The organism is Acinetobacter sp. 1424608 (assembly GCF_000588255.1).
Taxonomy (GTDB): Bacteria; Pseudomonadota; Gammaproteobacteria; order Pseudomonadales; family Moraxellaceae; genus Acinetobacter; species Acinetobacter nosocomialis.
This window is the reverse complement of sequence record NZ_JFXL01000015.1, coordinates 1-57,671: the sequence shown is the minus strand read 5'-3', so window position 1 is coordinate 57,671 and position 57,671 is coordinate 1. Positions and strand designations below refer to the sequence as shown.

49 protein-coding genes, 6 tRNA genes and 3 rRNA genes (1 of these 58 running past the window's edge) are annotated in these 57,671 nt (G+C 40.1%); 13 read left to right on the top strand and 45 right to left on the bottom strand.

The features are described from left to right. Together J678_RS17805 and J678_RS17800 are read right to left on the bottom strand one after the other, a co-directional pair. Positions 1–21, bottom strand: partial view of a DUF1852 domain-containing protein gene (locus J678_RS17805; protein WP_017393231.1) — the 5' end (the start) only. It extends 966 nt beyond the left edge of the window; the window shows 21 of its 987 coding nt (coding positions 1–21); its start codon is at positions 19–21; the stop codon falls past the left edge of the window. 367 nt (positions 22–388) lie between these two features. Next, positions 389–1,261, bottom strand: coding sequence for a LysR family transcriptional regulator (locus J678_RS17800; RefSeq protein WP_017393230.1), 873 nt, complete (start codon positions 1,259–1,261; stop codon positions 389–391). Between the two features lie 255 nt (positions 1,262–1,516). On the opposite strand from J678_RS17800, the gene J678_RS17795 reads away from it, so the two are divergent. The 7 genes from J678_RS17795 to tcuB all read left to right on the top strand — a co-directional run bounded on the left by J678_RS17795 (position 1,517) and on the right by tcuB (position 9,339). Further along, positions 1,517–2,125 (top strand): LysE family translocator, encoded by a 609-nt coding sequence (locus J678_RS17795; RefSeq protein WP_017393229.1) that lies wholly within the window; start codon positions 1,517–1,519, stop codon positions 2,123–2,125. Between the two features lie 117 nt (positions 2,126–2,242). Then, positions 2,243–3,172 (top strand): LysR family transcriptional regulator, encoded by a 930-nt coding sequence (locus J678_RS17790; protein ID WP_017393228.1) that lies wholly within the window; start codon positions 2,243–2,245, stop codon positions 3,170–3,172. 278 nt (positions 3,173–3,450) lie between these two features. After that, entirely contained in the window at positions 3,451–4,761 is a 1,311-nt protein-coding gene (locus tag J678_RS17785) for an MFS transporter (RefSeq protein ID WP_017393227.1), read from the top strand. A gap of 93 nt (positions 4,762–4,854) precedes the next feature. Further along, positions 4,855–5,649, top strand: a complete 795-nt coding sequence (locus tag J678_RS17780) for a substrate-binding domain-containing protein (RefSeq protein ID WP_017393226.1) — start codon at positions 4,855–4,857, stop codon at positions 5,647–5,649. Positions 5,650–5,776: 127 nt separating this feature from the next. After that, positions 5,777–6,706 carry a LysR family transcriptional regulator gene (locus J678_RS17775; RefSeq protein ID WP_017393225.1) on the top strand — a complete coding sequence of 310 codons (930 nt, stop codon included), beginning with the start codon at positions 5,777–5,779 and terminating at the stop codon, positions 6,704–6,706. 103 nt (positions 6,707–6,809) lie between these two features. Further along, the gene (gene tcuA, locus J678_RS17770) at positions 6,810–8,216 is read left to right on the top strand and encodes an FAD-dependent tricarballylate dehydrogenase TcuA (protein WP_017393224.1); all 1,407 of its coding nucleotides are present in this window, start codon (positions 6,810–6,812) and stop codon (positions 8,214–8,216) included. After that, complete coding sequence (gene tcuB / locus J678_RS17765) at positions 8,206–9,339, top strand: tricarballylate utilization 4Fe-4S protein TcuB (protein WP_017393223.1); 1,134 nt, start codon at positions 8,206–8,208, stop codon at positions 9,337–9,339. The genes tcuA and tcuB overlap by 11 nt, the downstream gene beginning before the upstream one ends. Positions 9,340–9,416: 77 nt before the next feature. Here the strand turns inward: tcuB and J678_RS17760 are convergent, their stop codons facing one another. Further along, positions 9,417–9,950, bottom strand: a complete 534-nt coding sequence (locus tag J678_RS17760) for an HPP family protein (RefSeq protein WP_017393222.1) — start codon at positions 9,948–9,950, stop codon at positions 9,417–9,419. A gap of 98 nt (positions 9,951–10,048) precedes the next feature. On the opposite strand from J678_RS17760, the gene J678_RS17755 reads away from it, so the two are divergent. Next, the gene (locus J678_RS17755; protein ID WP_002061576.1) at positions 10,049–10,600 is read left to right on the top strand and encodes a TetR/AcrR family transcriptional regulator; all 552 of its coding nucleotides are present in this window, start codon (positions 10,049–10,051) and stop codon (positions 10,598–10,600) included. Positions 10,601–10,640: 40 nt separating this feature from the next. Here the strand turns inward: J678_RS17755 and J678_RS17750 are convergent, their stop codons facing one another. The 3 genes from J678_RS17750 to J678_RS17740 all read right to left on the bottom strand — a co-directional run bounded on the left by J678_RS17750 (position 10,641) and on the right by J678_RS17740 (position 14,690). Further along, on the bottom strand, positions 10,641–11,870 hold the full coding sequence (locus J678_RS17750; RefSeq protein WP_017393221.1) for a CaiB/BaiF CoA transferase family protein: 1,230 nt from the start codon (positions 11,868–11,870) through the stop codon (positions 10,641–10,643). 51 nt (positions 11,871–11,921) lie between these two features. Then, entirely contained in the window at positions 11,922–13,244 is a 1,323-nt protein-coding gene (locus J678_RS17745) for an MFS transporter (protein ID WP_017393220.1), read from the bottom strand. Between the two features lie 225 nt (positions 13,245–13,469). Further along, positions 13,470–14,690: an acyl-CoA dehydrogenase gene (locus tag J678_RS17740; protein WP_017393219.1), complete on the bottom strand. Its 1,221-nt coding sequence runs from the start codon at positions 14,688–14,690 to the stop codon at positions 13,470–13,472. Between the two features lie 239 nt (positions 14,691–14,929). Between J678_RS17740 and J678_RS17735 the strand changes: the two genes are divergently transcribed. Further along, complete coding sequence (locus tag J678_RS17735) at positions 14,930–15,877, top strand: LysR substrate-binding domain-containing protein (RefSeq protein ID WP_001254611.1); 948 nt, start codon at positions 14,930–14,932, stop codon at positions 15,875–15,877. Between the two features lie 104 nt (positions 15,878–15,981). Here the strand turns inward: J678_RS17735 and J678_RS17730 are convergent, their stop codons facing one another. Further along, complete coding sequence (locus J678_RS17730; protein ID WP_017393218.1) at positions 15,982–17,157, bottom strand: zinc-binding dehydrogenase; 1,176 nt, start codon at positions 17,155–17,157, stop codon at positions 15,982–15,984. Positions 17,158–17,560: 403 nt separating this feature from the next. Here J678_RS17730 and add point away from each other — a divergent pair, with 403 nt between their 5' ends. Beyond that, the gene (gene add / locus J678_RS17725) at positions 17,561–18,556 is read left to right on the top strand and encodes an adenosine deaminase (protein ID WP_017393217.1); all 996 of its coding nucleotides are present in this window, start codon (positions 17,561–17,563) and stop codon (positions 18,554–18,556) included. A gap of 157 nt (positions 18,557–18,713) precedes the next feature. Here add and J678_RS17720 read toward each other — a convergent pair. The 14 genes from J678_RS17720 to rpe all read right to left on the bottom strand — a co-directional run bounded on the left by J678_RS17720 (position 18,714) and on the right by rpe (position 28,885). Further along, positions 18,714–18,790 (bottom strand) — tRNA-Pro (locus J678_RS17720). Positions 18,791–18,794: 4 nt separating this feature from the next. Next, positions 18,795–18,870 (bottom strand) — tRNA-His (locus J678_RS17715). 33 nt (positions 18,871–18,903) lie between these two features. Continuing rightward, a tRNA-Arg gene (locus J678_RS17710) sits at positions 18,904–18,980 on the bottom strand. Between the two features lie 56 nt (positions 18,981–19,036). Continuing rightward, a tRNA-Pro gene (locus J678_RS17705) sits at positions 19,037–19,113 on the bottom strand. A 142-nt stretch (positions 19,114–19,255) separates the two neighbouring features. Further along, complete coding sequence (gene nadA, locus J678_RS17700) at positions 19,256–20,320, bottom strand: quinolinate synthase NadA (protein ID WP_017393216.1); 1,065 nt, start codon at positions 20,318–20,320, stop codon at positions 19,256–19,258. 146 nt (positions 20,321–20,466) lie between these two features. Then, complete coding sequence (gene argJ, locus J678_RS17695; RefSeq protein WP_017393215.1) at positions 20,467–21,687, bottom strand: bifunctional glutamate N-acetyltransferase/amino-acid acetyltransferase ArgJ; 1,221 nt, start codon at positions 21,685–21,687, stop codon at positions 20,467–20,469. Between the two features lie 136 nt (positions 21,688–21,823). Continuing rightward, positions 21,824–22,303: a methylated-DNA--[protein]-cysteine S-methyltransferase gene (locus J678_RS17690; protein WP_017393214.1), complete on the bottom strand. Its 480-nt coding sequence runs from the start codon at positions 22,301–22,303 to the stop codon at positions 21,824–21,826. Positions 22,304–22,314: 11 nt separating this feature from the next. Next, the gene (locus J678_RS17685; RefSeq protein WP_002115842.1) at positions 22,315–22,635 is read right to left on the bottom strand and encodes a DMT family transporter; all 321 of its coding nucleotides are present in this window, start codon (positions 22,633–22,635) and stop codon (positions 22,315–22,317) included. 148 nt (positions 22,636–22,783) lie between these two features. Then, positions 22,784–23,779: a cation transporter gene (locus J678_RS17680; protein WP_017393213.1), complete on the bottom strand. Its 996-nt coding sequence runs from the start codon at positions 23,777–23,779 to the stop codon at positions 22,784–22,786. Between the two features lie 28 nt (positions 23,780–23,807). After that, entirely contained in the window at positions 23,808–24,563 is a 756-nt protein-coding gene (locus J678_RS17675) for a copper resistance protein B (RefSeq protein ID WP_017393212.1), read from the bottom strand. Continuing rightward, complete coding sequence (locus J678_RS17670; protein WP_017393211.1) at positions 24,550–26,484, bottom strand: copper resistance system multicopper oxidase; 1,935 nt, start codon at positions 26,482–26,484, stop codon at positions 24,550–24,552. Before J678_RS17670 ends, J678_RS17675 begins: the two co-directional genes overlap by 14 nt. A 40-nt stretch (positions 26,485–26,524) precedes the next feature. Further along, on the bottom strand, positions 26,525–26,920 hold the full coding sequence (locus J678_RS17665) for a hypothetical protein (protein WP_017393210.1): 396 nt from the start codon (positions 26,918–26,920) through the stop codon (positions 26,525–26,527). A 101-nt stretch (positions 26,921–27,021) separates the two neighbouring features. Then, complete coding sequence (locus J678_RS17660; RefSeq protein ID WP_017393209.1) at positions 27,022–27,843, bottom strand: Cof-type HAD-IIB family hydrolase; 822 nt, start codon at positions 27,841–27,843, stop codon at positions 27,022–27,024. Positions 27,844–28,198: 355 nt separating this feature from the next. Beyond that, positions 28,199–28,885, bottom strand: a complete 687-nt coding sequence (gene rpe / locus J678_RS17655) for a ribulose-phosphate 3-epimerase (RefSeq protein ID WP_004710471.1) — start codon at positions 28,883–28,885, stop codon at positions 28,199–28,201. Positions 28,886–29,069: 184 nt separating this feature from the next. Between rpe and J678_RS17650 the strand changes: the two genes are divergently transcribed. After that, positions 29,070–29,342 carry a DUF2218 domain-containing protein gene (locus tag J678_RS17650; protein ID WP_000843452.1) on the top strand — a complete coding sequence of 91 codons (273 nt, stop codon included), beginning with the start codon at positions 29,070–29,072 and terminating at the stop codon, positions 29,340–29,342. A gap of 3 nt (positions 29,343–29,345) precedes the next feature. On the opposite strand, the gene fghA is transcribed toward J678_RS17650, so the two are convergent. From fghA to J678_RS17620, 6 genes are all read right to left on the bottom strand, one after another. Further along, on the bottom strand, positions 29,346–30,191 hold the full coding sequence (fghA, locus tag J678_RS17645; RefSeq protein ID WP_017393208.1) for an S-formylglutathione hydrolase: 846 nt from the start codon (positions 30,189–30,191) through the stop codon (positions 29,346–29,348). After that, positions 30,160–31,611, bottom strand: a complete 1,452-nt coding sequence (locus J678_RS17640; RefSeq protein WP_017393207.1) for a C13 family peptidase — start codon at positions 31,609–31,611, stop codon at positions 30,160–30,162. Before J678_RS17640 ends, fghA begins: the two co-directional genes overlap by 32 nt. 136 nt (positions 31,612–31,747) lie before the next feature. Beyond that, entirely contained in the window at positions 31,748–32,539 is a 792-nt protein-coding gene (locus J678_RS17635) for a class I SAM-dependent methyltransferase (RefSeq protein ID WP_031955840.1), read from the bottom strand. Between the two features lie 11 nt (positions 32,540–32,550). Further along, a complete protein-coding gene (gene tsaB / locus J678_RS17630; RefSeq protein WP_017393205.1) occupies positions 32,551–33,216 on the bottom strand; it encodes a tRNA (adenosine(37)-N6)-threonylcarbamoyltransferase complex dimerization subunit type 1 TsaB in 666 nt (221 codons plus the stop codon). A gap of 132 nt (positions 33,217–33,348) precedes the next feature. After that, on the bottom strand, positions 33,349–33,876 hold the full coding sequence (locus J678_RS17625; RefSeq protein ID WP_079377068.1) for a gamma carbonic anhydrase family protein: 528 nt from the start codon (positions 33,874–33,876) through the stop codon (positions 33,349–33,351). Between the two features lie 22 nt (positions 33,877–33,898). Next, positions 33,899–34,525, bottom strand: a complete 627-nt coding sequence (locus J678_RS17620; RefSeq protein ID WP_006581515.1) for a CoA pyrophosphatase — start codon at positions 34,523–34,525, stop codon at positions 33,899–33,901. A gap of 114 nt (positions 34,526–34,639) precedes the next feature. Between J678_RS17620 and J678_RS17615 the strand changes: the two genes are divergently transcribed. Beyond that, positions 34,640–35,188 (top strand): NUDIX hydrolase, encoded by a 549-nt coding sequence (locus J678_RS17615; RefSeq protein WP_017393204.1) that lies wholly within the window; start codon positions 34,640–34,642, stop codon positions 35,186–35,188. A 49-nt stretch (positions 35,189–35,237) separates the two neighbouring features. Here the strand turns inward: J678_RS17615 and J678_RS17610 are convergent, their stop codons facing one another. The 6 genes from J678_RS17610 to J678_RS17585 form a co-directional block, all read right to left on the bottom strand. Beyond that, entirely contained in the window at positions 35,238–37,196 is a 1,959-nt protein-coding gene (locus J678_RS17610; RefSeq protein ID WP_004710488.1) for a hypothetical protein, read from the bottom strand. An 18-nt stretch (positions 37,197–37,214) separates the two neighbouring features. Continuing rightward, complete coding sequence (gene filE, locus J678_RS17605) at positions 37,215–38,462, bottom strand: putative pilus assembly protein FilE (protein ID WP_032027414.1); 1,248 nt, start codon at positions 38,460–38,462, stop codon at positions 37,215–37,217. Continuing rightward, a complete protein-coding gene (locus J678_RS17600) occupies positions 38,456–40,120 on the bottom strand; it encodes an OmpP1/FadL family transporter (RefSeq protein ID WP_079378172.1) in 1,665 nt (554 codons plus the stop codon). The genes filE and J678_RS17600 overlap by 7 nt, the downstream gene beginning before the upstream one ends. A 12-nt stretch (positions 40,121–40,132) precedes the next feature. Then, the gene (locus J678_RS17595) at positions 40,133–41,317 is read right to left on the bottom strand and encodes a transporter (RefSeq protein ID WP_004710498.1); all 1,185 of its coding nucleotides are present in this window, start codon (positions 41,315–41,317) and stop codon (positions 40,133–40,135) included. Between the two features lie 44 nt (positions 41,318–41,361). Continuing rightward, positions 41,362–42,195 (bottom strand): C39 family peptidase, encoded by an 834-nt coding sequence (locus tag J678_RS17590; RefSeq protein ID WP_017393200.1) that lies wholly within the window; start codon positions 42,193–42,195, stop codon positions 41,362–41,364. Positions 42,196–42,494: 299 nt separating this feature from the next. After that, positions 42,495–43,343: a DUF6160 family protein gene (locus J678_RS17585; RefSeq protein ID WP_017393199.1), complete on the bottom strand. Its 849-nt coding sequence runs from the start codon at positions 43,341–43,343 to the stop codon at positions 42,495–42,497. 351 nt (positions 43,344–43,694) lie between these two features. Between J678_RS17585 and J678_RS17580 the strand changes: the two genes are divergently transcribed. Continuing rightward, positions 43,695–45,050: an anthranilate synthase component I family protein gene (locus J678_RS17580; protein ID WP_031944633.1), complete on the top strand. Its 1,356-nt coding sequence runs from the start codon at positions 43,695–43,697 to the stop codon at positions 45,048–45,050. A gap of 3 nt (positions 45,051–45,053) precedes the next feature. On the opposite strand, the gene hisC is transcribed toward J678_RS17580, so the two are convergent. The 12 genes from hisC to J678_RS17520 form a co-directional block, all read right to left on the bottom strand. After that, entirely contained in the window at positions 45,054–46,139 is a 1,086-nt protein-coding gene (gene hisC / locus J678_RS17575) for a histidinol-phosphate transaminase (protein ID WP_017393197.1), read from the bottom strand. Positions 46,140–46,208: 69 nt separating this feature from the next. After that, positions 46,209–47,498: a histidinol dehydrogenase gene (gene hisD, locus J678_RS17570; protein ID WP_017393196.1), complete on the bottom strand. Its 1,290-nt coding sequence runs from the start codon at positions 47,496–47,498 to the stop codon at positions 46,209–46,211. Between the two features lie 105 nt (positions 47,499–47,603). Beyond that, on the bottom strand, positions 47,604–48,287 hold the full coding sequence (gene hisG, locus J678_RS17565) for an ATP phosphoribosyltransferase (protein WP_017393195.1): 684 nt from the start codon (positions 48,285–48,287) through the stop codon (positions 47,604–47,606). Then, positions 48,287–49,543, bottom strand: a complete 1,257-nt coding sequence (gene murA, locus J678_RS17560) for a UDP-N-acetylglucosamine 1-carboxyvinyltransferase (RefSeq protein ID WP_004710509.1) — start codon at positions 49,541–49,543, stop codon at positions 48,287–48,289. The genes hisG and murA overlap by 1 nt, the downstream gene beginning before the upstream one ends. 6 nt (positions 49,544–49,549) lie before the next feature. Then, on the bottom strand, positions 49,550–49,801 hold the full coding sequence (gene ibaG / locus J678_RS17555) for a BolA family iron metabolism protein IbaG (protein WP_002050455.1): 252 nt from the start codon (positions 49,799–49,801) through the stop codon (positions 49,550–49,552). 138 nt (positions 49,802–49,939) lie between these two features. Then, positions 49,940–50,278: a ribosome hibernation-promoting factor, HPF/YfiA family gene (hpf, locus tag J678_RS17550; protein WP_001167461.1), complete on the bottom strand. Its 339-nt coding sequence runs from the start codon at positions 50,276–50,278 to the stop codon at positions 49,940–49,942. A gap of 169 nt (positions 50,279–50,447) precedes the next feature. Continuing rightward, the gene (locus tag J678_RS17545; RefSeq protein ID WP_017393194.1) at positions 50,448–51,896 is read right to left on the bottom strand and encodes an RNA polymerase factor sigma-54; all 1,449 of its coding nucleotides are present in this window, start codon (positions 51,894–51,896) and stop codon (positions 50,448–50,450) included. Positions 51,897–52,167: 271 nt separating this feature from the next. Next, positions 52,168–52,282: ribosomal RNA gene (gene rrf / locus J678_RS17540) — 5S ribosomal RNA — on the bottom strand. A gap of 179 nt (positions 52,283–52,461) precedes the next feature. Continuing rightward, positions 52,462–55,352 (bottom strand): 23S ribosomal RNA (locus J678_RS17535). A gap of 340 nt (positions 55,353–55,692) precedes the next feature. After that, positions 55,693–55,768, bottom strand: a tRNA-Ala gene (locus J678_RS17530). 55 nt (positions 55,769–55,823) lie between these two features. Continuing rightward, positions 55,824–55,900, bottom strand: a tRNA-Ile gene (locus J678_RS17525). A 59-nt stretch (positions 55,901–55,959) separates the two neighbouring features. Then, positions 55,960–57,497, bottom strand: a 16S ribosomal RNA gene (locus J678_RS17520). The 16S, 23S and 5S rRNA genes sit together here with 2 tRNA genes alongside, the layout of an rRNA operon. Between the last annotated feature and the right edge of the window lie 174 nt (positions 57,498–57,671).

The following is a 57,671-nucleotide window of genomic DNA, read 5'->3' as shown; positions in this document are numbered from 1 at the left end:
AAATGTAAATTCTTTACTCATTGTGATCAGTACCCTAATTTCTGAGATAAACCTAAAAAATCTTTTTGCTCTTTTTGAACTTTCCAGCCTTGTCAGTTTTGTGCCTGTTGGTCTTATCAAAAGTGAATAACTGGAGCGCTTCAGAGCATGGATAGATTTATACCGCAATCACAACATGAATAAAAATGATTTAGTCTCATTCAAAACTGAGTGGAATTCATGTTTAGGGTTTTATAAATAAGTATGAAGTTAAATATTTTTCATCTTAGGGAATTTTAGACGGCACAAACGAGACATACGGTACTCTCGTTTTAATGTCTGTAATTTTTATAATTTATGATTATTTTCAATTAATTAAATCATTTTTCTTTGAATAAAACAGATAAGCCTAAAGCAATTTATGTTGACTCTCATTCATCTCTGCTTTTAGCCATTCTAAAAATAGGGTTTTGCGTGGATCTTCCTCAAAAGCACGATGAGAAAGTAGAAAATAGGCTGAACCATCTTGAACGACTGGTGAATTTTTTTGCAGTAAGTTCCATTCAAGCTCTTTTTCAATCATATAAATTGAGATGACTGTCGCGCCAAGTCCCGCCAAACAACCTTCTAAACATAAATAAAAATGTTCGAGTTCGACTTTGGTGTAGCCTTTTAAACTTTGCTTTAACTCAACAATGCGACTCATGTTTTTGAAAAAATTTGGTCTAGAAGTCGAGATCAGTACGTCGTTGGTTTCCGATGGCTTGGTTGGTTGAACTAGAGCGATATATTCATCGGCAATTTTTTCACTATAAATATGCTCTCCCCAATCAAAGTCATTTCGGCGAATTGCGATATCAATATTATCTTTTTCAAAGTCGACCACGCCGCCTGCTGTAAGTAGCACAACCTCAAAATCATGAGCAAGCTTTTTAAATTTTGATAACCGTGGTATGAGCCATTTCATGGAAAGCGTCGGTTCACACGACAAGACCAGTTGTTTGTTTTCGGCTTTAGGCTGGCTGAGTTCTATTAAACATTCATCGAGTTGACCAAAAACTTGATGGCAACAACCCAATAAAATTTCGCCCTGCTCAGTCATCACAAGTGTTTTATTTTTTCGGTCAAACAAAACCGTATTTAAGGCTTCTTCTAAGTTATAAATCTGTTTACTAACCGCACTTTGCGTCACAAATAATTTCTTTGCAGCTAAAGTCACGCTGCCATACTTCGCCACAAAATAGAAAAATTTTAATGAATTCAGCGATATTCTTTCGATCATTCCAAAAACTCATAAATATGTAGTCGTTTTTATCGATTTTTATTTTTAGGTTTCTGTTCAAAATAAAAATCATCTTTATTAAACCCTATTTTAGATGATGAAAAATATTTTAAATATCTATATCTATCTTCATAAATGTAAAACCGCAGTCTTTCTCACCAAAAGAATAGCAGCTTTCAGTAAAACAGTTCTCCTCTCGAATACATTCCAAAAAGTACAGATCAATCCCTTCATTTTCAGTGAAGGGGTAAAATAATGGCAGAGTTTATTGCAGTTATTCTCATTACGATTTTGGCAGTAGTAAGCCCCGGCGCTGACTTCGCGATTGTGACCAAAAATAGTTACTTGTACGGCAGAAAAATAGGTGTGTTCACTTCACTTGGAATATCGCTTGGTGTGTTGGTGCATGTAACCTATACATTAGTCGCCGTTGCGTTTGTGATGACTTATACACCGCAAATCTTGAATATTGTTAAATATATTGGCGCGCTTTATCTGATCTATATTGGCTATAAAACTTTTACGCAAAAACCAGTTTTAGACACTGCTGCTTTAAGCGCTATAGACACTTTTCAAGCGATAAAATACGGCTTTTTTACCAATGCCCTAAACCCTAAAACCACGCTATTTGTGATTAGTACCTATACGCAAATTGTGAGTTTAACTACGCCTAAAACTATTCTTTTGGCTTATGGTTTTTTTATGTCTTTTGCGCATTTTGTATGGTTTTCACTGGTGGCTGTACTGTTTTCATCCATGCTGCTGAGACAAAAAATGTTAGCCAAACAAGTACGGATTAATAAGGTGATTGGCTCTATTTTATGTGTATTAGGTGTGATTCTGCTTTTTACCAAGTTTCAGTAGAGCTCGTTAATTTTTAAGAAACTTTTTTATATATTGCTGTTAATATTAAAACGCATGATAGATTTCCCAATCCTTCATATCTCTATAAATCAAGGATGATGAGCGAATACATTTATTATGGAAATCAAGCAAATAAGGTATTTTTTGACGGTCGTTGAATCAGGCAGTATTGGAAAAGCTGCCCAAAAACTCGATGTCGGTGCTTCGGCGATTAGTCAGCAAATTAGTAAGCTCGAGCAAGAGTTAAGCATTCGCTTATTACAGCGTAATGCTTTTGGTGTGACCCCAACGCCTGCTGGCCTTGCCTTTTTAAAACACTCGCAACTGATTTTGCGTCAAGTGAACTTTGCCATAGACGCTGCCCATTCAGCACGGCTATCTGGTCATGTCAGCCTTGGTTTTCCACCGACCATTACTGCTTTAATTGGCATCCCTTTAATGAAACTAATGTCTGAACGTTATCCAGATATTCGTTTAGAGATTGTGGAAACCCTGTCGGGAAATCTGATTCAGTCGGTTAATTCACGTCAGCTTGATATCGCCATTATTTTTACCAATGAAATTGATAAACAGTGGTCAATTCAGCCTTTGGTACGCGAACAAATGTACTTGATGGCACGCAAAGAAGTGCTCGACAAATACGGTCTTAGCGAATGTATTAAAAGTGGAATTATTCAGTCGCAGCAAATTGGTGATATTCCTTTAGTGTTGCCACGTCAGCGTCATAGCTTAAGAAAACTGCTTGAGCACAAGATTGGGCAGCTCAATGTCGTATATGAAATTGATGGCTTGCATTTGCTTATGGACAGCCTGATTCACCTTGACCTTGCCAGTGTTCGCCCCGGAAGTGCCTGCCTGCAAGAGTATAAACACAAGCTGCAATTGCTTAAGGTCGTCGACCCAGAAGTTGAACGAATTAACTATTTGGTGAGCCTTGCCGAAGAAGAATTATCACCTGCTGCACTTGCTGCCAAGTCAGCCATTAAGGCATGTGTGAAAGAGTTAATTCAAAACCAAATTTGGCCATGTTCTGAAATTATTGTTTAAAGGGTCATTAATTTTTCTAAATACCTAATTAATTTTCGCCTCTCACTCCTCCCTGCTTTTTAAGATTACATTTTTATACGAATGATAAGTGGTTTTCTGTTTATCGAAATATAGATGTGTAGTTTTAACTGGAAACAAGGCATCACATTTTCTACCAAGGACACCTTTAAATCTCATCTCTAACCCATTTCCTATTTAGGTTTATTGATTGAATCAATTTACGTCCAAACTTTGAAGATCGTGAATGTTTCCATTTTGTCAGGCCAAGGAGGTCTCCAATGGATGTCGTTAATAACCGTAGGGCTACTTTTAAAAAAATATTAAACGTAACGAGTGGCAACTTTTTAGAACAGTACGATTTTTTTCTTTTTGGTTTCTATGCCACCTATATCGCAGCAAAATTTTTCCACTCAGATAATGAATATGTCTCTTTAATGATGACATTTACCGTGTTTGCTGCAGGCTTTCTTATGCGTCCTCTTGGCGCTATTTTCTTGGGTGCCTATGTCGACAGAATTGGTCGTCGTAAAGGGTTGATTTTGACTTTAAGCTTGATGGCTATTGGTACGATTTTAATTACCTTTGTACCGGGTTATGACACCATCGGTATTATGGCCCCTATTTTGGTGGTCATTGGCCGTCTGTTACAGGGCTTCTCGGCAGGTGTTGAATCTGGCGGCGTGTCTATTTACCTTGCAGAAATTGCAACCGATAAAAACCGTGGTTTTATTACTAGCTGGCAGTCTGGTAGCCAACAAATTGCGGTCGTGTTTGCAGCGTTATTTGGTTATTGGCTCAACACCGTTTTAACTCATGCACAAGTGAGTGAATGGGGCTGGCGTATTCCGTTCTTAATTGGTTGTTTGATCATTCCTTTAATCTTCTTATTCCGCCGTACCTTAGAAGAAACTGAAGCATTTAAAGCACAAAAAACTCATCCTTCAACCAAAGAAATTTTCAGCACATTGGCGAGCAACTGGCGCATTGTACTTGCAGGTATGATGATGAGTGCGATGACCACAACCACGTTCTATTTCATTACGGTTTACACCACAGTGTATGCAAAACGTACTTTAGAAATGTCGGTCACAGACAGCCTTTTAGCAACCGTGTTTGTAGGTTTATCGAATTTCTTCTGGTTACCAATGGGTGGCTTACTTTCAGACAAAATTGGTCGTCGTCCTGTGTTAGTGGGTATTACGACTCTTGCGATTTTTACCAGCTACCCAGTTTTAAGCTGGTTGGTAAGCGACATTAGTTTTTCAAACTTACTGATCACGCTTGCTTACTTCTCGTTCTTCTTTGGTATGTACAACGGGACTATGGTCGCAACACTTGCCGAAGTAATGCCAAAACGTGTTCGTACCGTTGGTTTCTCTTTAGCGTTTAGTCTTGCAGCCGCTATTTTTGGTGGTATGACTCCAATGGCATGTACTTTCCTAGTCGAAAACACTGGCAATGCAAGCACACCAGCGTTCTGGCTCATGCTTGCTGCGGTATGTAGTCTCATCTCAAGTTTATATCTATGTCGCGGTTCTAAGCAGAACAAATCTGACGCGATTGCTGAACCTGCAAAGGTTAGCGCTTAAAACAACTAACTACTTAACCTGAAATTTTAATGAACAGTACGGCAGATCTTAAGTCTCCGTACTGTGCTCTCCTGTCATTAAAAGTGAGATACTATGAAAAAGTCCCCTATCTTCATGACCATTTGCCTAGCTGGTGCAGGCTTAGGTTCAACGCTTGCTAACGCAGATACGTTAGAAGTGATTAGCTCTGGCGGTTTCTATTCATCTATGGAAAAACTCATTCCAATATTTGAAAAGCAAACTGGTCACACGGTTCACCTCTCATCTGGTTCGTCTATGGGTGAATCACCGACTGCAATTCCAAATCGACTCAATCGTGGTGAACGTTTTGACATTGTTGTGTTGGCTGCTCCTGAACTAAGCAAACTCGCAGAAAAAGGTTATGTTGACCCAAAATCACAAAGCGCTTTGGTGAATTCAAGCATTGGCATGGCTGTGCCTAAAGGTGCCCCAAAACCAGATATTAGCTCTGCGGCAAAATTTGAAAAAGTTTTATTAAATGCCAAGCACATAGGCTATTCAGCAAGTGCGAGTGGTACGCATCTTGAAAAAGATGTTTTCCCAAGCTTCCCACCTGTCGAATACAAAGTAATTTCGAGTAAAGCAGAAAAAGTAGTAGGCGACCGCGTTGCAAAACGTATTGCTGAAGGTCAGTTTGATATTGGCTTCCAGCAAATTAGTGAAATCAAACCTTTCACCGGCAAATATGGTCAAGTCGAGTTAGTTGGTCCAATCCCTGCCCCTTACCAAAAAGTTACCGTGTTTGCTGCTGGTATTGGTAAAAATTCGGAACATGCAAAAGTCGCAAAAGAACTTATTCAATTTGTGAAATCGCCTCAAGCGACACAAATTATTGAAGAACAGGGTCTTGAGCAGGTTAAACAATAAAAGCTCTAAAAGGCAACGTCTTGAGCAGATGTTGCCTTTATTGAACGGTTTACTCAAAGCAATAGAACAAAATGTAGAGCAATAAACCAGTGTAGAATAATTAACAAAGGTCAAAGTAGAATTTGCCGTGGAACTTAAACAATTAAAGTACTTTATTGCAGTGATCGAGTCAGGAAGCTTAGGTAAAGCTGCAAAAAATCTCGATATTGGAACGTCTGCATTAAGTCAGCAAATCTCAAAATTAGAAAGCGAGCTTTCTATTCGCCTTTTACAACGTACTGCTTTGGGTACGGTTCCTACCCCTGCGGGTTTAGCTTTTTTTCAACAGGTTCAACTGGCACTTAGACACTTAGACCATGCGGTAGACTCTGCGCATTCTTCCCGTTTAAGTGGTCATGTCACCGTGGGTTTTTCACCGAGTGTTGCGGCCGTTATAGGCACGCATTTTTTAAAACTCATGAGAAACCGTTATCCCGATATTAAAGTCCGTTTAATCGAAGGGTTATCGGGTGACTTAAAAGCCTTAGTTAATGCAAGGCAGCTCGATGTTGCAATCATCTTTAGTGACGATGTCGACCCACAGTGGGCCATACAGCCTTTAGTCAAAGAACAGATGTTTTTAATCTCGCCTAAAGAAGTGCTGAGTCAGTACCATCTTGAAAGCTGTATCGACACTCAAATTATTAACCACTCACAGCTTAAAGAACTTCCCCTGATTTTGCCGAGCCAACGACATGGACTGCGCTTGTTGCTCGAACAGAAAATTCATCAGCTTAAAGTGGCCTATGAAATTGATGGGCTGCATTTGTTAATGGAAAGCATTAGCCAACTCGAAATGGCAACCATCCAGCCTGCAGGTGCATCGTTAAACTCGCGGCAAGATCTATGTTTGCTACGTGTTGTAGAACCTGCCATTGAGCGTATTAACTATTTAATTAGTTTGTCTGAAGAAGAGCTCTCACCTGCTACTTTAGCCACTAAAGTAGTGATTCGTGCTTGTGTCACCAACCTCATTCATGAAAAGCGCTGGCCCGGTGCTGAAATCATAAACACTTAAGCCATTAGTGTTTATTTTTACTAAACACCCATTCAAGCTTAGCCTCTCACTTCACCTTCCCTTTTAAAGCTAAATTAGCCTTAGCTGAGAAAGGGAGAAATCCATGCATGATGTAATTGTGATTGGTGGTGGGAATGCCGCACTGTGTGCCGCGCTCACGGCAAAAGAAAGCGGCGCTTCTGTGCTGGTAATAGAAGCGGCACCTAAAGAATGGCGTGGTGGTAACTCACAACACACTCGTAACCTCCGTTGCATGCATGATGCTCCTCAAGACGTATTAGTCGATGCCTATCCCGAAGAAGAATATTGGCAAGACCTACTTAAAGTCACTGCTGGAAAAACCAATGAGCACTTAGCTCGTCTGGTTATTCGTAGCACGGCGACCTGTCGCGACTGGATGCGTAAACATGGCGTGAATTTTCAGCCGCCACTATCGGGGGCTTTGCATGTTGCACGTACCAATGCCTTTTTTATGGGGGGCGGTAAAGCTCTTATTAATGCGTACTACCGTAGTGCTCAAGAACTTGGCATTGAGATTTTATACAACACAAAAATTAAAGATCTAAAGTTAAACCAAAGACACTTTGAAGCTGCAATTGCTGAAGATGGCCGCGTGTTTAAGGCGAAAAGCTGTGTATTGGCTGCAGGTGGTTTTGAGTCAAATTTAGAATGGTTAAGAGAAGCATGGGGACAAAATGAAAACGGCGAATGGCCTGCCGATAATTTCATTATTCGTGGAACTCGCTTTAATCAAGGCAACTTACTCAAATTTATGATAGATCAAGGCGCCGATATTATTGGTGACCCATCGCAATCGCACTGTGTAGCCGTAGATGCACGCGCACCGTTATATGACGGCGGTATCTGCACCCGTATCGACTGCGTTTCATTGGGTATTGTGGTCAATAACAAAGCCGAACGTTTTTACGATGAAGGCGAAGACTTCTGGCCAAAACGTTATGCGATTTGGGGCCGCCTTGTTGCCAAACAGCCACAGCAAATTGCCTATTCGATTATCGACTCAAAAGCCATTGGCCGCTTTATGCCCCCTGTATTTGCGGGCGTAAAAGCAAATAGCATTCAAGAACTGGCCGAAAAAATCGGACTAGATGCAAAAACCTTATGCCACACCGTAGAAGAATTTAACCAAGCCTGTGTGCAAGGCACCTTTAACCACACAGTTTTAGATGACTGCACCACCGAAAATATTGTTCCCAACAAAACCCACTGGGCCGTTCCTCTCGATCGCCCACCATTCTATGCCTATGCCCTTAAACCCGGCATTACCTTTACCTATTTAGGTTTAAAAGTCGAAGACGATGCTGCTGTACGTTTTAACAATAAGCCAAGCCGCAACCTATTTGTCGCAGGTGAAATGATGGCAGGTAATGTACTCGGTCAGGGTTATACCGCAGGCGTTGGTATGTCGATCGGCACAACCTTTGGACGCATTGCCGGAAAAAATGCAGCCCACTATGCACTTTCACAAGGAGTTGAACATGAATGCTAGTACCAAAGCCTTAATTCCAGTTGTTCAGCTCTCTGACCATGAGCAGGAAGTTCAAAGAGCACTACAAATTTGTAATGCTTGTCGTTACTGTGAGTCATTTTGTGCTGTATTTGCGGCCATGACCAAACGTCTTGAGTTTAACCAAGCCGATATTCATTACCTCGCAAACCTATGCCATAACTGTGGTGCTTGTTTACACGCTTGCCAATATGCCCCGCCGCACGAGTTTGGTGTAAACATTCCAAAAGCGATGGCACAAGTACGTTTGGAAACTTACCAAGAGTTTGCGACGCCTAAACCGCTAGGCCGACTTTATAAGTCTGTTGGCATTCCTTTTGTCTCAGCATTATCAGCTATTTTCTTTTTATGCATGTTAGCTGTGGTGTGGTACAAAGGCACCGACCTGTTTGCAGGCTATCAAGGTAATTTCTATGCAATTTTCCCGCATAACTTTTTAGCTCTACTGTTTGGAGCGACCTTTACAGTTGCGATTGTTTTGCTCGGCATTGGGATTAGTAAATTTTGGCGACAGACGTCTAAAGTTATTCACGGCAAAGTTGAGAAACCCGACCTAGTTCAAGCCACTCAAAATGTATTAACGCTTAAATATTTAGATGGTGGACATGGCAAAGGCTGTAATGAGCAAGATGACCGTTACACACAAATCAGTCGTGTGTTCCATCACCTCACCTTTTATGGCTTTATGCTCTGCTTTGCAGCCACAGGTGTAGCAACTTTATATCATTATTTCCTTGACCTACATGCCCCTTACCCAATCTTTAGCTTACCTGTGATTTTAGGTACGTTAGGTGGACTTAGCTTAGTGATTGGACCATCTGGCTTGCTCTATTTAAATCTTAAACGTCATCCATTACATGGTGACCGCGAGCAAAAACCTGTAGATCGAGGCTTTATTTTCCTTTTAATTTTAGTCAGTGCTTCAGGGTTAGCCCTCATGGCACTTCGTAATTCTCCATACATGGCACTTTTACTGATTTTCCATTTAGCTACGGTCATGACCTTCTTTATAACCATGCCATTTGGAAAGTTCGCACACGGTTTTTACCGCAGCGCGTCTTTGCTCAAATTTGCCATCGAAGAACGTATTTCTAAGAAGTCATAATTTCTCTCAAAAGTATTCACTATTTTAGCGTAGTGAATACTTTTATTATTTTAAGCTCAAAATACTTCATAGCTTACCTACTTTTTACTATTTAAAATTCCTAAGCCATACATCGGCCACCTTGTACTCGCTTTAATATTATTAATCAGCATCGCAACCAAAACCAAAGACACTGCACCCACCAAAACAGGGAAAATTAAGAAACTCCACTCGTAATGTATGCTGCTTGCAGTGAGTAAAATAACCAAAGGATTGGCCCCAGCAGGTGGATGAACGCATTTAAAAATCTGCATGAGCGCAATGGCACAACCTACTGATAAAGCAATTGTAAAAATAGAAACACCGACAAATTTTAGAAAAAACAAACCTACAAAAGCCGAAATAAGATGTCCAAATATGATATTTCTCGGCTGTGCCAAAGGTGACTGCGACACGGTATAGAGCAATACACAAGTCGCACCAAACGGTGCCATGATAAAGATATTGTGTGTGAGCTTACTCAACCAAAGAAGTATAAAAATACTAACTGTACCCCCAATAAGGCTTCGCAAAATGTCAATTTTATTGGGCGATGGAGCAAGTTTTTCTTTGCCATAGAAAATAGAGAACATGATTTTTATTCCTTAAACAGAAGTTGCTTTTTAAAAAGCATATAGATAAAATTTCGAATAGTACAGATCTGTACTATTTTATTTTTTGGAAAAGTTTTATGTCTAAATCTGCCTTAAAAATATTAGATACAGCCGAGAAGTTATTTAATGAAAATAGTTTTGTTGGTGTGGGTGTCGACCTGATTCGCGATGAATCTGGCTGCTCAAAAACCACGATGTACACGTACTATAAAAATAAAAATCAACTGGTTAAGTCTGTGCTCGTTGCACGTGATGAACGCTTTAAGCAAAGCCTTTTGGGCTATGTGGGAGATGCAACAGGATTAGAGGCCATCAATAAAATTCTAGATTGGCACACCAACTGGTTTAGACAAGATTTTTTTAAAGGCTGTTTATTTGTAAGAGCAGTCGCTGAATCTAACCAAGATGATCAAGACATTATTTCTATTTCTAAAGCCCATAAACAATGGATTAAAGAACTCATCGCCGCAAACTGTAATATGCCAAATGGTGAAGCTTTATCTGAGCTGATCTATACGGTGATTGAAGGACTCATTAGCCGCTTTTTAGTCGATGGCTTTGATGAAACACTTGCCATAAATATGAAAAATTCAATTAATCAATTATTTAATATTAACCAAAATTTATAATTGCAGCCCTAGAGCTGCAATTGAATAGATCAGATTTTGATTAAGCAATTTTTCCATCAATAATGCCTTTCTCTTTTAATGCAGCAAGTTCTTCTGCTGTTTTAAATCTCGATAAGATTTGAGCAGTATGTTCACCTAGCTCTGGCGGCGCATGATGATATTCAACGGGAGTATCAGACAGCTTAATTGGTGAGCCTATGGTTTGGAAGTTTTCATTTAAATGATGAGGAATATTCACCACCAAATTACGATGGACGATTTGTGGTTCAGCTAAAGCATCTTCAATAGAATTGATAACACCTACGGGTACTTTAAGCGCATGAATCATGTCGACCCACTCTTTGGCAGTTTTCTGCAAAAAGTGCTCCGACAATAAAGGAATCAATTCATCTCGATATTTGACGCGGTCTTGGTTACGCACAAACTTTTCATTTTCAAGTAGTTCTGGATAACCAATCGCAACACACAAGTCTTTAAACTGTTTGTCATTACCACAAGCAATAATAAATTCTTTATCTTTAGCCTTAAAAGTTTGATACGGCACAATACTCGGGTGTTGATTACCCATGCGTTGTGGCGCTTTACCCGAAGCTAAATAATTCATTCCCTGATTTGCTAATGCCGCGACCTGTACATCAAGGAGTGACATATCAATATATTGACCACGCCCTGTGTGCGAACGTGCAATCAGTGCCGCTTGAATGGCTATGGTTGAATACAATCCCGTTTGAATATCTACCACAGCCACACCAACCTTTTGTGCGCCACCACCTGCTACATCATCAGGCTCACCAGTAATGCTCATTAAGCCAGACATACCCTGAATAATAAAATCATAACCGGGTTCTGCTGCACGTGGGCCATCTTGCCCAAAACCAGTAATCGAGCAATACACAATATTTGGGTTGAGCTCACTTAAGGAAGCATAGTCCAAACCATATTTAGCCAAAGACCCTGTCTTATAATTTTCAATTACCACGTCGGCAGTCTTGGCAATTTCATAAATTAAGGCCTGACCTTCGGGTGTGGTTATATCTACCGCAACCGAATATTTATTACGGTTAGTACACTGAAAGTAGCCAGATTCACGGGTCATGTTTCCGTCTTGATCAGGCATCCATGGCGGTCCCCACATACGGGTGTCATCACCGACTCGAGGACGTTCAATTTTAATCACTTCCGCGCCAAGGTCTGCCAAGATTTGCCCACACCAAGGCCCTGCAAGTACACGACTTAAATCTAAAACTCGAATTCCTTGTAATGCACCCATAACGATACCCTTATCTTTTTAGAAGGTGCTAATGCACCTCCCTGTCATTGTCTATGATTGTCTTTGTGGATCGTACTGACGATCTTTAATGAATAAGCCTGGCAATACCCCTGCAACAAAATACGCAGCACCCATCACAATAAAGGCCATGGCAAAAGTTCCACCCGATGCCAAGAAACCAATGGTGGCTGGTGCAATCGCTGCCCCGACACGACCAATGTTATAAGCACCGCCAATGGCTGTTCCGCGTACATCGGTTGAAAAACTTTCAGCCATATAAGTCGCATTTACACCGTATGGAATGCCATATAAGAAGCCAAAGGTGATTAATAAATACAAAATATTGTCAGGGGTATTGAAGAAAATAATGATTGGCAAAAACACAGCGCTGGCAATTGTTCCAAACACAAAAACAGCACGGCGGTTAAATTTATCAGCAAGATAACCCGCTAAAATTTTGCCTAGAATCATTGCTGTATATGAACCCACCATATAACTGGTTAAATTTTTAAAGTTCATATGCACTTCTGTTTCTAAATAACTTGGCATCCAGTTGTTAATGCCGTAATAACCAAACTGCAAGAAGAATGCTGTGGTCATCCACAACAAAAACATTTTACGGTGCTTAAAATTATTAAAAATTTGCTTATAAATGCTGCCACTTTTCGGCTTTTCAGCCACCACTCTTTCTTTAGGTTGTCTATTGCCTTGCAAGCTTTCAATTTTGGTGAGCTGCCAAGATTTTGGCTCTGGCACAAATCGTTGTAGGAAAATATTAACAAAAGCAGGCACCACGGTCAGGAAGAATAAAACGCGCCAGCCATGATCTGGAATAATTGCGCCAGCTAATAACGTTGCAGCAATATAACCTACGGTCTGGCCCGTCTGTAGCGTGCCCAATACCGTTGTACGGTACGTGGTTGGCACATATTCAGCCATTAAGGTATTACAAGCCATATAAAGTGCCCCAATACCTAAAGCACCAATAAAACGTAATGCCATAAATTGCTCAAAGCTTTGCGTAAAACCCAATAAACAAGTCGCTACTGAAAAGAAAGTCACCGAGTTGGCAATGGTTCGTACACGACCAAACTTGTCACATGCCCAGCCACCCAAAATACCGCCAATACCCATCCCTGCTAAAGAAGCACTACCTAAGGCACCTGCCTGAAAGGTACTTAAACCAAACTCTGCCTTTAAGCTGGTCAAGCTATAAGACAGCAGCATAATATCTATGCCATCGACCACCATCGCAAAATAGGCAAATAACAACGCCCATTTCCATGTATTTGGTCCAATCTTTTCATATGTTCCAAGGTTACTTGGAAATGTATTTCTTAATTCTTTCGATATTACTTGAACGTCATTGTTCATCTTTAGTTCCTCATTTTCCCAAATGAGTCATCGATAGCTTACTTATGTTTTCTGTATGACTTAATCTTCTATATTTTCATCATTTTACGTTTAGTTTTAAGTACACAGAGGCACATCTTCACATGAGTATCCTTACGATGAATCTTGTCATTTTCCATAAATTTTTGCGTAAAAATCCCTAAGGTGCTCCCGAAAGAACACCTCGATCTGTTAAAAATTAATGAGTTAGTTACTAAATGCTGCGATACCTGTTTGTGCACGACCTAAAATCAAAGCATGAACGTCATGTGTACCTTCATAGGTGTTCACGACTTCAAGGTTAACTAAATGACGTGCCACCCCAAACTCGTCACTAATGCCGTTTCCGCCCATCATGTCACGTGCCATACGAGCAATATCAAGTGCTTTTCCACAGTTGTTACGCTTAATTAGAGATGTACCCTCAACTGATGCAATGCCTTCATCTTTCATACGCCCAAAACGTAAAGCTGCCTGTAAACCCAACGCAATTTCAGTTTGCATGTCTGCCAGCTTCTTTTGAATCAATTGATTTGCAGCCAACGGACGACCAAATTGTTTACGGTCCATGGTGTATTGATGTGCAGTATGCCAGCAGAACTCCGCAGCACCCATCGCCCCCCATGCAATGCCATAGCGGGCACTATTTAGGCAGGTAAACGGACCTTTTAAACCTCGAATTTCAGGGAATGCATTTTCTTCAGGTACAAAAACGTTATCCATCACGATTTCACCCGTAATCGAGGCACGTAAACCGACCTTGCCATGAATAGCTGGCGCAGATAGCCCTTCCCAGCCCTTTTCTAAAATGAAGCCGCGAATATCACCCACATTACCTTCAGCAGAAACTTCTTTTGCCCAGACGACAAATACATCGGCAATCGGGCTATTGGTAATCCACATTTTGGCGCCACTTAAACGATAACCACCGTCAACTTTTTTAGCACGGGTAATCATACTACCTGGGTCTGAACCATGATCAGGTTCGGTCAAACCAAAACAACCAATGTATTCACCAGTAGCAAGTTTAGGTAAGTACTTCTGCTTTTGCTCTTCGGTACCAAACTCATGAATTGGAACCATCACCAATGAGCTTTGCACGCTCGCCATAGAGCGGTAGCCCGAGTCGACATATTCAATTTCGCGCGCAACCAAACCATAACTCACATAGTTCAAACCCGCGCCGCCATATTGCTCAGGAATGGTTGGCCCCAGTAAACCGAGCTCCCCCATTTCACGGAAAATAGATGGATCTGTTGTTTCATGACGAAATTGTTCAAGTACACGTGGTTGCAAACGTTCTTGACAATAGGCATGAGCCGCATCACGAATCATGCGCTCATCTGGGCTAAGCTGTTGCTCAATTAAAAATGGGTCTTGCCAATTAAATTGAACTTTTGCTTTTTTTGTTGTCACCATGTGATTCATCGCATCCTCTGCTTGATTTGATCTTCTTACTCGATGTTATGCGTGAAAAATGCAGTAATCAAACGATAAATGTTCATGCAGATATGCGACTTACGCATATTTAAAATGAGTTACGTTAAATTTAACGATTTAATTCGTTGTATTTCATTAAAAATGGCTTATTTTTATACTAAACTCGGATATCTGCATTTAGGTCATATGCTGTTTTGAAATATGATGACAAATAAAAGGATTTATTTATGCGAAGAAGTATCCCGTCCATTCAGGGTCTAATTTGCTTTGAAAGTGCAGCAAAACATCTAAGTTATACCTATGCTGCGCAAGAGCTATGCATTACCCAAAGTGCAGTTTCGCGCCAAATTCAGCAGTTAGAAGATTTCTTGGGCGTTGAACTCTTTATACGTACTCGGCATGGCGTCGAGCTAACCATTGCAGGACAACAATATTTTAAAAGCATTAAACCCTATTTATTGGGTTTAGAGAAATGTACAGCCGATGTGATTTCTCATAAGGGTTTAGGTGGCACACTAAAATTAGGTGTGGTTCCTACCTTTGCAACGCGATGGTTATTACCCAAGCTCCATCTTTTAAATCAAAAACACCCTGAAATTACGGTTCACTTAGAGACCAGTACCAAGCCCTTTTTATTTAACGACAATATTTTTGACGCTGCTATTTTTGCAGGTACGCAGCAGCAAATTGACCATTGGCCCGGCATACAAGCGCATTATTTAATGGATGAAGAAATTGTACCTGTATGCTCGCCCAGACTTATCGAAAAGTATTTTCCAGATGCTGTGATGATTAATGAAAATACCTATGATTTAAGCCCAGAAGATTTATTAAAAATCCCTTTACTACAACAAACCACTCGACCTAGCATTTGGCAAGAATGGTTTCTCACTCATCAGATGCAACACCCTAAACCTTTTGATGGACAACGCCATGAGTTATTTTCAATGCTTGCGGTTGCTGCCAGTCATGACATGGGAATGGCTCTAATTCCGCAAATGTTGATTGAGTCTGAACTACAAAAAAAAGAACTGGTGATTGTTTCCAATAAGAAACTAAAAGGTAGCCGAAAATACTATCTCATCCATTCAAGCCAAGACATAACCCCAACCATTCAAAAATTTGTTGAATGGATTTACCAAGAACTAGAACAACTAAAGACTAATACGAATTAGCTGAGCAGCCCTGATTTATGTCAAATATTGCGATCTATAACCATAAAAAAGATTGTGATTAACCAAATCACAATCTTTTTAGTTAAGCGTAAATAACTTTGAAATTAATGACTCATTAATTGAATATCTGAACCACTACGTTTCGGATCAATCAGAATCTTGGCATGCTGTTCAGGGTCACGTAATGCCTCAAATGCACTCGTAACACCTTCTAGGCCAACAACACCGGTAATGAGCCGTGAACAGTTCACTTTACCTTCTGCAATCATATGCAGCGCATCTCGAAACTCAAGCGGTGTATAGCCCAACACAAACTGAATTTCTAACTCTTTATTAATCGCAAGTGCTGGTTCTATTTTGTCACTTTGCATGCATACACCCACCCCAACAATTCGGGAAAACAAAGGTGCACCTTCAATAATTTGCTGCAAAACACCCGGCACGCCGACGCACTCAAAAATAACAGGACGTTTTGGCAGAGCGCCCAATTTATCAATCATGCGCCATCCATGCCACCACGGTAAGCGAGTCGCTTGCAACTTATCAAACACCCCCATGCCCATGTTAATCGCATCTGATACATTGCCAAGCAAACCAAACTCCTTCCAGTTGGCAAATGGCGATGTCTCTTTAGGGTCTACCACAATATCGGCACCGCATTGCTCGGCAAGCTTACGGCGGTTTGGTGAAAAGTCACTGGCAACTACAGTTTTAACCCCAGCCGCCTTAAGCATTAATATGACACCTAGCCCAACAGGACCGCAGCCAATCACAATCGCAGGTTCACCAGTTTTTACACGGCTACGGCGAACAGCATGCAATGCAACTGCCATAGGTTCAGTCATGGCAGCACTATCTGCATCTAGACCATTCGGTACTTCAAACATCAAGCTCGATTGAGCCAATACTTGCTCGGCATAGCCACCCGAAGCATTTGGGGAAAGTCCCGTAGACAAATAACCATGCTGATCTACATTCAAAAGCGGCATTGCACAAACGAGTGTATCCGCTTTAAATTTATGACGTGTTTTTGGGCCGTAGTCCAAAACCTTGCCGCAAAACTCATGTCCTAGTACAAACGGGTCTGTAGACTTCGCTAAACCATTAAACCCTACACGTGCAGCCAAATCATGCATGTGGTCGCAGTGGTGCTGCATATGTAAATCTGAACCGCAGATCCCACATCGCACCACTTCTAACAAAACCTGCCCTTTTGCAGGTGTTAAGTTCGGTTGGTCCACTACTTGCAATGTTGCTTGATGACAAAGTACCGACTTCATTTGAGTGCTTCCTATTTCTTCTTTTTCATTTACTTGCCAGAAATAGATTTCTACAGATAAATTAATCGCTTTATCGGTTTGGTCTTTAGCAAGCCTTTATTCATCTTTACAAGTAAAAGCCAAAATACCAATGACCATTCTTCAGCCAATCTACTCTTGAAGAGTCAACAAAAAAACAGGCTCAGCGAAATTAAAAACAATAAAAATCTTGGTGCTTGTATCTTACACAGACTGCGTTATCTTCTTAGGCCAGAACAATGTCATCAAAATTAAAACTTATACAAATATAGTAAGTGCAAAAAACTCAACTCAACGCTTTTCACAAAAACATAGCAAAACCAAACTTTTATCAGTGGCTCTAAACAGGCATGATGAACTGATACGAACAGATAAGAAGAAATCTATGATTACAAAAACGCTCCCGCTTACAGATATACATCGCCACCTTGATGGCAACATTCGCATTCAAACCATTTTAGAATTGGGGCAACAATACAATTTAGATTTGCCTGCTTACGACATTGAATCTTTACGACCACACGTACAAGTGATGGATAACCAACCAGACTTATTAAGTTTTTTATCGAAGCTCGATTGGGGCGTAAAGGTATTAGCGAGTCTAGATGCCTGCAAACGTATTGCTTTTGAAAACATGCAGGATGCAGCACAGCAAGGCCTAGACTATGTAGAACTACGTTTTTCACCAGGTTACATGGGTATGACCCATCAACTTCCACTTGAAGGCGTAGTTGAAGCTGTGATTGCTGGCGTAAAAGAAGGCAGCCAAGCTTACGGAGTAAAAGCGAATTTAATTGGCATTATGAGCCGTACTTTTGGCCAAGAAGCCTGTGAAAAAGAATTAAACGCCCTACTTGCCCATAAAAATGATATTAAAGCGCTGGATCTCGCTGGAGATGAGCTTGGTTTTCCGGGCAATTTATTTATTGAGCACTTTAAAAAAGCACGTGATACAGGTTGGTACATTACCGTACATGCAGGCGAAGCTGCCGGCCCAGAAAGTATTTGGCAAGCCATTGAAGAATTAGGTGCCGAACGGATTGGACATGGTGTTAAAGCAGTTCAAGATTTAAAACTTCTAGATTATTTGGCTAAACACCAGATTGGTATTGAATCTTGCCTCACCTCAAATATTCAAACCAACACAGTGCCTTCTTTAGCAGAGCATCCATTAAAGACTTTTTTAGAACATGGTGTGCTTGCCACCATTAATACAGATGACCCCGCTGTTGAAGGCATTGAGATACAGCATGAATATTTAACTGCTGCCCCATTGGCAGGTTTAAGTCCTGAGCAAATTTATACAGCTCAAGAAAATGGACTTAAAATCGCATTTTTATCAGAACAAGAAAAAGATGAGTTAAGGCAGAAATATCAATAGCAGAGAACAGAACTTATTTAAACAAGTTCAAATATTGGAGTGTGTATGAATTAAAATTTAAATATATAAAAAAAAAAAAATTCCTTCTATCTGTAAGACTAGAAGAAATTATTTTTAATATTTGGGATATTTTAGAAAGCTTGAACGCTTTTAAATATGGTCGGAGCAGTAGGATTCGAACCTACGACCCCCTGGTCCCAAACCAGGTGCACTACCAGGCTGTGCTATGCTCCGAAATTGGGGTGAATGACGGGATTCGAACCCGCGACAACTGGAATCACAATCCAGGGCTCTACCAACTGAGCTACATCCACCATCAAATAAGTTCTATGTACCAAGCTACCAAATGGCGCGCCTGACAGGATTCGAACCTGTGACCATCCGCTTAGAAGGCGGATGCTCTATCCAACTGAGCTACAGGCGCTTAACCGATGATGCTTATCATGCGATACTTCGCCGATCTTAAAATATTCTTTTAAGTGGTCGGAGCAGTAGGATTCGAACCTACGACCCCCTGGTCCCAAACCAGGTGCACTACCAGGCTGTGCTATGCTCCGATCTATCTCAGCTTTTGCTGTATCGCACATCGTGCGGTACGGTGTGCATTCTAGGCGCGACGCCCTCAGACGTCAACACCTATTGTCAAAAAAAGTTAAAAATCCTTATCAAATGTATATTTAACAAGCATTTTGAGGATTTTTAACGTTTTAACGATGCACTAAAGGCTAACATTCGATCTAAAGGCATTTTGGCACGTTCAGCAAGCGCTGGATCAACGTGTATTTCTTGATCGCCTTTTTGTAAAACTTCTAAAATTCCCTCGAGTTCATTCATTGCCATCCACGGACAATGAGCACATGAACGACAAGTTGCTCCCTCACCCGCTGTTGGAGCTTCAACTAAAATCTTATCTGGTACTGCTTGCTGCATTTTGTAGAAAATACCACGGTCAGTTGCCACAATGAGTCTTTCATTTGGCAAAGTCTGTGCAGCTTTAATGAGTTGAGAAGTACTACCTACCGCATCGGCAATTTCTACTACCGACTCTGGCGACTCTGGATGTACCAATACAGCCGCATCTGGATACAGTGCTTTCATGTTGGCAATGCCACGTGCACGGAATTCTTCATGCACAATACATGCGCCATCCCAAAGCAACATATCTGCACCAGTTTTCTTTTGAATATAGCGACCTAAGTGCTGATCTGGTGCCCAAATAATTTTTTCGCCCAAACTGTCTAGGTGCTCAACAATTTCAACTGCACAGCTGGAAGTCACTACCCAATCCGCACGTGCTTTAACAGCAGCCGATGTATTGGCATAAACCACTACGGTGTGGTCAGGGTGTTGATCACAAAATGCTGTGAACTCATCGACTGGACAACCTAAGTCAAGTGAACAAGTTGCTTCAAGTGTCGGCATCAGGATTGTTTTTTCAGGAGACAGAATTTTAGCTGTTTCTCCCATAAACTTAACACCAGCTACAACCAGTGTAGAGGCTGCATGATCTCGTCCAAAACGGGCCATTTCTAAAGAGTCAGAAACGCATCCACCTGTTTTTTCTGCAAGTTCTTGTACATCGGGATCGCAATAGTAGTGAGCAACAAGGACAGCATCACGTTTTTTGAGCTCTGCTTCGATCTGTGCAAACTTTTGTTGTTTTGCTTCTTCACTTAGGCGGTTGTCTTTTGGTTCACCTAAACGGTCTAAATGCGCTTGTACAATGTTTTTTGCATCGTTGGCAATTAAAGTCGCATCACTCATAAAACGTCTTCTCTATCCTTCATGCTGGCATACCTGCTCGCATATAACGTTACTGCTTAAATGATTTACTAAATTGAATCATTTAATATCAAAAGATGGGGCTAATAAAAAAGCCTCTTTGTCGAGGCTTGATTATAACTGAATATTTACGAACGGTAATCTGCATTAATCTTGACGTAGTCGTAAGATAAATCGCATGTGTAGACTGTGTCCTTGGCTTGACCGCGACCTAAATCAACGCGAATGGTAATTTCGGTTTGTGCCATAACGCGCGCACCCGCTTCTTCGGTATAGTCCTCGGCTGCACCACCATCTTTACAGATTTGAACGTCATCTAACCACACCTGAATTTTAGACACGTCTAAGTCTTTCACTCCTGCATAGCCAATTGCCGCTAAAATACGTCCCCAGTTCGGGTCAGATGCAAACAGTGCAGTTTTAACGAGTGGAGAATGTGCAATGCTATACGCAATGTCACAACACTCTTGAATATTACCACCACCCTCTACAGCAACAGTAATGAACTTGGTCGCACCTTCGCCATCACGTATAATTAACTGTGCTAAACGGTTCATGAGACGAGCAAGCACTTCTAATACTTTTGCGTAGCGCACATCGCTGTCTGATGTAATTTCAGTGCCACCAGCCTGACCAGTCGCCACAAAAATACAAGAGTCATTTGTTGAAGTATCACCATCAATGGTAATACGGTTAAATGAATGCTCAACCGTTGTCTTTAATAGCTTTTGGACTAAATCGCGGCTAATAGGCGCATCTGTAGCAACAAAGCTCAACATGGTTGCCATGTTTGGACGGATCATTCCAGCACCTTTACTAATACCAGTCATGGTATAAGTAATGCCATCAAGTTCAAATTGTTCAGATGCACCTTTAGGAACTGTATCTGTCGTCATAATGCCAGTTGCTGCATCATTCCAAGCAGCATCTTGTACACTATTTAATGCAGGTTGAAGACCAGCAAGTAAACGTTCCATTGGAAGCTGCTCACCAATCACCCCTGTAGAAAACGGAAGTACTTCAAAACTGTTCACACCAGCAAGCTCAGCTAACTTCGCGCAAGTAGCTTGAGCATTTTTTAAGCCTGTAGGTCCAGTACCCGCATTGGCATTACCTGTATTAATTACTAAATAACGAGGATTGCCTTGAGCAAGATGAGCTTTAGAGACATGAACAGGTGCTGCACAGAAGGCGTTTTGAGTAAATACACCCGCAACATTTGAACCTTCTGCAAACTCAAAAATGACTAAATCTCGTCGGTTTTGGTAACGTACATATGCTTCTGTTGAGCCAATTTTTACACCTTTTACCACATGCATTTGTGGCATTGTTACGTCGCCGACAGCCATTTTTAGAACATCCAGAGTTTGTTATGAAAAGATCAATATTTCAGAAAATAGCGAGGTCATAAAACCCGCTTTATATGAAATATCAGTATTGACAGCTTATTAGAAAAGCCTGAAAAAATCGAGCGCTAAAAATAGCTTATTTTTGCTCTAATTTTAATAAAATATCTTTCTTATCAAGACCACCAGCAAAACCCACTAAAGCGCCACCCGCGCCAATGACTCGGTGACAAGGTGCAATAATCGAAATTGGGTTTTTACCATTGGCAGCCCCTACTGCTCGCACTGCTTTTTCATTTCCAATTTGAACAGCAATTTCTTTATAACTTCTTGTTTCGCCATAAGGAATGCTGAGTAATGCGGTCCACACCTGTTTTTGGAATGCTGTACCTTCAAAATCTAATGGCAATCTAAATTCACGGCGTTTGCCTTCAAAGTATTCTTTTAACTGTTGCTCAGTTTTTAATAAAACCGGATGCTCAGCTTGTTCGACCAGCTCTGCCAGTCGAACACGTTTTGGATTTTCATTGTCCCAAAGTACTGCCACCAAAGCATTTTCATTCGCAACTAGTTTTAATTGCCCAACAGGCGAATTGATATACTTATAAGACAGCAACATACTTTATCCTTTTAAGATGGAGACGAAATTTTCATTAGAACCAGTCCCGATACAATCAGTACAGCGGCAATCATTCTCATTGCACCAATAGGCTCATGAAGAAAAAATATACCGACTAAAAATGATCCAATTGCACCTATGCCTGTCCAAACCGTATAAGCAGTACCAAGAGGTAAAGTTTTCATTGATATTGAAAGTAGAACTACACTCAAAATCATAAAAACTACGGTAATAACACTAGGGGTTAAACGTGTAAAACCTTCAGACATTTTCATAGAATATGCCCAAATGATTTCAAATACACCTGCTAAAATTAAAATAGCCCAAGCCATAACATTCACTAATTTTTATAGTGTCAGGTCGTCCCGACATGATTACCCATTATGGGGGAGGTCGTTCCTCCTTATGTGAAGACTCAGTTTACTTTAAAATAAAAAATGAAGGCAAACCCGAACTCAAGCTTGCCTTTATCAGAAAATATTATTCATTTTTGAGTTGTAGAATTTTCCGAGCACCATTTAAAACAAACAAAACAATAATCAATCCAATAATTAAATCAGGATAACGAGAGCCAGTGATTGCAACTAATATTCCCGCAATAATGACACCTAAGTTTACGATGACATCATTGGCAGAGAATATATAACTCGCCTTCATATGTGCCCCACTCTCCTTATGATCTCTCATTAAATAAAGACAACTAACATTGGCTGCAAGCGCTAAACCACCAATTAAAATCATGAGAATTGAAACAGGTTCACTGCCGTATATAAAACGACGTAATACATCAACTAACACAATCATGGCTAAGCCAAACTGAAACCATCCAGAAATATGTGCAGCCTTTAATTGAGCATTGAGGTTTTTTCCTACCACAAATAAAGCAATTCCATAAATTGCCGCATCGGCAAACATATCGAGTGAGTCAGCAATTAATCCTGTTGATGACGCAATGATGCCTGCCATAAATTCGATAAAAAACATCACTGCATTAATAAGTAACAACCATTGTAAAACCTGTTTTTGTGCTGCATTGGCTGAAGAGCTAACACGTACCTTTTTAGGCTTTTCAATGGGTTCATAGTGAGGTTGAGTTTGCTGTAACTCTGCCCCTAAACCTAGGCGTTGCAGACTGTGGGTAATTTTTTCAGCTTCTGTACTGTGATACACCGCTAAATGCCGAGCAGGCAAATCAAATTCAAGTTCTTGAATATGGCCAGCATAAGGTGCTAACGCCATTCGCACCATCTGCTCTTCTGCTGCACAATCCATGTGAGGAATATGGTAATAACTCACCCATTGGATTTTATTTGCCATAGATTCACTCGGCATAGAATATTCCTGAGTTGCTACGCTTGAACACCCACAGCTTGAGCAGCTTTTATTTACATTTATTTGATTCTCTTGTTTTTCTAAAGCCATCTTTGCACCATAACTGACACAAAAAACAATGCCATTAGTATAAACTAATGGCATGTCATTAAGCTTACTTTTTGTTCAGCAATTAAAATTTTAGTGTTAACCCTGCACCATAATACCAACCATTTTCAGAGTCGGTTCCAGTTTGCCAAGCAGTTTGTTTTAAACCTTTTTCATAACCATAACCGACATCAACAAATGGCATGACCTTTTTATTGATTTCATAACGGGTTTGAAACCCTGCCTGTAAACTCGATAATCCCGTTTTACTGGCATAGCGAGATTCATCTTGCAAAACAACGTTTGCTTTTAAATAGGGCTTACCAATCAACTTTTGGGTAAAGAGTAAGTCCCTTTCAGTCTCTAGGCTCAACTTCCATAACTGATCTTCACCTGCATAAAGATAAGCATCGGTTTCAAAAAAGTAAGGCGCCATGCCATGTAAACCCACTACACCAGCCCAACGTTCTTGCTTTTCGTCTTCCCGTTGTAAACGTTCATAGTTTACCCCAGCCTGTAAATCCCAATAATCAGCTATATTGCGGCTATAAAGTACTGAACCGCCATAATTGGCATCTTCCGACTCGGCCTTTTCAACATGGGCTTTAATGAATAATTTATTTTCATCCGTTCCCACCCAGCTTTCCAATTCAGAAGAAAAACTGCCTTCACCCTTTTCATTTTGAGTCCAGCCAGTATCAATCTTAGTTGCTTGATAAACCTGTCCACCATGTTCGCGTAAATGATCGTGTGTTAAAGGTTCTTGAGCAAAAGCAAATAAAGATATACCCGAGAAAGCACCGCAACATATCATTTGAGAAAATAACTTAGTGATGCGCATGACTAGCTCCTTTCCCATTTTCAGATTGAACAGGTGGCTGTGATTGAGCTGGTTGTTGGCTGTCATTTACTTGAGCAACAATCAACTTATTCATCATTCCAGCACTCATGTGATAGAGCAAATGACAATGAATCGCCCATTCTCCCAAAGCATCGGCTGTCAATAACGCAGTAACGGTCTTTCCGGGTGGAACAATAACGGTATGTTTATTTGGTAAGTTTTCAGCTTGTTGACCATTTTCCAATTGCATAAACATGCCATGTAAATGCATTGGATGAGCCATCATGCTGTCATTTACAAACTTCAAGCGAATACGTTCGCCATATTTAACTTGTAATGGTTCAGCTTCGTTAAATTTCTTACCATTAATAGTCCAGATATAACGCTCCATGTTGCCCCCTAAACGAATGACTAATTCACGCTCGGGCGCACGAGTATCTGGCTGCGGTGTTAAAGACTGCAAATCACTATATTGCAGTGTTTTCATCCCCGCTGGTGTTGAAGCATTTGCCCAGCCATAAACGGGTTCATCTTTTTTGGACTTATTCTCAGATTGCGCAGGCATCTCATGATTCATATTCATCATAGCGTGGTCATGCTCGCTAGCTGCCATTGCCTGCATATCATGCTTCATTTCAGACATCGCTGACATGTCATGCTTCATTTGCATCATGGAATGATCATGTTCGCTAGATGACTTATTTTTCATGTCATGATCCATATTTATCATTGTAGAATCATGATTAGCATGGTTCGCTTCTTTTTTCATTTCAGGCATGGCCGACATGTCATGTTGCATGTTCATTTGATGGCCAGCATGTTCATCACTTGCCCCATCCCCATGACTCATGCCCATATCTTCCATGGTTAATAAAGCGCGTGGACGTGATGCTGGGATTTGAACCGGCCCTACTTGGGTATTTTCATCATGCAGGGTACCAATAGCAAAACCACTGCGGTCAATAGACTCAGCTTCAATCTGATAATTTGCTTGTTTAGGTTCTACAATGACATCGTAGGTTTCGGCTGTACCAATACGAAACTCATCAATTGAAACAGGTTTAACTGGCTGTCCATCTGCACTCACGACATTCATTTTTAAATTTGGAATTCTGACATCAAAAAAAGACATAGCTGATGCATTAATAAATCGCAATCGAACCTTATCGCCCGCTTTAAAATTACCTGTCCAGTTTTGCTCTGGTGTCTTGCCGTTAACTAAGAAAGTATAACCCGTCACATCAGACATATCGGTTTTTAACATCCGCATCTGATTCCACATCGAACGATCTTGCCAAGTTGCTTTTAAGCCTTGTGCTTTAACTTGCTTCCAAACATCAGATACGGTTTCACGGCGGTTTTGATAATACTCAGCAGATTTCTTTAAATTCTTTAAAATACTATCGCTAGAAGACTGATGAAAATCTGAAAGCATCACCACATAATCACGGTCAGTTTTTTCATGCGCCGCAACTGGTATTTTGCCTTTTGGGTAAATCACAAGCGGCCCATATAAACCATCTTGTTCTTGGCCTTTACTGTGGGCGTGATACCAATATGTGCCATTTTGTTTCACCTTAAAACGGTAAACAAAATCTCCGTTTGGCGCGATTCCTTTAAAACCATTGAAACCGGGCACACCATCCATTAACCCAGGTAGTAATAAGCCATGCCAATGTAAAGAGGTATCTTGATTCTTTAATTGGTTATGAACATGAATAACAGCCTCATCCCCTTCCTCAAACTCAAGAAGTGGGGCTGTAAATTTTCCATTTACGGTAATTCGTTTAAGGGGTTTGCCCGTAACATTGACCTGTTGTTCATTAATATTAAGGTGATATTCCTTAATTGCCGCGAGGGTCCATGGTGAAACCAATAGACCAAATACAGCGATGAGGCTGCTAATTGTTTTATGAGACATTGCTGTAATCCTTTTAACTAAAAAAATAAGTAAGAAAGGATTAAGCTTTTGGTGGACGTAAGATTTCTTGCCAGTATCCAGCTAAATGCTGTGCCTGATAAATACTACTAAATTGAGATGTACTAGGAATAAATGATGTTTCAATATCTGGTACAGCTTGCTGTGAAGCCAGATTCACCATTTGACAATGCACTGGGTTACAGTCTTGGCAATGTTCACCATGTTGATGAGAAACTTTAACCATAGATTGATGACATATCGCCTGATCATCAGCTTGAACATGCATAGTGTGATGTGTCATTTGTTTACTATGGCATGGCATTGTATGAAGATCATGCTGCATAGGCATCTGAGCAACAGACACGCCACTCCACCCAATGACCAAAATCATTAGGAACACAAACCAAGCATACTTGCGTAAGTGTTGCAGCGTCATCATTTATTGCCTTGAGCAATCCATTTATCTATGGGGTATAAGCATAACCAAGTTTTAAAACAGATACAATTTTACATCTTAATTGATTGTTTTTATGGTCATTAAGCAAACGGAGGTTGATGCTGAAGAACTAAATCAATCACTTCTAGTGCACCTTCTCGTTCATTACTTCGTGTTGTATAAGGTGCTACTGCTTTTAAAGCTTCAATAGCATTTTCAACCGCAAACCCATAACCTGCTGCTTTGATCATCTGGATATCATTATTGTTATCACCAATCGCAACCACTTGACTGGCTTCAATCTGCCATTTTTGTAGTAATAGCTTCAAACCATGCGCTTTATGTTGATCTGGAAGGATCAAATCAATAAAACCAAAGCCACTAGAAACAGGCACTAAAACCTTATCTGCTACGAAGCTTTGCTTCTGAAAATGTTCAAAAATTGCAAAACTTTCGTTTTCCTGAGCAGTAAAAGTAATTTTACACACCAGATCATCTAACGCATAAAAGTCATCGATAACTGTCAGCTTCTCAAAATATCGAGCGACTTTAGCGTAGTTCTCTGCATTCATACTCCTGTGTACATAAGCACTCTGTTTCCCACAGATCACCATGGTCGAGGTATACGCAGGGTCAATCGCTTTTAGAATCTTACTAAACTGTTCTTTGCTTAAATGAGCAAAAGCGAGTTCTTGCCCTGCATCTACAACATGTGCGCCATTTTCTGCAATGAAAGTAATTTCATGATTAATTTCTGGAAAATAAGTAACAAGCTTTGCAAGTTGGTTACCACTGGCCACCACAAAATGAATATTATTTTGTTTTAGTTGTTCATACTGTTTTAAAAAACGTGCTTTGTTGTACTGCTTCTTAGAATTAAGAAAAGTCCCATCCATATCTACCGCTAAAATTTTTACTGTCATTAATGATCTAGGTCTCTTACTAAAATCTTATTAAATCAAATTTAGCTTTACTTTTCATGACACTTTTACAGTTTTCTATCTATTATGTTTTAAAAGTTTTACACAGCTCCATCTCATTTTTTGCACAGGTCATTTTTTAGCAAAGCTTAATAAAAAAACAGACAATAAAATATCCAATACGTATAAAAAAAGAACGCCAAAGCGTTCTTTTTTCATATATTTTGTGTAGAGAGTAAACGGTTGATCTCTTTTTGTTTATTTTACCAACATTTTATCCATACGGTTATCAACACAGTTATCCATAAAGTTATAAACAAAGTTATCCACAAGTTTACTCTCAGCTTAATAAGCTTTTTTAAACGCTCACAGTACCAACTCTAGCAAGCTCTGCACGCATTTGATCAATTACAACTTTATAATCTGGTTGACCAAAAATTGCTGAACCAGCAACAAACATATCTGCACCAGCTTCTGCAATTTCACGGATATTTGCAGGACCAACACCACCATCTACTTCTAAGCGAATATCTCGACCACTTGCATCAATAATTTTACGAGCTTCACGTAATTTTTCTAAAGTCATTGGAATGAACTTTTGTCCGCCAAAACCTGGGTTTACACTCATTAATAAAATTTGGTCAACTTTATCAAGTACGTAGTCCAAATAATGTAATGGGGTTGCTGGATTGAAAACTAGACCTGCTTTAGCACCACCAGACTTAATAAGCTGTAGTGAACGGTCAATATGGTGAGATGCTTCTGGGTGAAACGTAATAATATCTGCGCCAGCTTCTAGGAAATCGCCAATAATACGATCAACTGGAGATACCATTAAATGCACATCAATAGGAGCTTTAACACCATATTTTTTTAGAGCCTTACACACCCCTGCACCAAAAGTTAAGTTTGGAACATAGTGATTATCCATAACGTCAAAATGCACTACATCTGCACCTGCAGCTAACACTTTGTCTACATCTTCGCCTAAACGAGCAAAATCGGCAGATAAAATAGAAGGAGCAATCAAATAAGGCTTGGACATAGGTGGATGACCTGGCTAGAAGTTTAAGGAGAGGCTAAAAATTATAACAAAAAAGAACCTAGTTGGCCCGCTCTTCCTTGCTTAAATGGCAACATTTCAAACTTGCAACGTAACGTTGCTACTATAGAATGCTAAGTGCCAAACGAATTTGTTAAGGTACATTAAACCAATGTGAGGATTGATAATGAAAAGCACAACTCATCTATTAACAAATGATGGTAAACGCATTGCAAAACGTCTAGTTAATCATTGGAAACATAAGTTTGAAGTACAAGAAACTGAGCAAGATTTTAAAATCTTAATGCCTACAGCAACCATTACGCTTGCACCAGAAACAGAGCAATTAAATGTTGCTATTGATAGCCAGTTAGATGACCATGACCACTTGGAAAAAGTTGTCCTTGATCATCTAAACCGTATGGCTCAACAAGAATTTCAGGTGGAATGGCAGCACTAATTATTAGCCAGCGACCTTTTCCAACTGGATTGCATGAAACTGTAAGTGCTCATCCATAAAGGTCTGGATAAAATAATAGCCATGATCATAGCCAGCATGTTGTCTTAAAGTTAAGGGCTGTCCTGCTTTTAAACATGCTTGCTTAAATTTTTCAGGGTGAAGTTGTTCATAAAATTGATCATCCAATCCCTGATCAACCAAAATTTCGCTAAAAACTGCACCATTTTTTAAGACTAAAGCTGTAGCATCATGAGCCAACCAGCTATCGCGGTCTGTACCTAAATAATGGCTAAATGCTTTTTCACCCCATGCACATTCACTTGGCGCGCAAATCGGTGCAAATGCAGATACCGACTTAAACTTGTCAGGATATTTAAAAGCTAAAGTTAAGGCACCATGGCCACCCATCGAATGTCCGAAGACACCAACTTGTTTAGCATTTACCGGAAAACTTTTTAAAATGAGTGGATATAGCTCATCAATTAAATAGCTTTCCATCTGATAATGCTCAGACCAAGGCGCTTGCGTTGCATTAATATAAAAGCCAGCACCTTGCCCTATATCCCAATGGTCACCTACAGCGACTTGTTCACCACGAGGAGAAGTATCTGGTGTAATCAGTATGAGGCTAAGCTGTGCGGCCATGTGTTGTGCATGGGCTTTGATTGCAAAAGTTTCCTCAGTACACGTTAAACCCGCTAAGTAAAACAAAGTTGAGCAAGGTTTACCTTCCAAAGCTGCAGGTGGCAAATAAACACCAAACTTAGTAGAGCCCTTTAATAATTGAGAATCGAACTGGTAAATGCGCTGCTCACCTTCAAAGCAGCGGTTTTTTTGCAGGAGTTGCATCGTTTTTAGCCTCTGTTTGTGTTTGAGCAATATTTACACTACCTGTGCTTTGCTGTGGGAAAAGATATTTTTCCAACTGAGGTAGCATAAGCTCCATATTCTTACCAATCATCCATTGCGGCTCTGAAGGTTCTACACCTTGAGCGACTTCCCATTTGGTTACGGTTTGCTTAGCGGCATTAAACGAATCTTTCATAGAAGACTGCTCTCGCATCGCCAAATCAAAGAAAGCTCGTCCAAAATAAGTATAGTCAGCTTCGTTATTACAACCGAACGAAGTTTTATCCGCAGCAGATGCCGTAATAATTAATGTATCAGGTGACTGTAACGCCGGAATAAAGCTTCCCGAGTAACAGGCGGAAATGACAATTACACGCCAACGGATCCCCGCTTTATCGAGCGTTTCACGTAACCATTTCGGATCGACTTGCCCCAAATCTAGAGGCGCATTTTCAATTTCAAAATGGTTTTGTTCACCATGTGATGTCATATATAAAAAGAGCACATCACTGTCACGATTCATTTGCTGGCCCATACGGCGTAGAGCCAACTCTATACTAGTTTTAGACGCAATCGGAATTTCGGTTCGAGTATCTGGATTATTGACTAGCATCATCGAACGTCCGACAGTGCCGAAACGTGTATCGAATTGTTCTTTAATACGAACCACTTCCGATTTAAAAACGTCTTGATAACTGTCGCCTGCAACACCCAAGAAATACCAATGACTTTTCGCTAGCTCACCATATTGAACTTGCTCTAAAGCATCATGAAGTAATTTACTTTGTGCATAAAAAGCATCTTCGGCAAAAGTAGGTGGAGAATCTTCCACTTTCCAAATAGGCTGATCTTTTACGGAAAGTTGCCAAACCACCATGGTCGCAATGGTCGCAACCATAACCAATGCTCGCTCCCACCAAGGCCACTTAAGCTCACGTGAGAATACCCAAATGACCGCCAAACTTTGCCACACAAAAAGTGCTACAAACAAACCGGGTAAAATACCGTTATAAATAGCGTCGGGAACAAAGTTCAAATAACCATTAGAGCCCAGATATTGAATTAAACATTGAATTAATAAAATATTGGTATCTAAAACTAGCCACAGTAAGGCTGGAACTAACATTAAACGCGGCTGATTAATACGCTGTGATAAAAAAATACCAACAATAAGCGCAATAAAAGGCCAGAGTGCGTACCCAATTAGGCCTTGGGAGTTAAAATCACCCATTTGACCAGCTACGAGCCAGCTATAAAGTGAGTTGGTACATCCGCCTAATATTCCCCAAACTATAAGTTGAAGAATAGAGGGATGTACGATCTGTAAGGAACGTCTTGACCCCAAAAATAACCACATTCCGGCAAGCTGGTTACTTTTAAAATCATGCCAAAAGTTAATGGAGGGTTTGAGATCAATCATAAAAAGGTTTCAAAAATTTCGTTTTTGTCAGGCATCATAAGTGTATGCCTGCTAAGAATTTTAGCAATCATGCTTTTGAACTATATCACATATATTTGTGCATTATTCAAGCAATAAAACTTAACCTTACATAAGCTTACTTAAAGTAAGCATCAAAACGACAAGCATCCCCCTGCCACTGATGAGCTGGCTCTTGATTTGCTAAGAAAACAGCATGGCGTGGACGTTTTACAATCACTCGCTTGGCAACTTTTTTGGCCAAATCAAGCAAATTATCTCCCAAATCCATTTCTCCATCTTCGGGTAAAAGTAAATGCAAAAGCTGCATCTGCTTTTTGACCTGGGCTTGTTTTTTAATTGCTTGTTGGTTTTGGTCGCGCTGTGGGAACATCGGGTCAAGGTAGACTACATCAACCGTTTGTGCGTCTTGATCTAATTGCTGTAAATAGCTTGCAGAGTCAGCAAAGATTAGTTGAATACGATCTATAAATTGACTTAAAAATGGATCACGCTGTGCCTGAGCTTTTGAATCTTCAAGTAAAGTAAATAAAATCGGATGACGCTCAACAAGCTGGATTTGGGCACCCAGATAAGCCATAAGTAAGCTGTCATGACCTAAGCCCGCTGTAGCATCGACCAGTACTGGCTTTTCCCCTAACTGACAAGCACGAGCAATCATTTCCGATTTAAGACTTGCTCGTTTTAAACGTGGGATTTCAGCTTTCCAGTCAGGCTGCATTTTCATGCCGTTCGCAGATAACCAAAGTCCGTTTTCATCTACACAAAGTGCTAATTCAGGATTTAAACGTAAAAAACGGGCATTGAGCTTTTCAATCGGCTGTAAATCGGCAGCCACGCCTCTAGAAGAAAGCACAGCTTGGTAATGCTGTGCTTGTTCTTGAAAATCCACTTCAAAATATATATGCATGCGCAGTGCCTTTACTTTGCTTTACCCTGATCCGCAATTTTTTTCCATGCATCATCACGCAAGTAAACCGGTAAAGCATGTTCAGCATCAACCCACTGCTTTTGGGCAGCATAGACACGTGCAATCGAAGCAATGTCTTGTGCAGTGGCAGTGATTGTTTGATACTCTGCATCAGCTTGAAGAAGTTTAGCACCTGAACCAATCAAGCAATGCTTTGCATAGGCAGCCGCTTGCTCGTAGTTCATTAATTTTTCTTCATCGATACACTGCATGATGCCTTGCTCATCTAGAACAAAACTTGCAATGTAAACTTCGTTCATACGTGCATCGAGTACCGCAGTTACCTGCTCTAAACCTTCAAGTCGGTAAGCCGCTTGTGCGAGAGCTTGTAAGGTAGAAACGGGAACCACAGGTAAATCTTGTGACCAAGCTAAAGCCTGAGCAACAGCAGCATTAATTCGAACACCACTAAAAGAACCCGGCCCTCGGCTAAAGGCAATTGCATCTAAACCAGCTACGTCAAGTTCGGTTTGTTGTAACCCTTGCTCAATCATTGGCAGAATGGTCTGAGTTTGTGCTTTCGCTCGCGTATCGAGTTGGAAAAAGAGTTCTTGGGTTTCATTGATTAATGAAATGGAACATTGCTCGTTTGCAGTTTCCAACGCCAGCAGTTTCATGCACAACCTTAGTATTCAATCAGATTAAAAACGGAAGTAATGATACCCCACTCGGCCCTGTTAGGCGAGTTGTTCCTATCTAAATAAAAATGCCAAGCGAGTGCTTGGCATAGAAAATATCTTACTAAAATTTTAAAAGTGAAATTCTTTCAAATCGGCATAGCTTTTAAAGTGTTCAGCATAATGTAGTGCGCTCAAACGTATTTTTGCCGCGCCATCTTCATCCAAAGTTTTCACAATTTTTCCTGGTGAACCCATCACTACTGAGTTATCTGGAATCACTTTACCTTCTGGTATTAAAGCATTAGCACCGATAATACAATTTTTACCAATCACAGCCCGATTTAAAATGACGGCGTTCATACCAATCAGGCTATTATCACCAATTGTACAACCATGCAGCATGACTTTATGTCCGACCGTGACATATTCACCAATATTTAGCTCAAGTCCAGCATCAGTATGTAATACCGAATTTTCTTGAATATTAGAAAAATTACCAATGCGCACTATACAATTATCGGCACGTACTACAGCACCAAACCAAATACTGACCTGACGGCCTAATTCTACTTGTCCAATAAGCGTTGCGGTTGGAGCAACCCAGCCATCCCATGGCTCATGTAAGGCTTTTGGATGCTGTCCTTGATAGCTATACATCATAATTTATCAGTCCTGATCTTTATTTTTTATGAGAAAATTTTGGCATTCCAAACGTTGGTGAGTTCAGTAGAAATGGCCACTCTTTTTGGTAGCCTAAACCATATTTAAATAAGGCAATTAACATCCGCGCTGTGAGGCCCCAAATAATTTCATTATCAATCTGCAAGCTTGGGAAGTATAAAGATTGATGAGCATATCGAACTTCATATGGCGTCGGACGCGTCTCTATAAGTTGCTGTAAAGGCACAAAGAAAATTCGATCAATTTCGGTGGGCTGAGGAATTAAAGTTACCTCAGGAGGAATAAGGCCAACAATCGGTTTTACAGACAAGCCACTTCTTGCACGTTGCATAGGCAGATCACCTAGCAACTGTACATCAAACGGATTTAAAGCCGTCTCTTCTTGAGCTTCTCTTAGCGCTACAACAATATTACTTGTATCACTGGGGTCACGTTTGCCACCCGGAAAAGAAACCTCCCCCGCATGGTTGTTCATATGTATTGAACGGCGTGTAAGCAGTACCTTAGGATTATTTTCATTTGTAATCGCAATCAGTACTGCAGCTTGTGCTTCTTGTATGCGGGTGGAAAAGCGCAATCTTTGCTGTAACTTTTGTGTTAGCAAGTGCTCTTCCATACCATTCACCTATTATTCTGTCTCTCTTTGCATCATATCTGAAAATCAAACTTAGGGAATAGAGTTGATGCGTAAGTCTAAAAATTCAGTTATGCTGAGGCATCTCTATACTCGATGATAATTATGAGTTTCTGTGTAGCGTGTGGGCATAAAACCGAACAAAAAATTCCTTTAGGTGATCATAAAGTACGCCGTGTTTGTACTCATTGTGGAAATATTCATTATGAAAACCCCAAAGTAATCTGCGGTGCCTTAGCGTTATGGGAAGATAAAGTACTCCTCTGCCGTCGTGCAATTGAACCTCGTTATGGCTTATGGACTTTGCCCGCTGGTTATATGGAGTTGTTCGAAACCATGGAACAAGGTGCGGCGCGAGAAACTCGTGAAGAAGCAGAAGCCGAAATTGAAATAGAACAACTTTACTGTATATACAATATTCCTCGTATTGGTCAAATTTATGTACTTTTCAAAGCTCAGCTAAAAGATGGACTTTTTGGTGCGGGTGAAGAAAGCATAGAGAGCCGATTATTCGAAGAGCATGAGATTCTATGGGGTGAACTTGCCTTTCCGAGTGTCGAACACACACTCAGACATTATTTTGAAGATCGTAAAAAACAAGTTTTTCCAACGCACCTAGAAACACTAGGAACTCGTTTAGACCATACAGGTTAATTTAGTTAATAAAAAAGACCGCTTTCACGGTCTTTTTTATTTTGTTTAATTAAGATTTAATTTTGATCGCTTTACATGCTGGAATAGACTGATCAGCTAGTTTAATTGTGACCGTACCCAATTGGCGTTTGGCTAAAGCTTTATCATCTTCAGTAGGGGTTACTTTATCAAGCTTATTATAGCTAGCCTGAGCTGCCGCATATTGATTATACCAAGGAGTATTATTATCAAAATCTATGCTTGTACTATCTACCTTATTTGCCAATAAATTAAATAGATTCAATTTTGCAGGACCTGGAGAAACACCTGCAAAAGTCAGCCCAACCATAACACCATCGATATTGGCAAATTTAGTATTAGATAAAATCATACGGACATATACAGATTGATCAGCATTTAAAGGGTCATTAACCGTCGCTGCTGTAGTACCAATTCGATATTGTTGCACACCATTGCTATCAACTAAACTTGCATCTGATACCGTAGCACATTGACCTGACATATCCGTTGTTGTCGAATTAGGTTTGATATCAGTCCGAATATCTCCATGCTCATCAATCACAATACCTAAATTTACAGGTTGAATAGTGGTATCTGAAAAATTGAATGTCAAAGTAGCATAAAGAGGAAAAATATAATTTTCGCCTGTTTTTACATTACCTAATGTTTTAAAAACATTTTGCTCTAGATAACTAATAGGGCTACTTTTAATAATACTCAACATACCATTGTAACTATCTCCATCAACATTTTGACGCCAGAGCCCGTAATGCTGTGGATTACCTGTACTAAGTTTTGTTAAGTATTTATAGAATGCCTCTGTGCCTGCTACTGCATAATCATTAAAAAATTTTCCCTGATAAATCTGCAGATCTTCGCTTGGGTTATTAGAAAAACTCAACCGGAGTGGTGTAGTTGACTGAACTTCTCGACTAACCGGGTTTAACCAATTATTTTGTGCATATACATTGAGTTTAGCTGGTTTAACTTTTGAAGTTAATGAATAAGGATTTTGTACTACTTGATTACCCTCAGTTCCAGCAATAATCGCATCCCCCTTCCACTGCAGACCATATCCTAGCGTATAACCTTGACGATCCGATAATAAATAAAGATCATCTGTGGAATGACGCAAGTTAGGTGTATTAATAAAACACTCTTGTTGTGTAGATCTATTACATCCATTAAACACTTGATAAGTCTGAAGTACTGTTGAGTTAAGAAGGAGATTGAATGCTTGAAAAACACCGGCATTACTTAAATTAGTTGTTTGTACTAAAAGCCTATATGCTTCATCATCAGAAATTTGGTCTAGATCTAACCATGGTTTCAAAATGTTTGCATAAGCTCCGTTCTGAAATTCGGTAGCTGTTATACTCTGAGAAATCTTCGTAAGTTGATCTTTTTTTGTATCTGTAAGTTGAGTTGGTTGTATATCACCGATAACATTATCACCATTTTCTACACCAATGCTTTGAAAAATTTTTACTAAAGCAATTGCTACTTTAATAGTTTCATCATTTTTATCTAAGCTTACTGGTGTTTTTCCTGTAATTCCACTTGCTAAATCTAATATTCTTAAATATATAGGATTGCTTTGCTTGGTATTAGAATTAACAGAAGTAAACTTTCCAACTGTATCAAGATTAACGTTTCCTAAGTAAACCTTCTTATTATCTTTACTTTGAATATAAAAACTTGCCGTATCACCAACTTTACATGATCCAATTACAGCATTTCCTGAAAATTTTGTAGCATAATGAAAATTTGTAGCTGAACTACAATCAAAATTAATACCAGCTATCGGATAATCTAAAGCGAATTGTAAACAAGTTGTATCTACTGCACCAATATTACTTGTGGTCGGTGTACAACTGCCAGAAGATAAGTTTCCGTTATTGCTACCAGAGCTTGGATCTTCATTAATTGTCGAGCTACCACCGCCACAACCATTCAGCATGATTGCCAATGTGGTTAAAGCACAAGGCCAAAATAATTTTTTATTCATTAGATACCCTACTTATTTTTAACGTAATACTGAAATTTGAATCTGTCCTTGATTAGATAACTCTTGTTCTGCTACATCTACAGAGGAAGATAACGGAGTTAACATCATATAACGTGCATGAGGTGGCACTCTTAAAGTACCTTGAATTGATGCATGTTGTAATATTGTAGAAGGATAAGACTTGCTCTTGAACCCACTTGCACCCTCTAAAATACAACCCTTCTCATCTAAAAATATAGCCAAAGGCCAATAATATAGAGGTGCGGAATTACTCGCTGCAAATGACATAAGCTGTAAATGTTGTACAGATGGCTCAAGTTTTACTAGCTCGTATTCAAACTTTTCTTTTAATGGCTTACGAGGCCATAAATTTACTTCTTTTTTTGCTCTAAGAACTTTGATTGACTTTTTGTAGCCCTGAACAAAGCACTTATCTTGCTCAAAAGTTGTTTCTAATTCTTTTTGAGACAGACGTATGTAGGTTGGAGCTAAAACAATCGCTCCTTGATCTTCCTGAGATTGCTTATTAAAAAATTGTTCTAATGTAGATTTACTTAAACCTTTTTTCCGCTCAACAAACTCTGTTCGTCCTAAACCATCTGGCATAACATAAAAGCGTTTTTTGCCTTCAAGATTAAATTCTTGGTCTTCAAGATACTCATTATTTACATACTCCACGCCATCAATACTTGTAAATTTAGATCGATCATTTGAAGGATCTGGTATTGAAACAGTTTGAGAAGTACTTTGTGAAGATGAATAAATTTTAGCTGGAACACTTTCTGTATTAACGCTACTAGCCTGTTTTTTAACTTCCTCCTTCTGAGTTTTACTAACTGTTAAAGGAAGCTCTGGTGCAGTCGGTGCAGTCGGTGCAGTCGGTGCAGTCGGTGCAGTCGGTGCAGTCGGTGCAGTCGGTGCAGTCGGTGCAGTCGGTGCAGTCGGTGCAGTCGGTGCAGTATTTAATTTTTTTATAGCGCGTGATTCAAACTTTTTAGGTTCTTTTGAATTATGAAGATTCTCAAAAGGTGCTTCTTGAACAGGTATAACGACAGATTTAGGCTGCGCCACTTGCTTCGGTGCTTCGATTCTAATATTTGATTGCTTCTGTTCGACTTTTTTACTCGGCACAATCATTGGTCGACCATCTGGACCAATGATTGTATAGAACCCATCTGCATAAGATACAGAAACGCTTGCTATCGCAACACATAAAGTTGAGATAGCAAATCTAGGTCGAAACATCCTTTTATATTGTTTTACCATTTTGTTCTATAGCTCAAACCAAGTACTGTAACTTTTGTATTCGTTTTTACATCTAAACCAGAATATGGGTTTAATAAAATATTATCGACACCACACTTATTCGACAATGTACTCGTACAAGCTGGAATATTGTCACGACTACGTAAGAAACCCACTGAAAGATCTAGATCAGTATCCGCATCAAAACGGTACCCCACCCCAAGACCAAATAATTGTGCATTATTGATCGGGACCATGGTATTACGTTTATCATCAGGTATTGAACTGGCACGAGGTTCATAACCTGCTCTTAATTTCAAACGATCAGTTGCTGAATATTCAAGACCAATCCCCCAGCTCCATGGCGAGGTAAATTTCAGTGGCAATGATAATGAATTATCGGTAACGTCATTAGATAAAAGCTTTGCTACTTTTAATAACGTAATTTGTCGATCAAATTCGAACTTAAATTTATTCCAAGCAGAATAATCGGTCCATCCCACATCAAAGTTAACTTGTAAATCTGGTAATATTTTATATTTAATACCCGCTTGGAAATGTGCTGGATACTCGAGATCCATTGCAACTAAACCGGACTCAGTATCAGGAACATAACCAGGTAATCCGAGAATGGCAGCTAAAATTTGACCCGTAGCTGATGAGTTAAGACCGTTGATTAATTCTTGAGGTGCTCTGGCATTATTAATCATGTATTTGCCTTTTAAACGCATCTTGGCAGCACTTTGATAGACCATACCAAAACCAAAATCTTCTGTTGGTTCCCAGAGTAAACCTAGGTTATAACTTGGGCTTAATGATTGTTCTAACGAAACTTGCAATGAACCCATTTTACCAAATGGATTCATACCTTCTTTTGCATTACAAATTCCCAATAACAATAGATCGGTAATCATATCGTTATTGTCTTTGAACGGTGCACATACCACATCATCAACCATACGCAATACACCAATCATCTCATTTGGAAAACGTAAATCAGTATTTAATGCGATTGCGTTATAGGACATCCCTATAGAAGCCCCAATTGATAAATGATCATTTACCTGATAACCAAACGATGGGGATAAATAAGTGATCCGTTCTACAGCAACTTGCTTACCCATGTAATTACCAGGATTACCATTCTCTGCTCCAAACCCTGCTACCAAGGGGGCATATACTGCTGTCGCATAAGTAACTTTTGAACCAGGTGGTTTATAGGCAATTCCGGCTGTAGGAGCAACTAGAGGATATCCTGCTCCAAGATCAACCATTTTTTTTAGGATCGGCACATATAAGCTTGCGTACTCGACATCACCATGCACTGTCCCTTTGAAATCTGTACAGATATTAGCGGAAACTTCCAGACCATCATTACAAACGAGAGGGTCATCTGAATAACCAAAAATGTTATAACCAGGGGGCGCAGAAAACTCACGCTGAATATCAAAGTTAGCAAGAATTCCCTGTACATCGGTTTGCAACCCATCAATTTTTGCTAAGGCTGCAGGGTTAAAATGAACTGCACTAATACCTGGAGGATCTGCAGTTACAGCATTCCCCATCGATAGTGAGCGAATATCAACAGCTAAGTTTTGTCCTAATTGAGCATTGGCAAAGCTAGAAAAACCGGAGATAACAATTGCCGCCGTTAGAGGACATAATTTAGGATATTTCACCTGCATATCTCCTTATTTTTGTTTTTTGTTAAAACCTAAAATATCTAACGGGAATGACAAACCAAGAGAAATATCTGGTGCATCTTCGGTTAAACCAATACCAACAGTACCATTAACAATCGTTTCAGGTGAAACGCGAACACCTAAAGCAAAAGATAACATTCCACTACTTTGATCTGGTGATTTATACGACTCACCATTATTAAATTGGAATTCAGCATTTGTATTAAAACTTTGCTGATATGACATCGTCAAAGACACGTCATAGTTAAATGAATAAGCAAAACCAAATGAGAAACCGCCACTAATCCCTGGATCAAAAGATTCTAAAATGCGTGAACCTCGGGCTTGATTAAGGCCACTTTCTTTAAATCCATAATTGGCAGATGCAGAAGCGAAGAGAACAACTGGATCAATATATTTTCGAGTACTCGCCCCTACACCAACCGAGTAATATCCCTTACCTGTTGACAGCTCATCTATACCGATTTCATAAGGACTATCGCCTGTTTTAGTTGATACGCTACCAAAAAGTACGAGTGGTAAACGGCCTTGCTTTAATGGAAAAGGTTCCCAGCGTGCACCAAAAGAAATATCACCTAAACCAGCTGTTGTTTTATCTTTAATAATCTCAGACTTAGCAACAAAAGGAAGAGTTGCAGACAAGGTTAAGTTATCTAACACCCCATATTGGAAAGTAAAACTATTCGTTAATGTGTGGTTAGCATCTTCTTCAACACGTAAACGGTTAAGTTGAGAAGAATTATCCGATAAGGCTAAATCAATACGAGCGTCACGGTAGTAAGTGTAATCAAGGTCATAGTAAGAAGAAATTACGCCCTTCTTAATCAAAGAATATTGACGTTCATTTGAAGTAAATACTTCTTGTAAATTTGTCTCCTGACTAGCATCACCTTCTTTTTTCTGTAACGCACTTGCAGCTTGATGTGCCTCACTATTTGGAGCTGGGGCTGCGGCATTCGTATCTACTACATTTGATGCTTGCGTAGTATTATCTGTTGTAGCTGAACTAGAGGTTATAGCTTCTGAAGAGCCAGAGCTTTCTGTTCCATTTGCTACAGTCTGATTCGTATCAGATACTTGTGCTTGCTGTACTTGATCTTCGGCATAGATTGTCCCTGTAATGGCACTCATACTTAAGGCCAACACACTCATCTTCATCCATCGATTATTCATGTTTTTCCTACCCAATTTATTTATTTTACTAACTTTAAAATTGACTATTTGCGTTTGTAATAAAGACGCATATAGGTTTCTATCGGCTGTCCATATGTCGGCGAATGATTATCGTTATCTAGCACACGTCTCATGGTTGAAGCTTTATTTGCTAAACGATCAAAGTTAAATGCTGGATATTGAACATCAACAAAAGCATATCTATTGACCGTGGCATCTTCGACATGACGCATATCTGCATCTTTTAATGCCAATAGATCTTTACGCTGTGATTCAGGAACAGAAATAACAAATAAAGTATTATTATCCCAAATTTGTTTAAAACGACTTTCATCAAAGCTGATATTCCCTAAAGCAGGGTCAGCTACATATACTCTTCCATCTTTATAAGCTTTATATACGACAAAATGTTTAAAACCTGCATAAGAAATAGGCACAATTGCAGGCTGACCGAGTTTAACTAAATCAGAAAACTCACCTCGATAACCACCGCTGTCTAAACCAATTGCTGTGACAAAGCGCTTCATATCAAGTAATGAGAAACTTCGGCGCTCAATAATACGTTGATATTCGCCATACTGAAGCAAACCACTCATTGTTTGCTGTTCAGTTAAACTCGTTCCCACATAGCCATTTAATAAAGTCGTAAGTGCAGCAGAGCCACAACTATAATCATAGGCTTGTCGAACAATGCCACGAAACTGGTCTTCTACAGCCGGTTTTATTGTGACAGGTTCAATATGGTTTCGATGAAATGATAAATTACGTGAATCGGCAGTCTCTGTATAATAAACAGTTCCCGGCGGCTTTTTTTCTATTTCGAAGGCTTCTGTCGCAAAGTAATACATCAATGCTGAGCCTAAAACTATCTCTAACATAAGCACTTGGTCTAAATGGTGGCCTAACCGGCCTTATTCATTTTATTCTTAGAGCAATAGCTCTACATCCCTGTGTGTTGAAGATACCTTTTTTTTTTGTAAAAAACAGCTTTTTTTTAATCTTTTTGATGAATGCATAGTTTTACATTTATAAACTGTTAATTAATTCTCATTTCAAATGTTTTATATTCTTTCTTATTATATAAGCTAATATTATTTAAATAGAAAAGTATAGATATTAGTTTTATTAAGATAAATAAAAAAGCGCGTATAAACGCGCTTTTTTATCAGTCTTTAAATTAGTGACCAGAAATAGTAATTGTAGAAGTCCCTACATTTAAACCTTGAATTTCTAAATCACCAATTGAAGCATTACCCGCTGCACCTAGGTGTACACCCTGTGCATAAACGTTCATACCTTGCGTACTGTTATTTTGAATACGTAAGCCTGTAGGAACAACAGAAATATTCGCATTTACATCCAAGTCACCAGTTGTATTACCTGAACCACGAACCATTACTTTGTCTAGGACAATTTTACCACCACCAGCAGCATCATTAATACCGAAGTTAGATAGTGTTAAACCACCTTGCAAGCTAGAGTTCACTTTGATCATTGCGCCTTGCGGAGTTGAACCTAACTGAACATTTGCAGAAATTTGACCCAAAGATAAATCTAAACCAGAAATAATTTCAGTTGGAGCCGTTTCAGTAATACCACGTACAGCAGTAGTTGCATTTAAAGAACCAGAAGTACCCACGCCAATTGAACCAACATGTACGTCAACCGCACCAACTGTTGCCGCAACATTTAAGAAAGCACCGTTTGAGCCTGAAGCACCGTTTGTATCAATTTTTAAATCTAAAAGATTACCTGTACCTTTTTGAGTTACTGTAACACCACTAATTGCAATTGCACCCGCTGTACCTGAAGATCCAGTAATACCTGTTGATGTTGCTAAACCATCATTATCGTGTAGGTATAATTTATCGATAGAAATACCACCAGAACCCAAAGCAATACCGATATTAATACCGTCTTGACCTGTAGCAGCACTAAGCGCTGCATCATCGATTGATTGCATTGCCATAGCATTTGCACTGATAGCTAAAGAAGAAACTAAAGCAAGTTTAGTGAACATTTTCATTGAGCACTCTCCCAAGAGCATTTATTTTTTGACTTAACCACTCTTACTGTCTCAAGTTGCATTTTTCTTTTGTGGCAACCGAAACTTCCAATCCTTGAGTAGTTTTGCTTAGCAATTACTAAATTACAGCTACGTTAATTTTTGTTCAACTACTGTAATGCATTTTTTGCCAATTACCCGACAAACGGTACCGATATTGATTGCCCGTTCGAATTCATAAATTATTAGCAAAACTGAAGAATTGTTCGGTTGTTTTTTCCACGAAATATTAAACTCTTTCGACTCATCCGTTTGATGGACTAGAAGTTGTAGTAAACTATGTCACCTCTTCCAAGTACTTATATGTTTAAAATGTCTCAGTTAAAGAAAAAAATCTCTTTAGAAAGCTCTCAATGTGCTGCCGATATTTTAAAAAAATTAGAAGAGTTAATCGGGCTTGTATATCTTCATGATGACAACAATCCGGTTATTGGGTTTCTTCCAAATAAATATTTAATTATTCAAAATTATAAAAATTTTTTATTTGAAAAATCGGACTTAAATAATTATAAAACTTCATCTGACATACAGAGTCTTATAGATTTTTCTCAATTTCAATCCCCAGATCTAAAAAACAAAAATATTGAAACTATAAGCTTTAATGGAGGATATATTGGTTTTATTAGCTATGACTTCTCTGCGAATCAATTTATAAATAATCAATTACATGAACAACCTTCTTTATTTATAGGTTGCTATCATTCTTTTATTAAAAATATAAATAATGAATGGTATTTTTTTAGCGATGACAATAATGCATTAGAAATTTTTAAATATATTTCAGATTTACTCAAAAAACCTTCTTCTAAACTAAAAAATAATATTTTTAAATTAGAAGAAAATATTCATCCTCGCTGGACTAAAAATAAATACATAACTGCCTTTCATAAAATACAAGAATATATTAAAGCAGGAGATTGTTATCAAATTAACCTTACTCAAGAATTCAGTGCAAATTTTACCGGCTCATTATTAAATAAAGCAGAAGAGTTGTGGAATTTAACTAATGCTCCATATGCTGGTTATTTGAAGTTAGAAAATTTTGAGTTATTAAGCTGCTCTCCTGAATTATTTATTGAGTTTGATGTAGATAAGCAAATTAAAACCAGACCGATCAAAGGTACTATGCCTCGTTTTAAAAATGAAGAACAAGATTTACTTTCAAAGCAAACCTTAAAAAACTCTAAAAAAGATCAAGCAGAAAATGTCATGATCGTTGATTTATTACGTAATGATTTGAGCATTTATGCCAATACTGGCTCGGTAAAAACAACGAAGTTATTTGAAATTGAAAGTTTCAATCAAGTTCATCACATGGTAAGTGAAGTTACGGCTACACTTAAAAATGATATTAATCCTATGCAAATGTTACTCACTGCTTTACCAGGAGGTTCAATTACAGGAGCTCCTAAAATTCGAGCAATGCAAATTATTGAAGAGTTAGAAGGTGCGCCAAGAGGAGCATATTGCGGGACTCTGGGGTATTTTAATTTCGATGGCACGGGACGTTGGAATATTTTAATTCGCAGTTTTCAACAATATCAAAACCAACTCTCTATTTGGGCGGGTGGCGGTATTACGATTGCCTCAGAAGCTGAGGCTGAATATCAAGAAAGTCTTGATAAAATCTCTGCTATGCTGAACTTAATGAACAGCACAGCAGAATAAATATTAAAGAATATCTTGCTTCAATGTTTGAACTAAACGCGCATTTTGTTCATCAGTTCCAACCGTAATACGTAAAAACTGATTAATGCGAGGCTTATTGAAATAACGTACAATAACGCCCTGCTCACGCAACTTTTGTGCTAATTGCCCAGCATCATATTGCGAATGCGTAGCGAATATAAAATTCGCTTTCGATGGCAAGACATTAAAGCCAAGTTCCGTTAAATCACGAACAAGTTTTTCTCGACTTATAATGACCTTTTGGCACTGTTCTTCAAAATAGACTTGATCTTCAAAAGAAGCGACAGCCGCTGCAATAGCAAATCGATCAATTGGATATGAATTAAAACTATTTTTTACTGCTTCAAGTGCTGCAATCAAATGTGTCTGAGCAATCGCAAATCCAACGCGTAAACCAGCCAAAGAACGAGACTTTGAAGTTGTTTGGCACACCACAAGATTTTCATAACGGTTTATCAAACTTACAGCTGACTCAGCACCAAAATCAACATAAGCTTCATCAATCACAACCACACGGTCTGGATTAGCTTGTAACACTTGTTCAATCTCTGCCAAGCTTAACGCAATACTGGTTGGTGCATTTGGGTTGGTAATAATAACTCCACCATTAGGCTGAGTATAATCTTTGACATCAATCTCGAAATTCTCATTGAGTGGAATTTCTTTTGTTTTTGTTCCAAAAAACTGGCTATAAACTGGGTAAAAACTATAAGTGATATCTGGATATAGAATCGGTTCTTCTTGAAGGAAAAATGCTTTAAAAATATGAGCAAGCACCTCATCAGAACCATTACCTACAAAAACTTGAGATACATCAATATCCTGTTGCTTAGCAATCGCTTGTTTTAAAGCTGTAGCATCCGGATCTGGATATAGACGAAGCGCATCAGCTTGTTCATGTAATACCGCTTGAACTGCTTCTACTACTTTGGGTGATGGCGGATATGGATTTTCGTTAGTATTTAACTTTAATAAATTTTGGATTTTTGGTTGTTCACCTGGCACATAAGGCTCTAGTTCACGAACCTCAGGACTCCAAAAACGCATTTGTGCTGTAGATACAGTCATAGTCTTATCTCAAAAAAGGGCTGAAAGTCAGCCCTGAATAATCATTAAAAATACTAAAAGGCTTAAAGCTTATTGATAACGATAACGAGCCGAACGTGCATGGGCATCAAGATTTTCTTGGACAGCAAGGACATCGGCCGTCTTAGCTAATGTTTTAACGCCCTCTTTTGAGCACATGATCAAGCTAGAACGCTTTTGAAAATCATATACACCAAGTGGCGATGAGAAGCGCGCTGTACCAGATGTTGGTAATACGTGATTTGGGCCAGCACAGTAATCACCAATTGCTTCAGGTGTATAACGTCCCATGAAAATTGCGCCTGCATGACGAATGTCTTCGCTCATTGCTTCAGCATCATCAAGACATAACTCCAAATGCTCTGGTGCAACCTGATTAATCAAATCAACAGCTTCTGCACGGTTTTTTACTAAAACTAAAGCCCCACGATTTTCAATCGATGTACATGCAATATCAGCTTTTGGCAATTCACTTAAATGTTTTTCAATTGCAGACTCTACAGCTTCTAGCAATGCTTCATCTGGAGTAATGAAAATAGCTTGAGCCACTGTGTCATGTTCAGCTTGAGATAATACATCCATCGCTAACCATTCAGCGTTATTTACACCTTCTGCATATACTAAAATTTCAGAAGGCCCAGCAATCATATCGATACCAACCTGACCAAATACAGCACGTTTTGCTGCTGCTACAAATCGGTTTCCAGGGCCCGTAATTTTATCAACACGTGGAACGGTCTGAGTACCATAAGCTAAAGCAGCAACAGCTTGTGCACCACCAATAGTAAATACTCGGCTAACACCAGCTAAATAAGCAGCAGCTAAAACGAGTGGATTTAGTTCACCATTTGGCGCAGGCACAACCATAATAATTTCAGGTACCCCTGCCACATGTGCAGGCACTGCATTCATAAGTACTGATGAAGGATAAGATGCAAGTCCGCCTGGTACGTAAATACCAACACGGTCAAGTGGAGTCACTTTTTGTCCTAAGGTGTTACCTAAATCATCTACATAAGTCCAGCTATCTTGTTTCTGAGCCTCATGAAATGTACGAATACGATCAGCCGCGAGTTGTAGGGCCTCACGAATCTCTTGGTTTAAACCATCAAAAGCAGCTTTAAGTTGTTGTTGAGACAATTCTAGATCGGAAAATTGATGCGCTGGATGTCGATCGAACTGTTGAGTAAGTTTTAAAACATGATCATCACCATGCTGACGAACATCAGCAATAATTTGATCTACTGTTTGAACTAAATTAGGATCATTAACAGTTTCAAAAGCTAAAAGCTCGGCAAAAACCTGTTTGAAGTTCTGATCTTGAGTCGATAAACGTCGCATCAATTTACCCACAAGGCGAAAAAGAAAAACCAAGTTTACTCTTTTTCTAGACTCTTGTGGGCATCATATCTACAACTATCGCAAAAGCATGATAGGAAATTACTTTTAACGTGATTGAACAGCCTGTTCAAGTTGGGAAATGATTGGGTTTAATAAGCCTTGTTTACGTTTAAAGCTCGCTTTATTGACAATAAGACGTGAAGATACTTTGCAAATTTCTTCTAATGGTTCAAGACCATTTGCTCGCAAAGTATTTCCGGTATCCACGACGTCAACAATATAATCACCTAAACCAACGAGTGGTGCCAACTCCATAGAACCATAAAGCTTAATAACATCCACCTGCTCACCTAAGCTTGCATAGTATTGACGTGTTAGATTGACGTACTTAGTCGCAATTTTTAGACGACCTTTTGGACGTTCCATTCCTACTTTACCAGCGGTCATTAATTTACATTTCGCAATCTGCAGGTCTAATAGCTCATAAACATGCTGAGCACCATGTTCCATAAGCACGTCTTTACCGGCTACACCTAAGTCAGCTGCACCATTCTCAACATAAGTTGGCACATCAGACGCACGTAAAATCAAAATACGAACTTGCTTGTGAGTGGTAGGAAAAATTAACTTACGCGATTTTTCCGGGTCTTCAAGCAGGTTAATACCTGCTGTAGCAAGTAAAGGTAAAGTTTCTTTTAAAATACGTCCTTTACTCAGTGCCAAGGTCAAACCATGATCAAAATTACCCATTACGTTAAAATTAGGATCATCGTTTCTTACGTCATTCATTAACTTACTCGCTTAATTTTGGCACCTAAACCTTGAAGTTTTTCTTCGACATGCTCATAGCCACGGTCAATATGATAGATACGGTCAATTAATGTATCACCTTCAGCAACCAAAGCCGCTAAAACCAAAGAGAATGAAGCACGTAAATCTGTTGCCATTACAGGTGCTGCCTGTAATTTTTCAACACCAGTCACAACAGCATCATGACCTTCAACCTGAATATTAGCACCCATACGTGACAATTCAGGAACGTGCATGAAACGATTTTCAAAAATGGTTTCGGAAATCGTTGCAAAGCCACGACCAATTGCATTTACAGCCATAATTTGTGCTTGCATGTCAGTCGGGAATTCAGGATGCGGCAATGTTCTAAAGCTTACTGCTTTAGGACGCTTACCCAACATATCCAATTCAATCCAGTCGTCGCCACGAGTCACTTCAGCACCCATTTCTTCAAACTTGTCCAAAACAGATTCAAGTAATGAAGGATCAGTATGTGTTGTTTTTACACGACCACCAGTAATAGCCGCTGCAGCCAAGTAAGAACCTGTTTCAATACGGTCTGCAACAACTGCATATTCACAACCATGTAGACTTTCAACACCAGTAACAACGAGTGTATCGGTATCTATACCTTCAATTTTTGCGCCCATTTTAATAAGCATTTGGGCAAGGTCGGTAATTTCAGGTTCACGCGCAGCATTACGAATTGTAGTTACACCATCCGCTAAAGCAGCCGCCATTAAAATATTCTCAGTACCGCCGACAGTGACCATATCGAAGACTACTTCACCGCCTTTAAGTCGACCATCTACAGTCGCATGGACATAACCATTTTCGACTTCGATATGAGCACCTAACGCTTCTAAGGCTTTTAAATGTTGATCTACTGGTCTAGAGCCAATTGCACATCCGCCAGGTAATGAAACTTTGGCATTTCCATAACGCGCTAATAATGGTCCTAAAACCAAAATAGATGCACGCATTGTTTTTACAAGTTCATAAGGCGCAAACTGGTTATCTAAAGTCGAGGTATCAGCTTTAACGGTATCGTTCTCATAACTGATCGTGACGCCTAAACCACCAATTAATTTCACCAAAGTATTTACATCTTTAAGATTTGGAACATTGGTTAATGTAATTGGAGAGTCAGCAAGAATCATTGCCGCAAGTAATGGTAAAGCCGCATTTTTAGCACCAGAAATGCGTACTTCCCCTTCGAGCTTAACACCGCCCGTAATTAAAAATTTATCCATTAATATTTAAGCTCCGAAAAGGCTTGCTTTGCGCCATTCATCTTTGGTCATCGCACGAATTGTTACGGCATGAACTTCGCCACTTGCAATATAAGTATTTAATGGTGCATAAACTGCTTGTTGACGGGCAACAGTACGCTTACCTTCAAATTGATCATCCACAATACGGAGGTCAAATTTTCCAGCCTGTCCGCTCACCGCTACTTCCGCTTCAGGAAAAGCTTCTTTTAAAATTTGAGTGAGCTGTTCACTATTCATTGCAAAGACCTCTGGCACAACCTACGGTGTAAAACGAAGTATTTTACTATAACTTTTTCAAAGAATTCAGTACGTGTTTATATTTTATCAATAAAAAAGAGGCTATATTTCAAGCCTCTCTCAATTATTAAAAACTTATTAAATAGAAACAGCAACTTGTGAATACGTACATTGCATTTTCCGATATTTTAACAATTGTTTTTTTAGTTTTTCAGTCAGTTTTTTAATTGAAGTATACATATCATCTGCTGTTGCTTGAGCAAATAGTTCAATTCCCGGTAACCGGACTATTGCTTCGGCCACATGATTAGAACTACCTTTATGCGATCGCTTATCAATCTGATGATCTTTGGTTAATTTAATCTGCATACTATTCACCTGATCAAGATGTTTTGTTAACTGATTAAATTTTGCTTTAATATTTTCTTCTATAGCTGGTGTAATTGCTAAATGATGTCCACGAATCGTTATTTGCATAATTCTATCCCTCACCTTTTTGGGTTATATAAAGAAGAACTAAAACGATTTAATGCAATCTAAAAAAGATGATTTGGGACAATTAAATCATTCTAGCTACTCCTTTTGGTGAAATTGAAATTTCATTATTTCGTCATAATGAATATCTAGAATAGTCATACTTCAAAATCTAGATCAAGACTTTTCTTTCAGATGACGATGGAATATGTAACGATTCTCGATATTTTGCTACAGTCCTTCTAGCCACTTCTATCCCTTCATCTTTTAACAAAGCAGCAATTGCATTATCAGACAATGGTTTACGTGGATTTTCATTGGATACCAACTTTTTAATCATAGCTCGAATGGCGGTAGAGGAAGCCTCCCCGCCTGCTGTTGTTCCCACGTGACTAGAAAAGAAGTATTTCAACTCAAAAAGTCCACGTGGTGTTAGCATATATTTATTTGTTGTGACCCGAGAAACTGTAGACTCATGTAATTCCACTTCCTCAGCAACGTCCCGTAGTACCAACGGTTTCATTGCTTCAGGACCTATTTCAAGAAATGCTTTTTGATGCTCAACAATACAAGTCGCAACTTTTAATAAAGTTTTATGGCGTTCATCAATGCTCTTTATAAAATTCTTAGCTTCAAGCATCTGATTACGTAGATATAAATTATCATCACTTTGATCTGCTCTACGAATCATGCTTGAATAAAAAGAATTAATTCTTAGTTTTGGCATCACATCAGGATTTAACTGAACTTGCCAATGTAAATCCTTCTTAGCAACTACTACATCAGGAATTTGATATTCTGATTCTTGCTTTTCAAAATCCATACCTGGGTAAGGCTTTAATGTCTTTAGTAAATCAACTGCAAACTTTAACTGATCTTTAGAAAGACCTGTTTGCTTTAATAATTTATTGAGATCGTTCGCAATCAATAATTCATAATATTGAAGTAGATTTTTAGCTTCTTTTAGATATTTAGTTTCTTTAGGCAAAAACTCTAACTGAACTTTTAAACATTCGGCAAGATTACGAGCACCAATGCCAATTGGATCGAGCCGTTGTATATGCTTTAAAACAACTAAAACTTCATCTTCCTCAATATCTTCCTCAATATCCATATCATTTAATAGATGTTGTACAGCTAAGATTATCTCTTCTATCTCAGCATCTAAAAATCCCTTATCATCTAAGGCATCTACAATACAATAAGCAATCAACTGATCTATTTTTGAAAAGTGCAATAAATTGACTTGTTCTAACATATGCTCTTTAAGTGTCATCTGAACTTGACGATTATCCTCACGCTCTTCAAATTCAGGTGTAGCCAGAGCTGTAGACTGATGGGTATAAATGTCATCCCACTCAGTATCGACAGGTAAATCATCAGGTAAATGGTTTGCATTTAACTCTGTAGTAAGATCATCCGCCTCTTTTTTTTCTAAAGTGGATAAACTTTCTGCTATTGATTCATCTTCCACTTTTTCAAGTAATGGATTACTATCTAATTGAATTTGAATTTCTTGCTCTAATTCTAAGCTTGAGAGCTGCAGTAAACGGATTGCCTGCTGCAATTGAGGTGTTAACGATAAAGAGTTCGCAACTTTCAATCCAACAGATAATTTCATATATTTCTCTTTCCAAAAAACAAGCAAAAATCATGCCTATTCATTATTTATAGCATATAGTAATGGTTTATCCTATATATTGACTCAGCATTTCATGAGAAAAGTAGTAATTTAATCTTCTAAAATAATATTAAGGTTATTTTGAGTTATATCTAATGATCGATTGAGGATAATCAAAAAAGATTATTGCTTCATGAATTAAATTTTCACTTTATTTCGCGCAATAAAAAACACCCCAAGCTCTTTTGAGATTGGGGTGTTTAGAATAATGAGCTGGCGATGACTTACTCTCACATGGGTAACCCCACACTACCATCAGCGCTAAGAGGTTTCACTTCTGAGTTCGGGAAGGGATCAGGTGGTTCACTCTTGCTATGGTCGCCAGCACAACTGTTTATGGATACTTGCTTTGGTCTTATTGTTTGCCGAAGCGTTTTCCAAATCTTTACAGATTGGGCTGATTGAATCTGATTGTGTTCATTTTATCTAGTGAAATAACTAAATCAAGTTTCTTTGTAGATTTATGAATCGATTGATGCTTTATATACAACTGCTTGGGTGTTGTATAGTCAAGCCTCACGAGCAATTAGTATTGGTCAGCTTCACATATCACTATGCTTCCACATCCAACCTATCAACGTCCTAGTCTCGAACGGCTCTTTAGAGGAATAAATTCCTAGGGAAATCTTATCTTGAGGTAGGCTTCCCGCTTAGATGCTTTCAGCGGTTATCCCTTCCGAACATAGCTACCCGGCGATGCGACTGGCGTCACAACCGGTACACCAGAGGTTCGTCCACTCTGGTCCTCTCGTACTAGGAGCAGATCCTCTCAAATTTCCAGCGCCCACGGTAGATAGGGACCGAACTGTCTCACGACGTTCTAAACCCAGCTCGCGTACCTCTTTAAATGGCGAACAGCCATACCCTTGGGACCTGCTTCAGCCCCAGGATGAGATGAGCCGACATCGAGGTGCCAAACACCGCCGTCGATATGAACTCTTGGGCGGTATCAGCCTGTTATCCCCAGAGTACCTTTTATCCGTTGAGCGATGGCCCTTCCATACAGAACCACCGGATCACTAAGACCTACTTTCGTACCTGCTCGACTTGTGGGTCTCGCAGTTAAGCGCGCTTTTGCCTTTATACTCTACGCGTGATTTCCGACCACGCTGAGCGCACCTTCGTACTCCTCCGTTACTCTTTAGGAGGAGACCGCCCCAGTCAAACTACCCACCAGACACGGTCCTCGTCCCGGATAACGGGACAGAGTTAGAACCTCAACATTACCAGGGTGGTATTTCAAGGACGGCTCCATTGGAACTAGCGTTCCAACTTCAAAGCCTCCCACCTATCCTACACAAGTAAGGTCAAAGTTCAGTGTCAAGCTGCAGTAAAGGTTCACGGGGTCTTTCCGTCTAGCCGCGGGTACACTGCATCTTCACAGCGATTTCGATTTCACTGAGCCTCTGCTGGAGACAGCGCCGCCATCATTATGCCATTCGTGCAGGTCGGAACTTACCCGACAAGGAATTTCGCTACCTTAGGACCGTTATAGTTACGGCCGCCGTTTACTGGGGCTTCGATCAAGAGCTTCGCTTACGCTAACCCCATCAATTAACCTTCCAGCACCGGGCAGGCATCACACCCTATACGTCCACTTTCGTGTTTGCAGAGTGCTATGTTTTTAATAAACAGTTGCAGCGGCCTGGTTTCTGCGGCTGTCATCAGCTCAGGAAGCAAGTTCCATCACCAACAACAGCGTACCTTCTCCCGAAGTTACGGTACCATTTTGCCTAGTTCCTTCAGCAGAGTTCTCTCAAGCGCCTTGGTCTACTCGACCTGACCACCTGTGTCGGTTTCGGGTACGATTCCTGTGTAACTGAAGCTTAGAGACTTTTCCTGGAAGCATGGTATCAGCCACTTCGCTGTACAAGTACAGCTTGCTATCGGATCTCAGTATAGAGTACCCCGGATTTGCCTAAGATACATACCTACATCCTTCCACCTGGACAACCAACGCCAGGCTGACTTAACCTTCTCCGTCCTCTCATCGCATTACACAGAAGTATTGGAATATTAACCAATTTCCCATCGACTACGCCTTTCGGCCTCGCCTTAGGGGTCGACTCACCCAGCCCCGATTAACGTTGGACTGGAACCCTTGGTCTTTCGGCGAACGGGTTTTTCACCCGTTTTGTCGTTACTCACGTCAGCATTCGCACTTCTGATACCTCCAGCATACTTCTCAATACACCTTCATCGGCTTACAGAACGCTCCCCTACCACTTGACTAATGTCAAATCCGCAGCTTCGGCACATAGTTTTAGCCCCGTTACATCTTCCGCGCAGGCCGACTCGACTAGTGAGCTATTACGCTTTCTTTAAAGGGTGGCTGCTTCTAAGCCAACCTCCTAGCTGTCTATGCCTTCCCACATCGTTTCCCACTTAACTATGATTTTGGGGCCTTAGCTGGCGGTCTGGATTGTTTTCCTCTTGACTACGGACGTTAGCACCCGCAGTCTGTCTCCCGGATAGTACTCATAGGTATTCGGAGTTTGCATCGGTTTGGTAAGTCGGGATGACCCCCTAGCCGAAACAGTGCTCTACCCCCTATGGTATTCGTCCGAGGCGCTACCTAAATAGCTTTCGGGGAGAACCAGCTATCACCAGGCTTGATTAGCCTTTCACCCCTATCCACAAGTCATCCCCTGGCTTTTCAACGACAGTGGGTTCGGTCCTCCAGTTAGTGTTACCCAACCTTCAACCTGCTCATGGATAGATCGCCTGGTTTCGGGTCTATACCCAGCAACTAAACGCCCTATTAAGACTCGATTTCTCTACGGCTCCCCTATACGGTTAACCTCGCTACTGAATATAAGTCGCTGACCCATTATACAAAAGGTACGCAGTCACACCACGAAGGTGCTCCCACTGCTTGTATGCATGCGGTTTCAGGATCTATTTCACTCCCCTCACAGGGGTTCTTTTCGCCTTTCCCTCACGGTACTGGTTCACTATCGGTCAGTCAGGAGTATTTAGCCTTGGAGGATGGTCCCCCCATATTCAGACAAGGTTTCACGTGCCTCGCCCTACTCGTCATCATTATGTGTGCCCTTTCGTGTACGGGAATATCACCCTCTACGTTCGCACTTCCCAGAGCGTTCCACTAAAACACACATAACTTAATGGGCTGATCCCCGTTCGCTCGCCGCTACTGAGGGAATCTCAATTGATTTCTTTTCCTAAGGGTACTGAGATGTTTCACTTCCCCTCGTTCGCCTTGCAACACTATGTATTCATGTTGCAATACCTACCTTAAAGTAGGTGGGTTCCCCCATTCAGACATCTCCGGATCAAAGGATATTTGCCGCCTCCCCGGAGCTTTTCGCAGGCTATCACGTCTTTCATCGCCTCTGACTGCCAAGGCATCCACCACATGCACTTAATTACTTGACTATACAACCCCAAACAGTCGACGTTACCTACAAGTTAGTAACTTCAACATTTCAGTTTAGAGCACTGTGTATTTAAACACTGTACAGCTTCAATCTAAATTCATATACCAAAACGCTTGATTCAGTTAATTTGCTAGTTCTCAATTCATTCAGATTAATTGCTTAATCTAAACTCTTGAGTGAACAATTTATTTCAGACTCAATTTTGCCAATCTGTTAATGAATAAACACGCCTTCGTCAGGTCATGCTTAATACCGTGATACTTAAATCACAGAAGTTAATAAACCAAGACCGAAATCTCTATTTACTAATTTCTGTAATCCGAACTTATCTTAAGTTCTGGTGGAGACTAGGAGAGTCGAACTCCTGACCTCCTGCGTGCAAAGCAGGCGCTCTACCAACTAAGCTAAGTCCCCAGCTTACATCATCAGTCATGTATCTTTTATCTATAACTTTAACCAGTCAAAGTCATGGTGGGTCTGACAAGACTTGAACTTGTGACCCCACGCTTATCAAGCGTGTGCTCTAACCAACTGAGCTACAGACCCTCAGATACATCTATGAAGAACAACTTGTTGTGGATTCTTACCAATCGTCAATCTTTCGTTAAGGAGGTGATCCAGCCGCAGGTTCCCCTACGGCTACCTTGTTACGACTTCACCCCAGTCATCGGCCACACCGTGGTAACCGCCCTCTTTGCAGTTAGGCTAGCTACTTCTGGTGCAACAAACTCCCATGGTGTGACGGGCGGTGTGTACAAGGCCCGGGAACGTATTCACCGCGGCATTCTGATCCGCGATTACTAGCGATTCCGACTTCATGGAGTCGAGTTGCAGACTCCAATCCGGACTACGATCGGCTTTTTGAGATTAGCATCACATCGCTGTGTAGCAACCCTTTGTACCGACCATTGTAGCACGTGTGTAGCCCTGGCCGTAAGGGCCATGATGACTTGACGTCGTCCCCGCCTTCCTCCAGTTTGTCACTGGCAGTATCCTTAAAGTTCCCGACATTACTCGCTGGCAAATAAGGAAAAGGGTTGCGCTCGTTGCGGGACTTAACCCAACATCTCACGACACGAGCTGACGACAGCCATGCAGCACCTGTATGTAAGTTCCCGAAGGCACCAATCCATCTCTGGAAAGTTCTTACTATGTCAAGGCCAGGTAAGGTTCTTCGCGTTGCATCGAATTAAACCACATGCTCCACCGCTTGTGCGGGCCCCCGTCAATTCATTTGAGTTTTAGTCTTGCGACCGTACTCCCCAGGCGGTCTACTTATCGCGTTAGCTGCGCCACTAAAGCCTCAAAGGCCCCAACGGCTAGTAGACATCGTTTACGGCATGGACTACCAGGGTATCTAATCCTGTTTGCTCCCCATGCTTTCGCACCTCAGCGTCAGTGTTAGGCCAGATGGCTGCCTTCGCCATCGGTATTCCTCCAGATCTCTACGCATTTCACCGCTACACCTGGAATTCTACCATCCTCTCCCACACTCTAGCTAACCAGTATCGAATGCAATTCCCAAGTTAAGCTCGGGGATTTCACATTTGACTTAATTAGCCGCCTACGCGCGCTTTACGCCCAGTAAATCCGATTAACGCTTGCACCCTCTGTATTACCGCGGCTGCTGGCACAGAGTTAGCCGGTGCTTATTCTGCGAGTAACGTCCACTATCTCTAGGTATTATCTAAAGTAGCCTCCTCCTCGCTTAAAGTGCTTTACAACCATAAGGCCTTCTTCACACACGCGGCATGGCTGGATCAGGCTTGCGCCCATTGTCCAATATTCCCCACTGCTGCCTCCCGTAGGAGTCTGGGCCGTGTCTCAGTCCCAGTGTGGCGGATCATCCTCTCAGACCCGCTACAGATCGTCGCCTTGGTAGGCCTTTACCCCACCAACTAGCTAATCCGACTTAGGCTCATCTATTAGCGCAAGGTCCGAAGATCCCCTGCTTTCTCCCGTAGGACGTATGCGGTATTAGCATCCCTTTCGAGATGTTGTCCCCCACTAATAGGCAGATTCCTAAGCATTACTCACCCGTCCGCCGCTAGGTCCAGTAGCAAGCTACCTTCCCCCGCTCGACTTGCATGTGTTAAGCCTGCCGCCAGCGTTCAATCTGAGCCATGATCAAACTCTTCAGTTAAAATCATTTTGCACCTTATTTATAGACAAGGTGCCAATTCTGGCTCATCAATTACTGACTTAAATTTCGCTCAAATAAACTTCGAGTAATTTAAACCAATCAATCAATGAAAATTATTTCGATTAATCAATCAGTAAAAATCCACACAAGTTGTTCTTCAATTCTCTTAATGAT

What these genes read in the sequence shown, in the direction of transcription:
- J678_RS17800 (WP_017393230.1), bottom strand. Translation starts at nt 1,261, where the DNA reads ATGATCGAAAGAATATCGCTGAATTCATTAAAATTTTTCTATTTTGTG.
- J678_RS17795 (WP_017393229.1), top strand. Translation starts at nt 1,517, where the DNA reads ATGGCAGAGTTTATTGCAGTTATTCTCATTACGATTTTGGCAGTAGTA.
- J678_RS17790 (WP_017393228.1), top strand. Translation starts at nt 2,243, where the DNA reads ATGGAAATCAAGCAAATAAGGTATTTTTTGACGGTCGTTGAATCAGGC.
- J678_RS17785 (WP_017393227.1), top strand. Translation starts at nt 3,451, where the DNA reads ATGGATGTCGTTAATAACCGTAGGGCTACTTTTAAAAAAATATTAAAC.
- J678_RS17780 (WP_017393226.1), top strand. Translation starts at nt 4,855, where the DNA reads ATGAAAAAGTCCCCTATCTTCATGACCATTTGCCTAGCTGGTGCAGGC.
- tcuA (WP_017393224.1), top strand. Translation starts at nt 6,810, where the DNA reads ATGCATGATGTAATTGTGATTGGTGGTGGGAATGCCGCACTGTGTGCC.
- tcuB (WP_017393223.1), top strand. Translation starts at nt 8,206, where the DNA reads ATGAATGCTAGTACCAAAGCCTTAATTCCAGTTGTTCAGCTCTCTGAC.
- J678_RS17760 (WP_017393222.1), bottom strand. Translation starts at nt 9,950, where the DNA reads ATGTTCTCTATTTTCTATGGCAAAGAAAAACTTGCTCCATCGCCCAAT.
- J678_RS17755 (WP_002061576.1), top strand. Translation starts at nt 10,049, where the DNA reads ATGTCTAAATCTGCCTTAAAAATATTAGATACAGCCGAGAAGTTATTT.
- J678_RS17750 (WP_017393221.1), bottom strand. Translation starts at nt 11,870, where the DNA reads ATGGGTGCATTACAAGGAATTCGAGTTTTAGATTTAAGTCGTGTACTT.
- J678_RS17745 (WP_017393220.1), bottom strand. Translation starts at nt 13,244, where the DNA reads ATGAACAATGACGTTCAAGTAATATCGAAAGAATTAAGAAATACATTT.
- J678_RS17740 (WP_017393219.1), bottom strand. Translation starts at nt 14,690, where the DNA reads ATGAATCACATGGTGACAACAAAAAAAGCAAAAGTTCAATTTAATTGG.
- J678_RS17735 (WP_001254611.1), top strand. Translation starts at nt 14,930, where the DNA reads ATGCGAAGAAGTATCCCGTCCATTCAGGGTCTAATTTGCTTTGAAAGT.
- J678_RS17730 (WP_017393218.1), bottom strand. Translation starts at nt 17,157, where the DNA reads ATGAAGTCGGTACTTTGTCATCAAGCAACATTGCAAGTAGTGGACCAA.
- add (WP_017393217.1), top strand. Translation starts at nt 17,561, where the DNA reads ATGATTACAAAAACGCTCCCGCTTACAGATATACATCGCCACCTTGAT.
- nadA (WP_017393216.1), bottom strand. Translation starts at nt 20,320, where the DNA reads ATGAGTGATGCGACTTTAATTGCCAACGATGCAAAAAACATTGTACAA.
- argJ (WP_017393215.1), bottom strand. Translation starts at nt 21,687, where the DNA reads ATGGCTGTCGGCGACGTAACAATGCCACAAATGCATGTGGTAAAAGGT.
- J678_RS17690 (WP_017393214.1), bottom strand. Translation starts at nt 22,303, where the DNA reads ATGTTGCTGTCTTATAAGTATATCAATTCGCCTGTTGGGCAATTAAAA.
- J678_RS17685 (WP_002115842.1), bottom strand. Translation starts at nt 22,635, where the DNA reads ATGGCTTGGGCTATTTTAATTTTAGCAGGTGTATTTGAAATCATTTGG.
- J678_RS17680 (WP_017393213.1), bottom strand. Translation starts at nt 23,779, where the DNA reads ATGCCATTAGTTTATACTAATGGCATTGTTTTTTGTGTCAGTTATGGT.
- J678_RS17675 (WP_017393212.1), bottom strand. Translation starts at nt 24,563, where the DNA reads ATGCGCATCACTAAGTTATTTTCTCAAATGATATGTTGCGGTGCTTTC.
- J678_RS17670 (WP_017393211.1), bottom strand. Translation starts at nt 26,484, where the DNA reads ATGTCTCATAAAACAATTAGCAGCCTCATCGCTGTATTTGGTCTATTG.
- J678_RS17665 (WP_017393210.1), bottom strand. Translation starts at nt 26,920, where the DNA reads ATGACGCTGCAACACTTACGCAAGTATGCTTGGTTTGTGTTCCTAATG.
- J678_RS17660 (WP_017393209.1), bottom strand. Translation starts at nt 27,843, where the DNA reads ATGACAGTAAAAATTTTAGCGGTAGATATGGATGGGACTTTTCTTAAT.
- rpe (WP_004710471.1), bottom strand. Translation starts at nt 28,885, where the DNA reads ATGTCCAAGCCTTATTTGATTGCTCCTTCTATTTTATCTGCCGATTTT.
- J678_RS17650 (WP_000843452.1), top strand. Translation starts at nt 29,070, where the DNA reads ATGAAAAGCACAACTCATCTATTAACAAATGATGGTAAACGCATTGCA.
- fghA (WP_017393208.1), bottom strand. Translation starts at nt 30,191, where the DNA reads ATGCAACTCCTGCAAAAAAACCGCTGCTTTGAAGGTGAGCAGCGCATT.
- J678_RS17640 (WP_017393207.1), bottom strand. Translation starts at nt 31,611, where the DNA reads ATGATTGATCTCAAACCCTCCATTAACTTTTGGCATGATTTTAAAAGT.
- J678_RS17635 (WP_031955840.1), bottom strand. Translation starts at nt 32,539, where the DNA reads ATGCATATATATTTTGAAGTGGATTTTCAAGAACAAGCACAGCATTAC.
- tsaB (WP_017393205.1), bottom strand. Translation starts at nt 33,216, where the DNA reads ATGAAACTGCTGGCGTTGGAAACTGCAAACGAGCAATGTTCCATTTCA.
- J678_RS17625 (WP_079377068.1), bottom strand. Translation starts at nt 33,876, where the DNA reads ATGTATAGCTATCAAGGACAGCATCCAAAAGCCTTACATGAGCCATGG.
- J678_RS17615 (WP_017393204.1), top strand. Translation starts at nt 34,640, where the DNA reads ATGAGTTTCTGTGTAGCGTGTGGGCATAAAACCGAACAAAAAATTCCT.
- J678_RS17610 (WP_004710488.1), bottom strand. Translation starts at nt 37,196, where the DNA reads ATGAATAAAAAATTATTTTGGCCTTGTGCTTTAACCACATTGGCAATC.
- filE (WP_032027414.1), bottom strand. Translation starts at nt 38,462, where the DNA reads ATGGTAAAACAATATAAAAGGATGTTTCGACCTAGATTTGCTATCTCA.
- J678_RS17595 (WP_004710498.1), bottom strand. Translation starts at nt 41,317, where the DNA reads ATGAATAATCGATGGATGAAGATGAGTGTGTTGGCCTTAAGTATGAGT.
- J678_RS17590 (WP_017393200.1), bottom strand. Translation starts at nt 42,195, where the DNA reads ATGTTAGAGATAGTTTTAGGCTCAGCATTGATGTATTACTTTGCGACA.
- J678_RS17585 (WP_017393199.1), bottom strand. Translation starts at nt 43,343, where the DNA reads ATGAAAATGTTCACTAAACTTGCTTTAGTTTCTTCTTTAGCTATCAGT.
- J678_RS17580 (WP_031944633.1), top strand. Translation starts at nt 43,695, where the DNA reads ATGTCTCAGTTAAAGAAAAAAATCTCTTTAGAAAGCTCTCAATGTGCT.
- hisC (WP_017393197.1), bottom strand. Translation starts at nt 46,139, where the DNA reads ATGACTGTATCTACAGCACAAATGCGTTTTTGGAGTCCTGAGGTTCGT.
- hisD (WP_017393196.1), bottom strand. Translation starts at nt 47,498, where the DNA reads ATGCGACGTTTATCGACTCAAGATCAGAACTTCAAACAGGTTTTTGCC.
- hisG (WP_017393195.1), bottom strand. Translation starts at nt 48,287, where the DNA reads ATGAATGACGTAAGAAACGATGATCCTAATTTTAACGTAATGGGTAAT.
- murA (WP_004710509.1), bottom strand. Translation starts at nt 49,543, where the DNA reads ATGGATAAATTTTTAATTACGGGCGGTGTTAAGCTCGAAGGGGAAGTA.
- ibaG (WP_002050455.1), bottom strand. Translation starts at nt 49,801, where the DNA reads ATGAATAGTGAACAGCTCACTCAAATTTTAAAAGAAGCTTTTCCTGAA.
- hpf (WP_001167461.1), bottom strand. Translation starts at nt 50,278, where the DNA reads ATGCAAATAACGATTCGTGGACATCATTTAGCAATTACACCAGCTATA.
- J678_RS17545 (WP_017393194.1), bottom strand. Translation starts at nt 51,896, where the DNA reads ATGAAATTATCTGTTGGATTGAAAGTTGCGAACTCTTTATCGTTAACA.